57 protein-coding genes (2 of these 57 running past the window's edge) are annotated in these 56,044 nt (G+C 65.5%); 33 read left to right on the forward strand and 24 right to left on the reverse strand.

Annotation, left to right across the window (positions count from 1 at the left end; translation table 11 throughout):
* Positions 1-263, reverse strand: partial view of an LLM class flavin-dependent oxidoreductase gene (locus tag ACWW36_RS14690; RefSeq protein WP_456142233.1) — the start only. Its footprint begins 664 nt before the window's first position; only the first 263 of its 927 coding nucleotides appear in the window; its start codon is at positions 261-263; the stop codon falls past the left edge of the window.
* Between the two features lie 31 nt (positions 264-294).
* Here ACWW36_RS14690 and ACWW36_RS14695 point away from each other — a divergent pair, with 31 nt between their 5' ends.
* Genes ACWW36_RS14695 through ACWW36_RS14710 form a run of 4 tightly spaced genes read left to right on the forward strand, consistent with a single transcriptional unit; the run spans position 295 to position 4,482 of the window.
* Positions 295-645 (forward strand): nuclear transport factor 2 family protein, encoded by a 351-nt coding sequence (locus ACWW36_RS14695; RefSeq protein ID WP_456142234.1) that lies wholly within the window; start codon positions 295-297, stop codon positions 643-645.
* 26 nt (positions 646-671) lie between these two features.
* A complete protein-coding gene (gene sppA / locus ACWW36_RS14700; RefSeq protein WP_456142235.1) occupies positions 672-2,468 on the forward strand; it encodes a signal peptide peptidase SppA in 1,797 nt (598 codons plus the stop codon).
* 29 nt (positions 2,469-2,497) lie between these two features.
* A complete protein-coding gene (locus ACWW36_RS14705; protein ID WP_456142236.1) occupies positions 2,498-3,274 on the forward strand; it encodes an SDR family NAD(P)-dependent oxidoreductase in 777 nt (258 codons plus the stop codon).
* Positions 3,271-4,482 carry a zinc-dependent alcohol dehydrogenase gene (locus ACWW36_RS14710; RefSeq protein ID WP_456142237.1) on the forward strand — a complete coding sequence of 404 codons (1,212 nt, stop codon included), beginning with the start codon at positions 3,271-3,273 and terminating at the stop codon, positions 4,480-4,482. The genes ACWW36_RS14705 and ACWW36_RS14710 overlap by 4 nt, the downstream gene beginning before the upstream one ends.
* On the opposite strand, the gene ACWW36_RS14715 is transcribed toward ACWW36_RS14710, so the two are convergent.
* Entirely contained in the window at positions 4,479-5,333 is an 855-nt protein-coding gene (locus ACWW36_RS14715) for a helix-turn-helix transcriptional regulator (protein ID WP_456142238.1), read from the reverse strand. The two genes, ACWW36_RS14710 and ACWW36_RS14715, sit on opposite strands and share 4 nt — an antisense overlap.
* A 74-nt stretch (positions 5,334-5,407) precedes the next feature.
* Between ACWW36_RS14715 and ACWW36_RS14720 the strand changes: the two genes are divergently transcribed.
* Positions 5,408-6,070: a class I SAM-dependent methyltransferase gene (locus ACWW36_RS14720; protein ID WP_456142239.1), complete on the forward strand. Its 663-nt coding sequence runs from the start codon at positions 5,408-5,410 to the stop codon at positions 6,068-6,070.
* Between the two features lie 19 nt (positions 6,071-6,089).
* Here the strand turns inward: ACWW36_RS14720 and ACWW36_RS14725 are convergent, their stop codons facing one another.
* Positions 6,090-6,989, reverse strand: a complete 900-nt coding sequence (locus ACWW36_RS14725; RefSeq protein WP_456142240.1) for an NmrA family NAD(P)-binding protein — start codon at positions 6,987-6,989, stop codon at positions 6,090-6,092.
* A gap of 137 nt (positions 6,990-7,126) precedes the next feature.
* On the opposite strand from ACWW36_RS14725, the gene ACWW36_RS14730 reads away from it, so the two are divergent.
* Entirely contained in the window at positions 7,127-7,684 is a 558-nt protein-coding gene (locus tag ACWW36_RS14730) for a TetR/AcrR family transcriptional regulator (protein ID WP_456142241.1), read from the forward strand.
* Positions 7,685-7,703: 19 nt separating this feature from the next.
* On the opposite strand, the gene ACWW36_RS14735 is transcribed toward ACWW36_RS14730, so the two are convergent.
* Together ACWW36_RS14735 and ACWW36_RS14740 are read right to left on the reverse strand one after the other, a co-directional pair.
* The gene (locus ACWW36_RS14735; RefSeq protein WP_456142242.1) at positions 7,704-8,360 is read right to left on the reverse strand and encodes an L-fuculose-phosphate aldolase; all 657 of its coding nucleotides are present in this window, start codon (positions 8,358-8,360) and stop codon (positions 7,704-7,706) included.
* Positions 8,357-9,334: an NAD(P)-dependent oxidoreductase gene (locus ACWW36_RS14740; protein ID WP_456142243.1), complete on the reverse strand. Its 978-nt coding sequence runs from the start codon at positions 9,332-9,334 to the stop codon at positions 8,357-8,359. Before ACWW36_RS14740 ends, ACWW36_RS14735 begins: the two co-directional genes overlap by 4 nt.
* A 30-nt stretch (positions 9,335-9,364) precedes the next feature.
* Here ACWW36_RS14740 and ACWW36_RS14745 point away from each other — a divergent pair, with 30 nt between their 5' ends.
* Positions 9,365-10,687 (forward strand): xylulokinase, encoded by a 1,323-nt coding sequence (locus ACWW36_RS14745; RefSeq protein ID WP_456142244.1) that lies wholly within the window; start codon positions 9,365-9,367, stop codon positions 10,685-10,687.
* Here ACWW36_RS14745 and ACWW36_RS14750 read toward each other — a convergent pair.
* From ACWW36_RS14750 to ACWW36_RS14765, 4 genes are read right to left on the reverse strand one after another with little or no spacing between them, the layout of a single operon-like run.
* A complete protein-coding gene (locus ACWW36_RS14750) occupies positions 10,684-11,583 on the reverse strand; it encodes a class I SAM-dependent methyltransferase (protein WP_456142245.1) in 900 nt (299 codons plus the stop codon). The two genes, ACWW36_RS14745 and ACWW36_RS14750, sit on opposite strands and share 4 nt — an antisense overlap.
* A gap of 8 nt (positions 11,584-11,591) precedes the next feature.
* Positions 11,592-12,512: a class I SAM-dependent methyltransferase gene (locus ACWW36_RS14755; protein WP_456142246.1), complete on the reverse strand. Its 921-nt coding sequence runs from the start codon at positions 12,510-12,512 to the stop codon at positions 11,592-11,594.
* A 6-nt stretch (positions 12,513-12,518) separates the two neighbouring features.
* Complete coding sequence (locus tag ACWW36_RS14760) at positions 12,519-13,421, reverse strand: class I SAM-dependent methyltransferase (RefSeq protein WP_456142247.1); 903 nt, start codon at positions 13,419-13,421, stop codon at positions 12,519-12,521.
* On the reverse strand, positions 13,418-14,353 hold the full coding sequence (locus tag ACWW36_RS14765) for a class I SAM-dependent methyltransferase (RefSeq protein WP_456142248.1): 936 nt from the start codon (positions 14,351-14,353) through the stop codon (positions 13,418-13,420). The genes ACWW36_RS14760 and ACWW36_RS14765 overlap by 4 nt, the downstream gene beginning before the upstream one ends.
* Positions 14,354-14,629: 276 nt before the next feature.
* Here ACWW36_RS14765 and secY point away from each other — a divergent pair, with 276 nt between their 5' ends.
* From secY to ACWW36_RS14815, 10 genes are all read left to right on the forward strand, one after another.
* The gene (gene secY, locus ACWW36_RS14770) at positions 14,630-15,967 is read left to right on the forward strand and encodes a preprotein translocase subunit SecY (RefSeq protein WP_456142249.1); all 1,338 of its coding nucleotides are present in this window, start codon (positions 14,630-14,632) and stop codon (positions 15,965-15,967) included.
* Positions 15,964-16,512: an adenylate kinase gene (locus tag ACWW36_RS14775; protein ID WP_456142250.1), complete on the forward strand. Its 549-nt coding sequence runs from the start codon at positions 15,964-15,966 to the stop codon at positions 16,510-16,512. Before secY ends, ACWW36_RS14775 begins: the two co-directional genes overlap by 4 nt.
* Positions 16,513-16,515: 3 nt before the next feature.
* A complete protein-coding gene (map, locus tag ACWW36_RS14780) occupies positions 16,516-17,313 on the forward strand; it encodes a type I methionyl aminopeptidase (RefSeq protein ID WP_456142251.1) in 798 nt (265 codons plus the stop codon).
* 97 nt (positions 17,314-17,410) lie between these two features.
* Positions 17,411-17,926: a sigma-70 family RNA polymerase sigma factor gene (locus ACWW36_RS14785; protein WP_456142252.1), complete on the forward strand. Its 516-nt coding sequence runs from the start codon at positions 17,411-17,413 to the stop codon at positions 17,924-17,926.
* The gene (locus tag ACWW36_RS14790) at positions 17,923-18,660 is read left to right on the forward strand and encodes an anti-sigma factor family protein (RefSeq protein WP_456142253.1); all 738 of its coding nucleotides are present in this window, start codon (positions 17,923-17,925) and stop codon (positions 18,658-18,660) included. Before ACWW36_RS14785 ends, ACWW36_RS14790 begins: the two co-directional genes overlap by 4 nt.
* A 71-nt stretch (positions 18,661-18,731) precedes the next feature.
* Complete coding sequence (locus ACWW36_RS14795; protein ID WP_456142254.1) at positions 18,732-20,465, forward strand: thiamine pyrophosphate-binding protein; 1,734 nt, start codon at positions 18,732-18,734, stop codon at positions 20,463-20,465.
* On the forward strand, positions 20,446-21,111 hold the full coding sequence (locus tag ACWW36_RS14800) for an SRPBCC family protein (protein WP_456142255.1): 666 nt from the start codon (positions 20,446-20,448) through the stop codon (positions 21,109-21,111). Before ACWW36_RS14795 ends, ACWW36_RS14800 begins: the two co-directional genes overlap by 20 nt.
* Positions 21,112-21,118: 7 nt before the next feature.
* Positions 21,119-22,144 (forward strand): 3-oxoacyl-ACP synthase III family protein, encoded by a 1,026-nt coding sequence (locus tag ACWW36_RS14805; protein ID WP_456142256.1) that lies wholly within the window; start codon positions 21,119-21,121, stop codon positions 22,142-22,144.
* On the forward strand, positions 22,141-23,175 hold the full coding sequence (locus tag ACWW36_RS14810) for a pyridoxal phosphate-dependent aminotransferase (protein WP_456142257.1): 1,035 nt from the start codon (positions 22,141-22,143) through the stop codon (positions 23,173-23,175). The genes ACWW36_RS14805 and ACWW36_RS14810 overlap by 4 nt, the downstream gene beginning before the upstream one ends.
* Positions 23,176-23,599: 424 nt before the next feature.
* Positions 23,600-24,103 (forward strand): MarR family winged helix-turn-helix transcriptional regulator, encoded by a 504-nt coding sequence (locus ACWW36_RS14815; protein ID WP_456142258.1) that lies wholly within the window; start codon positions 23,600-23,602, stop codon positions 24,101-24,103.
* Here ACWW36_RS14815 and ACWW36_RS14820 read toward each other — a convergent pair whose 3' ends face one another.
* Positions 24,104-24,727 carry a TetR/AcrR family transcriptional regulator gene (locus tag ACWW36_RS14820; protein ID WP_456142259.1) on the reverse strand — a complete coding sequence of 208 codons (624 nt, stop codon included), beginning with the start codon at positions 24,725-24,727 and terminating at the stop codon, positions 24,104-24,106.
* 64 nt (positions 24,728-24,791) lie between these two features.
* On the opposite strand from ACWW36_RS14820, the gene ACWW36_RS14825 reads away from it, so the two are divergent.
* A complete protein-coding gene (locus tag ACWW36_RS14825) occupies positions 24,792-25,640 on the forward strand; it encodes an alpha/beta fold hydrolase (RefSeq protein WP_456142260.1) in 849 nt (282 codons plus the stop codon).
* Positions 25,640-26,074 (forward strand): hypothetical protein, encoded by a 435-nt coding sequence (locus ACWW36_RS14830; protein ID WP_456142261.1) that lies wholly within the window; start codon positions 25,640-25,642, stop codon positions 26,072-26,074. Before ACWW36_RS14825 ends, ACWW36_RS14830 begins: the two co-directional genes overlap by 1 nt.
* A gap of 28 nt (positions 26,075-26,102) precedes the next feature.
* Here ACWW36_RS14830 and ACWW36_RS14835 read toward each other — a convergent pair whose 3' ends face one another.
* A complete protein-coding gene (locus tag ACWW36_RS14835; protein WP_456142262.1) occupies positions 26,103-27,335 on the reverse strand; it encodes a GAF domain-containing sensor histidine kinase in 1,233 nt (410 codons plus the stop codon).
* A complete protein-coding gene (locus ACWW36_RS14840) occupies positions 27,332-27,991 on the reverse strand; it encodes a response regulator (protein ID WP_456142489.1) in 660 nt (219 codons plus the stop codon). Before ACWW36_RS14840 ends, ACWW36_RS14835 begins: the two co-directional genes overlap by 4 nt.
* Before the next feature lie 107 nt (positions 27,992-28,098).
* Between ACWW36_RS14840 and ACWW36_RS14845 the strand changes: the two genes are divergently transcribed.
* Positions 28,099-28,905: an HAD family hydrolase gene (locus ACWW36_RS14845; protein WP_456142263.1), complete on the forward strand. Its 807-nt coding sequence runs from the start codon at positions 28,099-28,101 to the stop codon at positions 28,903-28,905.
* A gap of 4 nt (positions 28,906-28,909) precedes the next feature.
* Here ACWW36_RS14845 and ACWW36_RS14850 read toward each other — a convergent pair whose 3' ends face one another.
* Positions 28,910-29,725 carry an LLM class F420-dependent oxidoreductase gene (locus ACWW36_RS14850; protein WP_456142264.1) on the reverse strand — a complete coding sequence of 272 codons (816 nt, stop codon included), beginning with the start codon at positions 29,723-29,725 and terminating at the stop codon, positions 28,910-28,912.
* Positions 29,726-29,869: 144 nt separating this feature from the next.
* Here ACWW36_RS14850 and ACWW36_RS14855 point away from each other — a divergent pair, with 144 nt between their 5' ends.
* Positions 29,870-31,279, forward strand: coding sequence for a DUF222 domain-containing protein (locus tag ACWW36_RS14855; RefSeq protein WP_456142265.1), 1,410 nt, complete (start codon positions 29,870-29,872; stop codon positions 31,277-31,279).
* On the opposite strand, the gene mmsB is transcribed toward ACWW36_RS14855, so the two are convergent.
* The 9 genes from mmsB to ACWW36_RS14900 all read right to left on the reverse strand — a co-directional run bounded on the left by mmsB (position 31,276) and on the right by ACWW36_RS14900 (position 41,295).
* Positions 31,276-32,151 (reverse strand): 3-hydroxyisobutyrate dehydrogenase, encoded by an 876-nt coding sequence (gene mmsB, locus ACWW36_RS14860; RefSeq protein WP_456142266.1) that lies wholly within the window; start codon positions 32,149-32,151, stop codon positions 31,276-31,278. The two genes, ACWW36_RS14855 and mmsB, sit on opposite strands and share 4 nt — an antisense overlap.
* Positions 32,152-32,163: 12 nt before the next feature.
* On the reverse strand, positions 32,164-33,330 hold the full coding sequence (locus ACWW36_RS14865; RefSeq protein WP_456142267.1) for an isobutyryl-CoA dehydrogenase: 1,167 nt from the start codon (positions 33,328-33,330) through the stop codon (positions 32,164-32,166).
* Entirely contained in the window at positions 33,331-34,848 is a 1,518-nt protein-coding gene (locus ACWW36_RS14870) for a CoA-acylating methylmalonate-semialdehyde dehydrogenase (RefSeq protein ID WP_456142268.1), read from the reverse strand.
* A 100-nt stretch (positions 34,849-34,948) separates the two neighbouring features.
* Positions 34,949-35,350, reverse strand: a complete 402-nt coding sequence (locus tag ACWW36_RS14875; protein ID WP_456142269.1) for a hypothetical protein — start codon at positions 35,348-35,350, stop codon at positions 34,949-34,951.
* 42 nt (positions 35,351-35,392) lie between these two features.
* Positions 35,393-36,298 (reverse strand): RNA polymerase sigma-70 factor, encoded by a 906-nt coding sequence (locus ACWW36_RS14880; RefSeq protein WP_456142270.1) that lies wholly within the window; start codon positions 36,296-36,298, stop codon positions 35,393-35,395.
* 27 nt (positions 36,299-36,325) lie between these two features.
* Positions 36,326-37,939: an AMP-binding protein gene (locus ACWW36_RS14885; RefSeq protein ID WP_456142490.1), complete on the reverse strand. Its 1,614-nt coding sequence runs from the start codon at positions 37,937-37,939 to the stop codon at positions 36,326-36,328.
* 20 nt (positions 37,940-37,959) lie between these two features.
* Positions 37,960-39,051 carry an acyl-CoA dehydrogenase family protein gene (locus ACWW36_RS14890; protein ID WP_456142271.1) on the reverse strand — a complete coding sequence of 364 codons (1,092 nt, stop codon included), beginning with the start codon at positions 39,049-39,051 and terminating at the stop codon, positions 37,960-37,962.
* A 1-nt stretch (position 39,052) separates the two neighbouring features.
* Positions 39,053-40,288, reverse strand: a complete 1,236-nt coding sequence (locus ACWW36_RS14895; RefSeq protein WP_456142272.1) for an acyl-CoA dehydrogenase — start codon at positions 40,286-40,288, stop codon at positions 39,053-39,055.
* A 20-nt stretch (positions 40,289-40,308) separates the two neighbouring features.
* Positions 40,309-41,295, reverse strand: coding sequence for an enoyl-CoA hydratase (locus ACWW36_RS14900; protein ID WP_456142273.1), 987 nt, complete (start codon positions 41,293-41,295; stop codon positions 40,309-40,311).
* A 237-nt stretch (positions 41,296-41,532) separates the two neighbouring features.
* Here ACWW36_RS14900 and ACWW36_RS14905 point away from each other — a divergent pair, with 237 nt between their 5' ends.
* From ACWW36_RS14905 to ACWW36_RS14930, 6 genes are read left to right on the forward strand one after another with little or no spacing between them, the layout of a single operon-like run.
* On the forward strand, positions 41,533-42,642 hold the full coding sequence (locus ACWW36_RS14905) for an LLM class flavin-dependent oxidoreductase (RefSeq protein ID WP_456142274.1): 1,110 nt from the start codon (positions 41,533-41,535) through the stop codon (positions 42,640-42,642).
* Positions 42,643-42,672: 30 nt separating this feature from the next.
* Entirely contained in the window at positions 42,673-45,216 is a 2,544-nt protein-coding gene (locus ACWW36_RS14910) for an FAD-binding oxidoreductase (RefSeq protein ID WP_456142275.1), read from the forward strand.
* 19 nt (positions 45,217-45,235) lie between these two features.
* Positions 45,236-46,291 carry an alpha/beta fold hydrolase gene (locus ACWW36_RS14915; protein ID WP_456142276.1) on the forward strand — a complete coding sequence of 352 codons (1,056 nt, stop codon included), beginning with the start codon at positions 45,236-45,238 and terminating at the stop codon, positions 46,289-46,291.
* Positions 46,291-46,824: a flavin reductase family protein gene (locus tag ACWW36_RS14920; RefSeq protein WP_456142277.1), complete on the forward strand. Its 534-nt coding sequence runs from the start codon at positions 46,291-46,293 to the stop codon at positions 46,822-46,824. The genes ACWW36_RS14915 and ACWW36_RS14920 overlap by 1 nt, the downstream gene beginning before the upstream one ends.
* Positions 46,821-47,924 (forward strand): 3,4-dihydroxy-2-butanone-4-phosphate synthase, encoded by a 1,104-nt coding sequence (locus ACWW36_RS14925; protein WP_456142278.1) that lies wholly within the window; start codon positions 46,821-46,823, stop codon positions 47,922-47,924. The genes ACWW36_RS14920 and ACWW36_RS14925 overlap by 4 nt, the downstream gene beginning before the upstream one ends.
* A 37-nt stretch (positions 47,925-47,961) precedes the next feature.
* A complete protein-coding gene (locus ACWW36_RS14930; RefSeq protein WP_456142279.1) occupies positions 47,962-48,732 on the forward strand; it encodes a glucose 1-dehydrogenase in 771 nt (256 codons plus the stop codon).
* Here ACWW36_RS14930 and ACWW36_RS14935 read toward each other — a convergent pair.
* Together ACWW36_RS14935 and ACWW36_RS14940 are read right to left on the reverse strand one after the other, a co-directional pair.
* Positions 48,661-49,920 carry a TetR/AcrR family transcriptional regulator gene (locus tag ACWW36_RS14935; RefSeq protein ID WP_456142491.1) on the reverse strand — a complete coding sequence of 420 codons (1,260 nt, stop codon included), beginning with the start codon at positions 49,918-49,920 and terminating at the stop codon, positions 48,661-48,663. The genes ACWW36_RS14930 and ACWW36_RS14935 overlap by 72 nt on opposite strands.
* A 109-nt stretch (positions 49,921-50,029) precedes the next feature.
* Entirely contained in the window at positions 50,030-50,422 is a 393-nt protein-coding gene (locus tag ACWW36_RS14940; RefSeq protein WP_456142280.1) for a limonene-1,2-epoxide hydrolase family protein, read from the reverse strand.
* A gap of 209 nt (positions 50,423-50,631) precedes the next feature.
* Here ACWW36_RS14940 and ACWW36_RS14945 point away from each other — a divergent pair, with 209 nt between their 5' ends.
* The 6 genes in view from ACWW36_RS14945 to ACWW36_RS14970 are tightly spaced (at most 54 nt apart) and all read left to right on the forward strand, a layout consistent with a single transcriptional unit that may run on beyond the window.
* Positions 50,632-51,405, forward strand: coding sequence for an MlaE family ABC transporter permease (locus tag ACWW36_RS14945; protein WP_456142492.1), 774 nt, complete (start codon positions 50,632-50,634; stop codon positions 51,403-51,405).
* 54 nt (positions 51,406-51,459) lie between these two features.
* Positions 51,460-52,269 (forward strand): ABC transporter permease, encoded by an 810-nt coding sequence (locus ACWW36_RS14950; RefSeq protein ID WP_456142493.1) that lies wholly within the window; start codon positions 51,460-51,462, stop codon positions 52,267-52,269.
* Positions 52,270-52,273: 4 nt separating this feature from the next.
* The gene (locus ACWW36_RS14955) at positions 52,274-53,575 is read left to right on the forward strand and encodes an MCE family protein (RefSeq protein WP_456142281.1); all 1,302 of its coding nucleotides are present in this window, start codon (positions 52,274-52,276) and stop codon (positions 53,573-53,575) included.
* 51 nt (positions 53,576-53,626) lie between these two features.
* Positions 53,627-54,652, forward strand: coding sequence for a virulence factor Mce family protein (locus ACWW36_RS14960; RefSeq protein ID WP_456142282.1), 1,026 nt, complete (start codon positions 53,627-53,629; stop codon positions 54,650-54,652).
* Positions 54,649-55,965 carry an MCE family protein gene (locus tag ACWW36_RS14965; RefSeq protein WP_456142283.1) on the forward strand — a complete coding sequence of 439 codons (1,317 nt, stop codon included), beginning with the start codon at positions 54,649-54,651 and terminating at the stop codon, positions 55,963-55,965. The genes ACWW36_RS14960 and ACWW36_RS14965 overlap by 4 nt, the downstream gene beginning before the upstream one ends.
* A protein-coding gene (locus ACWW36_RS14970) for a virulence factor Mce family protein (RefSeq protein ID WP_456142284.1) crosses the window boundary here: on the forward strand, positions 55,962-56,044 show its start. The gene runs 1,159 nt beyond the window's last position; 83 of the gene's 1,242 nt are visible here — the first part of the coding sequence; its start codon is at positions 55,962-55,964; the stop codon falls past the right edge of the window. Before ACWW36_RS14965 ends, ACWW36_RS14970 begins: the two co-directional genes overlap by 4 nt.

Raw genomic sequence — 56,044 nt, forward strand, 5'->3', positions numbered from 1 at the left:
ACGGCGGTGACCGTCGACGCCAGCTGCAGCGGATCATGCAACGACGTAATGAGCACCGCGACACCGAGCCGCAGCGTGGTCGTGCACGCGGCGGCATAGGCCAGCAACTCCATCGGAGCGATCAGCGGTGACGGTCCGATGACCTGTTCGAGGGTCCAGCCGCCTTCGAATCCGAGTTCCTCGGCGCGGGCAAGATAACTCTTGAAGCCCGATTCATCGAAGCCATCGGAGTCGCGTTGGGGGATCGAGATCGAGAACCTCACCAGACCACCGTAAGCGTGATGTGATGGGCCGATGGTCGGCATCGTCGAGCGCTACCTCGACGCGATCGCGTCGCAGGACTGGGACGCGATCGATGAATGCATTGCCGACGACATCGTCCGTGTCGGGCCCTACGGGGATCGCTACGCGGGTCGCGCCGAATATCTCGCCTTCATCGCAGACCTGATGCCGAAACTCAAGGGCTATTCGATGAAGATGCACCGAGTCACGTACGCCACCGATGCGCTGGTGTTCGTCGAGCTCAGCGAGACCGTGGAGGTCGACGGAAAGTCTCTGCGGACCCCTGAAGTGCTGGTCTTCGAGCTCGACGGGGACGGCCGCATTGCGCGCGTCGAGGTCTTCATCCAGACCCCGGCGAGGTAGCACCGTCGCGTCGGTAGGCTCGCATCATGTTCGCCTTCCTGCCCGGTATCCCCGGCCCCGACGACGTCCGCGCGCTGGTCCGACGAGTGGATACCGCCCGGCACCACGGCGTTCCGAACGGGTGTGTGCTCGAACTTGATCTCCAGGTGGTGCCACATGAGACCGGCGGCTTCGACCCGTTCGCGTTCATTTCGAGCGGTGGGCGGCCGCTGGTGCTGCGGGAAGCCGTCGCGGCGATCCATCGCGCCGCGGAGGACCCACGGGTGGCCGGCCTGATCGCGCGCGTCCAAATCCCCGCCGCGGCGGCCGCGCCGGTGCAGGAGCTGCGCGAAGCCCTGGTTGCGTTCAGCGATGCCAAGCCGTCTTTGGCGTGGGCCGAGACCTACCCTGGCACGTTGTCCTATTACCTGGCTTCGGCGTTTCGTGAAGTGTGGATGCAGCCGTCCGGCACGGTCGGACTGGTTGGCTTCGCCACCAACGCGCTGTTTCTGCGCGACGCGCTGGACAAGGCAGGAATCGAAGCGCAGTTCATCGCGCGCGGCGAATACAAATCCGCCGCAAACCTTTTCACGCAGGACCGCTACACCGACCCCCATCGCGAGGCCGACAGCCGGCTGATTGAGAGCCTGCACTCGCAGGTGTGGCAGGCGATCGCCGAGTCACGCCATCTGGAGGCCGCCGACGTCGACGCGCTCGCGGACAAGGCACCTCTGCTGCGCGACGATGCTGTGGCCGGCCGCCTGGTCGACCGCATCGGGTTCCGCGACGAGGCGTATGCCCGCATCGGTGAACTCGTTGGTGCGCCGGGCATTTCACCCGAGACCGGCGACGCGGATTCCGACGATGCGCCGCCGCGGCTGTTCCTGTCGCGCTACGCCCGCGCGAGTGCATCCCGGCCGACCCCGCCGGTTCCCTCTATACCGGGGCGCAAGGCAAAGCCGACGATTGCCGTCGTCACCCTGCACGGCCCGATCGTCAGCGGCCGCGGTGGCCCGCAATTGTCGCCGTTCGGCAATTCGAGCGCGGGTGGCGACACCATTGCCGCGGCGCTGCGTGAAGCCGCGGCGCACGACGACGTGTCGGCGATCGTGTTGCGCGTGGACAGCCCCGGCGGTTCGGTGACCGGTTCGGAAACCATTTGGCGCCAAGTGAATCGCGTGCGCGAAGCGGGTAAGCCGGTCGTCGCCTCGATGGGCGCCGTCGCGGCATCGGGCGGCTACTACGTGTCGATGGGCGCCGACGTCATCGTCGCCAACGCCGGAACCATCACAGGCTCGATCGGCGTGGTGACGGGCAAGCTGGTGGCGCGCGAACTCAAGGACCGCCTGGGCGTCGGATCCGACTCGGTGCGCACCAACGCCAACGCCGACGCGTGGTCCATCAACCAGCCCTTCACCGACGAGCAGCGTCAGCATGTCGAGGCCGAGGCCGACCTGTTCTACACCGACTTCGTCGCACGCGTGGCCGCCGGCCGCAACCTGTCCGTCGAGGCCGTCGACGCGATTGCGCGCGGCCGCGTGTGGACAGGCGCCGATGCGAAGGAGCGCGGCCTGGTCGACGAGCTCGGCGGACTGCGCACGGCGATCAACCGCGCCAAGGTGCTGGCCGGACTCGAGCCCGACGCCGATGTTCGTCTGGTCAGTTACCCGGGCTCGTCGCTGATGGACCTGCTGCGGCCCAAGCCGTCGTCGCAACCTGCTGCGGCGTCCCTACCTGACGCTTTCGGCGCGTTGGTTGGCCGCTCGGTTGCCGGCGTGATCAGCCAGGCCGAGCGGTCGATGACCGGCGTCAACGCCCTCTGGCTCGGCGAATACCGCTTCTAAAGCGTGCCGAATACGCCAGCCTGTTAGGCATGGCCTTTTCGGCGGCGGGCAAACGGGTGCTCATCACGGGCGCCTCGTCCGGGGTGGGCGCCGCGGTGGCGCGTGCGTTGGCCGAGCAGGGCGCGGTCGTCGGGCTGATCGCGCGCAGGCGCGACCGGCTCGCCGCGGTGTTGGCCGAGTGCCAGACGTCTTCGCCGGACTCGCGGATGTGGGTGGCAGACCTCGCTGACAGCGCTGCGGTCGACGCGCTGGGCTTGCAGGCCTGGGACGCGCTCGGCGGCATCGACGTGCTTGTCAACAACGCGGCGATCCCGAAGCGGCGGGCGGCGCCGGCGTTGGAGCCGTCCGAAGTGGAGGCGGTCATGCGGGTGAACTTCTTCGCCCCGATGCGGTTGACGCTAGCCGTCCTACCTCGGATGCTGCAGCGCGGTGCCGGCGTGATCGTCAACGTGTCCAGCGTCGGCGGCAGGCTGGGCATTATTCATGAATCCGCCTACTGTGCAAGTAAATTCGCTCTGTGCGGGTGGAGCGAATCGCTGGCCGTCGACCTGCACGGCACCGGGGTATCGGTGAAGCTGATCGAACCGGGGCCCGTCGACACGGAGATCTGGGACCAGTCCGATAACGACGATCCGATCTACGACGGCCCCAAGTTCAGTCCGGAAGAGGTCGCTGTCGGCATCATCGCGGCACTGGGCGCCGACGGCTTCGAGCACTACGTGCCGGATATGAAGGCGGTGGTCGACCTCAAGAATGCCGACATCGACACCTACATCGCCGGAGCGGCGGGAATGGCCCAGTCATGAGGGCGCTGGTATTCGGCGTGCCGCCGGAGCCGCGGGAAGTGCCGGACGCCCTTTCGCACTCGCCGGTTGGTCTGAGGGATGTGCCGGATCCTGTTCCATTGCACGACGATTGGGTGATCACGCGGCCCCGTCTGACGGGCATCTGCGGCTCGGACTCCAAGCAGATCCTGCTCGACTTCGGCGAAGGCGACACGGACAACGCGATGGCGGCGTTCTGCTCGTTTCCTCAAGTGATGGGCCATGAAGTCGTCGCCGACGTGGTAGCGCTGGGTCCCGCGGCCCGCGGCCTGGAGGTCGGGCAGCGCGTCGTGCTCAACCCGTGGCTGTCGTGTGGTCCGCGCGGGATCGAACCGCCTTGTCCCGCATGCGAAGTCGGGGACTACAGCCTGTGCTGGAGCTTCACCGACGGCGATATCAAACCCGGCATTCACACGGGGGTGTCGGCCGATGTCACGGGCGGCTACGCCGAGCTGATGCCGGCGCATGACAGCATGCTGTTCCCGGTGCCGGATTCGGTGTCCGACGAGGCCGCGGTGTTCGCCGATCCGTTCTCGGTGTCGCTGCACGCGATCACTCGGCATCCGCCGCCTTCATCGGGCCGCGTGCTTGTCTACGGGGCGGGCTCCCTTGGGTTGTGTGCAGTCGCGGTGCTGCGGGCGTTGTATCCGGAGGTAACGGTCGCGGTGGTGGCGCGCTTCGGCGCGCAGGCGGAGTTGGCACGTCGCTTCGGCGCCGATCTGGTGCTGGCGCACGAGCCTCGGCTTGCCGTCATCGAGGAACTCGTCGCGTGGGGCGGTGGCCGGCTGCGCCAGCCGTTGCAGGGGCTGCCGATGGCCTACCCGGGTTCGATCGACGTGGTTTACGACACCGTCGGCAAGCCGGAGACGTTCGAGGTCGGCGTCCGCGTTCTCAAGGCGCGCGGAACGTTGGTGAAGGCGGGTGTGCATGCGCCTGGGCGATGGGAGTGGAGCCCGCTGTACTTCAAGGAGATCAACTGGGTCGGCTCCAATGCGTTTGGTGTCGAAGAGGTTTCGGGAGAGCGCAAGCACGCAATCGCGCACTACCTCGATCTCGTCGTCGATGGTCGAGTGGACCTACGCCCGATGCTTACCCACACGTTCCGGCTCGAGCAGTGGCGCCAGGCGTTCCTGGCGATCGCCAATCAGGGGGAGAGCGGCGCGGTCAAGGTGGCCATCGACTTTCGCTAAGCCGGGCGGCCGCGCCATTGCCGCGGTGACGCGCCGTGGGTGCGGCGGAACAACCTGCTGAAGTATCCGGGATCGGGCATACCGATCCGCCTGGCGACCTCTGCTATTGGCAGCTCGGTGCCTGACAACAATGTGCGCGCTTCGGCCATGCGGCGTTCGATGATCCACTCCTGCACCGTGCGCCCGGTGCGGCGGCGCACGACGGTCGTCAGATGTCCTGGCGTCATGCCAAGTTCGCGCGCCACATCGCGCAGGGACAGCGGTTCGCCGAGGTGACGGTCTATCACGGTGAACACCTCGGCGAGAAGGGGTTCGCCGCTGCGCCGCAGATCGCCCACCACGTCGGTGGCCAGCCGGGCGACGTCGATCAGCAGAAGCGTGAGCTGTGCGAGCGCCGCCTGCCGATAGCCCTCCCGCCGGCCGTCCAACTCGGCCTCGATCGATTCGATCGCCTTGTCCCACACCGGCTGTCGCTCCGCGGGCACCTTCAATTGCAGCAAGCCGCCCGACTGCCCGTGTACGGACGGAAACAGCAGCGGGTGAGCCTGCCATGATGGCCACGGTGACCTCCCGTCGCCATCGAGCGCGGCGGGATCGAAGAACACTCCGACTCCATTGTCTCGGTGGGGCACCTGTGCCGGGTCGACGGCGGCACCGGGCGCAACTACGTAGACCAGCCCAGCTGTGTGCGTGTACCACAGCACAGGGAAGTCGTGGATGTGCACGCCACGTTCGAGGACATCGCCGTCCGCCGCGCGGACCACCGATACCGGGGGTGTGTCGAAATCGGCACGGTACTGGTAAACAGGCACGCCGTCGCGGCGGCGGACGAGGCGAGACGACAAAGCCATATGACCGAAGATAGTCTAACTCTTGCCGACAATCACCCAACACCGTTATGCCGTAGTGGGCGACTATTGAACGTATGACCGAACATCGTCCACATACGGCGACCAACCACGACTACATCCCGGCCTTCGGAAAGGACGCGCTGCTCCCGTTCTACGACCTGCTGACCCGCGTGCTGGGCATGGGCAAGGTGTACAACACCCTGGTCGCACAGGCCGGACTTGCCGACGGGCTGCGTGTCCTGGAAATCGGCTGCGGTACGGGCAACGTCACCATCCGCGCCAAGCGCGCGGCGCCGGGCGCGGATGTGGTCGGCACCGATCCTGACCCGCTGGCACTGGCGCGGGCGCAACGAAAAGCACGTGGAATGCCTGGGATTCGCTTCGAGCGCGCCTATGCGCAAGAGCTGCCCTTCGCGGATGGCGAGTTCGATCGGGCGCTGTCGTCGATGATGCTGCACCATTTGGACGAAGACGTGAAGACGGGCGCGCTGGCGGAGCTCCATCGCGTGCTGCGTCCCGGAGGCAGCCTGCACATCGTCGACATCGGTGGGCACACGACCGCGCACCACGGCTTGGCCGGGCGCTGGATGAAGGACAATCCCCACGCCGCAGGCAACCTCGGCGATGCGATTCCGCGGTTGCTCCGGAAGGCGGGTTTCGACGTCGAGGAGCTCGACACTCAGCGGCATCGCCTGATCGGCCATCTCACCTTCTATCGCGCCACCCGCCCGGTCTGACGACGGAGCCGCCTCGCGCTCATCGACGAGGGCGCCCGCTGGTGTGGAACCGGGAGCGGGTGCCCGCGACGTAGTCCTCCACGGTGATGGGCTTGACTCCCCCGATCACCTCGACGAGGTTGTTTTCCCCGGCGAAGACTCCGTCGCGGTAGTCCTGTGCCACGTTGCTGATGTGCTGCACGAAGTGCGCCGATGCGCCGGCACTGGTCAGGCCGGCAGCGAATGTGGGGATGTCGATCGGCTCATAGCGCACCGGAATGCCCAGGGTCGCTTGGACTTTCGCCGCGATCTCATGCCAGTTGAGTTCTTCGGCGCCGAACAGCTCGTAGACCTGGCGGTCATGCGGATCGGGGTTCTGCAGGATGGCCGCAATGACATGGGCTTGATCGGCGGCGTCGATGGGGGCGTGGCGACCATCGGCGAAGGGCAGCCGGTAGATCCCTTCATCGTTGTCGCGGATCCAGAACATGTTCAGGAAGAACGTGAAGAAGGTGGGTCGCAGATGCGTGGTGACCAGCGCGCTGCGGTCCAACAGCCGCTCGGCGAGCCAATGGTGGCGCGCGGCATTGCTTTTGGCTTCCCGGCGCGCCGAGATCTGCGACATGTTGACGACTGCGTGCACGCCAGCCTCGCTGGCTGCCTGCACGAAGTTCGCGGTGGCCTCCACCAAACCGGGAGCGACGGGGTAGTTGAAATAGGCCGCGGTCACCCCGGCCGTCGCCGCGCTGACCGAGGGAAAGTCCAGCAGGTCGCCCTGCACGACTTCGGCGTCCAGTTCACGTAGCCCGTCCGCGCGGTCGTCGAGGGTGTGCACCAACGCGCGCACGCGGAGACCGCGTTCGCGCAGCAATCTGACGGTGTGTGCGCCGGTGTTGCCGGTGGCGCCTGTGATCAGGAACAACTCCTTGCTGTCGGTCATGGTCGTCGCCTCTCCTGCTTCTGGGGTCTTAAGCTGATGCACCAGACAACCGCGGTAAACCGATCGGTATTCCTAGCAATGTGCGATTTCTAGGGAAATTAGGAATACGCGCACCGATCGGTGTACTTATAGGAGCTATGAACGGTACAGACACCGCGTCGCCTCGCGAGCGAATCCTGGCCGCCACAGAGAACCTGTTTTATCGCGAAGGCATCAACGCCACCGGCGTGGAACGCATCGCCGAGGAAGCACGGGTTTCCAAGCGCACGCTCTACCGCCACTTTCCAAGCAAGAACGACCTCGTGGAGCAGTATCTGCGTCGGATCCACGACACCAATGGCGTCCGCAATGAGCAGGCCCTCGACACCCCGGGTGCGACCGCACGCAAACGGCTATTGGCGATCTTCGATGGCCTGCCCGTCGACCGCTTCCGCGGTTGCCCCTTTCACAACGCGGCCGTCGAGGCTGCAGACGAGATGCCCGGCGTTCACGGCATCGTTCACGAACACAAGCTGCAGTTCATTGCGCGCCTGACCGACGCGGCGGCCGAAGCCGGCGCCGCAGATCCCTACCAGTTGGGTCATCAACTGGCTGTGCTCTTCGAGGGTGCGCTGGCGTTGGCCACCTCGCTCAACGACACCGCGGCCATGATCCACGCACGATCAGCGGCCGAAATCCTCATCGACGCGGCCTGACGACGGGCGCTTGCAACCGCTACATGGGGTTTTGGCGCAGGTAGCCGTACACCGCGGCGAAGTTCTGGTTGACCTCGTCGGGAATGGGCACCGGGCCCCCGAGAGCCCTTGCACCCCAGACGATCTGCGCGGTGCGTTCCACAAGCGCGGTGACATGCAGCGCCTTGTCAGGACGCGGACCCACTGCCACCAACCCGTGGTTGGCGATCAACGCGGCCGCTCGGCCATCAAGAGCCTTCACCGCGTTGGTGCCGACATCAGGAGTGCCGGAGGCCGCGTACTCGGCGCAGCGAATCTCCCCGCCGCAATAGACCGAGAACTCGTCGATGCACGCCGGGATGGGCTGGCGGGCGACGGCGAACATGGTGGCCCACACGGGATGGCTGTGGATGACGCTGCCGATGTCGTCGAACGCCGCATAGCACGACAGGTGCAGCTTCATCTCAGACGACGGCGAGCGGCCGTCCATGGCCTCCAGCACCGCACCATCCGGATCGACCAGCACGAGGTCCTTGAGCGTCATGTCGGCGTAGTCGACCGACGACGGCGTGATGACGAGGTTGCCGTCCTCCCGGCGTGCCGAGATGTTGCCGGCCGTGCCCTCGACCAGGCCACGCCGCAACATGTCCTTGGCCGCCGCCAGCACCGCCGCCTCCGGGTTGTCGACGAACCTCATGTGGCCAGCACCTCCGGGTTGACGATATGTATGGGTGTGCGTCCGGACAGGAGCGCCTCGAGGCCGTCGGCGACGATCTGCGACTGTCGTGCCTCAGTGTTCCACGTCGCCCCGCCGATATGCGGCGTCAGGACGACGTTTGGCATGCTCACCAACGGGTGATCGGTCGGCAGCCATTCGCCGACGAAGTGGTCCAGACCAACGGCGGCCAGCTTGCCCGTCTGTAGCGCTGCGACCAGGGCGTCGGTGTCGTGCAGTTGCGCCCTGGCGGTGTTGAGGAAGACGGCGCCATCGCGCATCGCCGCGAATTGCGGGCTGCCGATCATCCCGACCGTGTCGTCGGTGACAGGCGCGTGCAGCGAGACGATGTCGGCCTCGGCGAGCAGTTCATCGAGGCTGTGGCGCGCTTCGTCGTTGTACGGGTCGTGTGCAATGACGTTGACACCCAGCCCTTCGAGGCGCCACTTCAGCGCGCGGGCAACGGCACCGAGGCCGACGAGCCCGGCAGTTTGCCCGGCGACCTCCCACGCCCTGAAGCGTTGATAGGGGATCGTGCCGTCGCGAAACACCTGTCCCGCGCGCACATCGGCATCGGCGGTCAGCACGTGCCTGGTGGCCGCAAAGAGCAGCGCGATCGCCATCTCGGCGACGGCGTCGGCGTTGCGGCCGGGGGTGTAGAGCACCGGGATGCCCGCATCTGTCGCGCCACGGATGTCGACGTTGTTCGGGTCTCCGCGGGTGGAGGCGATCGCCCGCAGCGCAAGCTCGAACACCGGGCCGCCGACCGAATCACTTTCCACCACAAGCACATCGGCTTTCTCTGCCGATGCCCGCTCGGCCAGCTGCTCGGCGCTGTAGATCCGAAGCGGCGTCTGTTCGATCCACGGGTCGTAGACGACGTCGGCAAGCTCGCGCAACTTGTCGAAACCGGGACCACGCAAGGGAGCCGTCACCAAGGCCCGAAGTCGCGTCACGAGTGACCATGCTGGCGTACGGTGGCGCGCGTGTCAGCCAAAGAGGTCACAATCGGCATCGACATCGGCACGACCGCCGTCAAAGCCGTGGCCGCCGACGAGGACGGCCACGTCTTGGCCAGGACACGAATTCCGCATCAGCTCCGCGTGCCGGCACCAGACCAACTCGAGCACGACGCCGACGAGGCGTGGCGGCGTGGCCCCTTGGCGGCGCTGCGCGAACTCGACCGGCCTGATGCCAAGGCCGTCGCGGTCACGGCGATGGTGCCGTCGCTGACCGCCGTCGACGACGAGGGCGCGCCGCTGACACCCGGCCTGCTCTACGGCGACGGCCGGGGAAGGGGAGCGGCGGGCGCCGACACCACGTTCCTCAGCGGCGAGACCGTCGAGTTTCTGCGCTGGACGGCCCGCGAGGCGCCCGATGCCAAGGGATACTGGCCCGCCGCGGCGGTGGCCAATCACGCGTTGGCGGGTGAAGCGGTCCTCGACACCGCGACCGCGAGCACGACCTATCCCTTGTACGACGGCAACGATTGGAGCGGGGACGTCTGCGCCGACTGCGGCGTCGTGTCCGACGGAATGCCCAGGGTCGAGGAGACCGGCACCGCGGTCGGCAGGCTGCACGGAAGCGATGCCGTGCTGGGCGCCGGTTCCGTCGATGCATTGTGCGAGCAGTTGGTCACCGACGCCAATCGCGACGGCGACGTGGTCGTGCTGTGCGGCACGACGTTGATCGTGTGGGTGACGATTCCCGAGTACCGCGACGTGCCGGGCCTGTGGACGCTGCCGCACACGACCGGGGGGAAGTTCCAGATCGGCGGCCCAAGCAACGCCGGCGGGCTCTTTCTCAATTGGGTCAACACCGTTGCGGCCGAAGGCAACTCGACAGTTGAGCCGGGGAGGGTGCCGGTGTGGTCGCCGTACATCCGCGGCGAGCGCACACCGCACTACGACCCGGATCGCCGGGCGGTGCTCGACGGGTTGAACCTCACCCACGACGGCGCATCCGTTCGGCGGGCCGCGTACGAAGCGTCGGGCTTCGTCATCCGCCAGCTCATCGAGCTGAGCGGGGCGCCCGCGTCGCGCGTCATCGCGACCGGGGGAGGTACCCGTGTCATGCCGTGGATGCAGGCGATCGCCGACGCGACCGTTCTGCCGGTGACGGTTTCGGGTGTGCCGGAGGGTGCGGCGCTGGGGGCCGCGTTCCTCGCCCGCACGGCGCTGGGTCTGGAAACGTCGATCCACGACGCCTCGCGATGGGCGTCAACCGAACGCGTCGTCGACCCCGATCCGGCGTGGGCGGGCCCGATGCAGGAGCGCTACGCGCGGTTCCTCGAGCTGGGCAAGCCTTAGCGTTTCACCGCGCTGACATAGCTCAGGTCGGCGAACATCCCGATGGTTTCCTGCTCAGGGAATTCAAAGCCGTTGGCCGCGTACGACTCCCGCATCGTCCGCGAGGTCACGTCCCAGCCGTGTGCGGTCAGATATTCGATGACGTGGCTACGTTCGCCGTGATAGATGAGGTCTTTCATCTCGATGTCGTGGCCGTATTTCTTGAGCCGGTCGGTGATGCGTTGCGACCGCTCATCGGAGAACATCTTGATGTCCGGGATGTGCTCGGTTGCGACGCGGCTCCCTGGCGCGCTGAGCTCGTTGATCCGGTCGAACAACAAGTCCTGCGCCTCGGGCGGCAGATAGATCAGCAAGCCCTCGGCGATCCACGCGGAGGGTGCAGAGGGGTCGAAACCGTTGTCCAGCAGTGCTTTCGGCCAGTCGTTGCGAAGATCGATCGCAAGAGTGCGCCGGTCGGCGTTGGGCTGCGCGCCGAGGCCGGACAGCGTCTTCGTCTTGAACTCGATGACCTCAGGCTGGTCGATCTCGTACACGGTCGTTCCTGCGGGCCAGTCCAATCGGTAGGCCCGCGCATCAAGACCGGAGGCAAGGATCACGGCCTGACGGATGCCCGCGGCCGCGGCGTCGGTGAACAACTTGTCGAACCAGCGGGTGCGCACGGTCATGCCCTCCGCTGCCCGCCGCAGGTTGAATTCCGGATCCACGTCGTCCAACTCGATCTCGCCGTCGAGCGCCCGGGTGAAGAAGTCCATGCCGACCGCGCGCACCAGCGGCTCGGCGAACGGATCGTCGATCAGACCCTCACGGTTGGCCAGCGCCCTCTGCGCGGCCACCATCGTGGCGGTCGCCCCCACGCTCGAAGCCAGGTCCCAGGTGTCGTTGTCGGTTCGGGCCATCGTGCTCCTTAGTGCAGTGTCGCAGCGATGTATCTGACGTCGGCCATCGCTGCTCCTTGTTCGTCGTCGGGCATCGTTAAACCGTTGGCGGCATACAGGTCTGGCACGCTGTCGGCGGTGACGTGCCAGCCGCCCGCCTCCAGATAGCGGATGAGGTGGCTGCGCTCGCCGTGATACACGAGTTCGTTCATATCGACGTTTACGCCGAGCCGGCGCCATCTTCTGCTTCGTTCCTTCGCCTGCTCGCCGGAGAAGATATCGGTGCTGGGCACGAACTCGGTGGCCAGTCTGCTACCCGGCGCGCTCAGCGACGTGATGTTGTCGAACAGGCGATCCTGCGCATCGGGCGGCAGATACACCAGCAGGCCCTCGGCGATCCACGCGGTCGGTGCTCCGGCGTCGAAACCGTTGGCACGCAGAGCGGCCGGCCAATCCTCGCGCAGGTCGATGCCGACGCTGCGAAGGTCGGCGGTCGGTTTGGCGCCGAGGTTGGTCAGCGTGCTGGTCTTGAACTCGATGACCTGCGGCTGATCCACTTCGAATACGACGGTGCCGGCCGGCCACGGCAAGCGATAAGCACGTGCGTCCAGCCCGGAGGCTAGGATCACCGCCTGGCGTATCCCGGAGTCCGTGGCTGCGGTGAAGAAGTCGTCGAAGTATCGGGTGCGTACTGCCATGCCGTCGGCCATCCGCTTGCGGTCGAACGCGGGATCGGCGTCTGCGAGTTCGGTCTCGCCGCTGAGCATCTTCGTGAAGATATCGGCGCCAACGGCTTTGACGAGCGGCTCGGCGAACGGATCGTTGATCAACGGGTTCGGACCTTGCGACGCCAGCGCCCGAGCCGCGGCTACTCCCGTCGCGGTGATGCCGACGCTGGAGGCCAGGTCCCAGGTGTCTCCCTCAAATCGGGCTGAGCCGGTGCGGTCCATATGATTTCACTTTCGAGTTGCGATGACAGCCAGTGAATTACGCAGCGCCGCAACATCTTCGGTATCGGGAAACTCCCGGCCGTAGCCTGCGAACACCTCGGGGCGGGTGCGGGCGGAGACCTCCCAGCCGTGCGCGGTCAGGTAGTCGACGACGGAATTGCGTTCGCCGGAATAGAAGAGCTTCGACAAGTCGACGTCGAACCCGTGTTCCCGCCATTGGCCGCCCAGCTTCTTCGTCCGTTCCGCGACGGCAGCACCGGAGTCCGGATGGTATTCCGTGGCCAGTTGGCTGCCCGGCGCGCTGAGGGCTGTGATGTTGTCGAACAGCCGGTCTTGCGCGTCGGGCGGCAGATACGGCAGTAACCCTTCGGCGCTCCACGCCGTCGGCTGGGTGTCGTCAAACCCGCTTTCGCGCAACGCGGCAGGCCAGTCTTCGCGCAGGTCGATGCTCACCGCGCGACGTTCTGCGGTCGGTGTTGCACCGATGGACGTCATGGTCGTGGTCTTGAACTCGATGACCTGTGGTTGGTCGATTTCATAGACGGTGGTGCCCGTGGCCCACGGCAAGCGGTACGGCCGCGCATCCAGTCCACTGGCCAAAATCACGGCCTGTCGGATGCCCGCCTTCCCGGCGTCGACGAAGAAGTCGTCGAAGAAGCGTGTGCGGACCGCGATCACGTTGCCCATGAGGCGAGGCCCGTCGCCTTCGAGGGTCGTCAGCGGTATGTCCCCGTCGACCAGCTGGGTGAAGAAGTCGACGCCGACGGCCCGCACCAGATCCGCCGCGAAAGGATCGTCGATCAACGGCTCGGGATCGCGGCTGGCAAGAGCCCGCGCCGCGGCGACCATCGTGGCCGTCGCGCCGACGCTCGACGCCAAGTCCCAGCTGTCGGCGTCGGTCCGGCTCATCGCGGAGTTCCCTTCAGCACCCCGCTGACATAAACGAGCTCGCCGAAATTGCCCTCGTCGTCGACTGCCAGAGGGGGCAGGCCGTTGGCGGCGAACAGTTCGGTGACGGTTTTGCGGCTGAGTTGCCAGCCGTGGTCGGCCAGATAGGAGGCGGCCTCATTGCGATCGCCGAGGTACACCAGGTTGGCGAAGTCCAGATCGAAGCCGTGGTCGCGCCATCGCTCGGAAGCGGACTGCATGCGCTCGATCGCCCTCTCGTGATCGGCCGGGTCGATGTTGGGCACGCTTTCGACGGCCACCCGGCTACCCGGCGCGCTGAGGTCGGTGATGGTGTCCAGCAGCCGGTCCTGCGCATCCGGCGGCAGGTAGCCAAGCAGGCCTTCGGCACTCCACGCCGTGGGCTGATTCGGGTCGAAGCCCTCTTCGATCAGGGCCGACGGCCAGTCGTAGCGCAGATCCATCGCGACGGTGCGGCGCCTCGCGGTCGGTTCGGCGCCCAGTTCGGCCAGCGTCCTGCTCTTGAACTCGATCACGTCGGGCTGATCGATCTCGTAGACGGTGGTCTCGGCGGGCCAGGCCAGCCGGTATGCCCGCGAATCCAGCCCCGACGCCAGGATGACCGCCTGGCGGATGCCGTCGTTCGTCGCGTCGAGGAAGAACTCGTCGAAGAACTTCGTCCGCACGGCCATGTTGTCGGTCATCCGCTGCATGCCGACCGACTCGCTGTCGCTGTCGAGGTCCTCGGGGCGCAGCTCGCCGGTCACAAGGCGGGTGAAGAAGTCGACGCCGACCGCACGCACCAGCGGCTCGGCGAATGGATCGTCGATCAGCGGGTGCTCGGCCTTGGCGGCCATTGCCCTGGCCGCCGCGACCATGGTGGCCGTCGCTCCCACACTCGATGCCAAGTCCCATGTGTCGTTCTCGGTGCGCATTCCCTGACCCCTAATACCAGTAGTACAAGTCATTACTTAGGTGATGTAACGAGCTGCCGCCGACTGTACGCTCCGAATCTGAATGCTGACTCGGCCCTAATCGCTGGAACGGATTCGGGCCTGATCACACTCAACTGTTACTCTCGTAGACTGTTTGACGCATGACTCCGCAGGCTGCGCGCCTGACGGCGGTCCGCGCAGGACTTAACCAAGACGCTGGCGAAACCAGCCCCATTCGCACGCCGCGACCGACAGGTCGGCTGCGCAGGAGGAAGAGTGCTTTCGGCTTTCATCTCATCGCTGCGGACGGTCGACCTGAGGCGAAAGATCCTGTTCACCCTGGGCATCGTCATCCTCTACCGGGTCGGCGCCTCGATCCCGTCGCCGGGTGTCAACTACCCGAACGTGCAGAAGTGCATCGAACAGGTCAGCGGCGGCGCCTCGGCGCAGATCTACTCGCTGATCAACTTGTTCTCCGGCGGTGCGCTGCTGCACTTGTCGGTGTTCGCTCTCGGCGTGATGCCCTACATCACCGCGAGCATCATCGTGCAGCTGCTCGGTGTGGTGATCCCTCGGTTCGAGGAGCTCCGCAAGGAAGGGCAAGCGGGTCAAGCCAAACTCACGCAGTACACCCGCTACCTGGCGGTCGCGCTGAGCATTCTGCAGGCCACCAGCTTCGTCGCGCTGGCGGCCAACGGCGGCCTGCTGCAGGGCTGCGACCTCGACATCATCCAGGGCCAGAGTCAGGGCCTGGACATCTTCAGGCTGGTCGTCATCGTGCTGGTCATGACGGCCGGCGGTGCGCTGGTGATGTGGATGGGCGAGCTGGTCACCGAGCGTGGCGTCGGCAACGGCATGTCGCTGCTGATCTTCGCCAGCATCGCCTCCCGCATCCCGAGCGAGGGCAAGACCATCCTGGACTCCCGCGGTGGCGTCACATTCACCCTGGTGTGTCTGGCCGCGCTGCTGATCATCATCGGCGTGGTGTTCGTCGAGCAGGGCCAGCGCCGCATCCCGGTGCAGTACGCCAAGCGGATGGTCGGCCGGCGCATGTACGGTGGCACGTCGACGTATCTACCGCTCAAGGTCAACCAGGCCGGCGTCATCCCGGTGATCTTCGCGTCGTCGCTGATCTACATCCCGCAGCTGATCACCCAGCTCATCCGAAGCGGTAAGCAGGGCACCGGCACCAACTGGTGGGACCGGTTCGTCGCCAACTATCTGTCGAACCCTGCGGCCCCGGCCTACATCGCCATCTACTTCGCGCTGATCATCTTCTTCACGTACTTCTACGTGTCGATCACCTTCAACCCGGACGAACGAGCCGACGAGATGAAGAAGTTCGGCGGCTTCATCCCCGGCATCCGCCCGGGCAAACCCACCGCGGACTATCTGCGATACGTGCTCAGCCGAATCACCTTGCCGGGCTCCATCTACCTGGGTGTGATCGCCGTGCTGCCGAACCTGTTCCTGCAGATCGGCAACACCGGCGCCGTCCAGAACTTGCCGTTCGGCGGAACTGCGGTTCTGATCATGATTGGTGTCGGGTTGGATACCGTCAAACAGATCGAGAGCCAGCTGATGCAACGCAACTACGAAGGGTTCCTGAAGTGAGAGTCGTTCTACTCGGACCGCCTGGCGCGGGCAAAGGCACGCAGGCGCAAAAGCTGTCCGAGAAGCTCGGCATCCCGCAGATCTCCACCGGCGACCTCTTCCGCAAGAACATCAGCGAAAACACCCCGCTTGGAGCGGAGGCCAAGCGCTACCTCGACGCCGGCGACCTGGTGCCTTCGGAGTTGACCAACAAGCTGGTCGAGGACCGGATCGAGCAGCCCGACGCCGCCGACGGCTTCATCCTGGACGGCTACCCGCGCTCGGTGGAGCAGGCTAGGGCGTTCGACGAGATGCTCAAGAACCACAACACCAAGCTCGACGCCGTGCTGGAGTTTCAGGTCTCCGAGGAGGAGCTGTTCGAGCGGCTGAAGGGGCGTGGCCGCGCCGACGACACCGAAGAGGTCATCCACAACCGGATGCAGGTGTATCGCGACGAGACCGAACCGCTGCTCGAGTACTACAGCCACAACAACCTGCAGGCCGTGGACGCGGTCGGAACCCTCGACGAAGTGTTCGGGCGGGCCCTGCGGGCGCTCGGCAAGTAATCGATGATCGGCCTTCCGGGGCTGCGTAACCGCAAAGTCGTTGCGCAGCGCACCGCCGGTGAACTCGACGCGATGGCGGCCGCTGGGTCGTTGGTCGCTTCGGCACTGCTGGCCGTTCGTCAGGCCGCGGCTCCGGGGGTTTCCACACTGGCCCTCGATGAGATCGCCGAATCGGTGATCCGCGACGGCGGTGGTGTTCCGTCGTTTCTGGGATATCACGGCTATCCGGCCAGCATCTGCTCGTCGGTGAATGATCGTGTGGTGCATGGAATTCCGTCGGCGTCCGAAACATTGGCACCAGGGGATCTGGTGTCGATCGACTGTGGGGCGATCCTCGACGGCTGGCACGGCGATTCGGCGGTCACGTTCGGGGTCGGTGCGCTTATCCCCGTCGACGAAATGTTGTCCCATGCGACCCGGGAATCCATGGAGGCCGGCATCGCCGCCATGATCCCCGGCAACCGGCTCACCGACGTCTCGCACGCGATCGAGACGGGAACGCGCGCCGCGGAAGCGCGCTACGACCGCAAGTTCGGCATCGTCGCCGGTTACGGCGGCCATGGCATCGGCCGTCAGATGCACCTGGATCCGTTCCTGCCCAACGAAGGAGCGCCTGGGCGGGGGCCATATCTGGCCGTCGGCTCGGTGCTGGCCATCGAACCCATGTTGACCCTTGGCACCACGAAGACCGTCGTCCTCGACGACGAATGGACGGTCGTCACCGCCGACGGGTCGCGTGCCGCGCATTGGGAGCACACCGTCGCGGTCACCGAGGACGGTCCACGCATTCTGACGGTTTAGTCCCAACTTCGGGAAAGCTCCAGCGTGTGACATGCGCGCCGCGCATAGTAATGAACCGGAATACCACCAACGTCGTATTTAAGACGGAGGTTGGTTAATGGGCGATCCAGAGGCCGCCATGATGCGGGTGCTTTACGACGAGCATGCCGCCGCTCTGTGGCGCTATGCGCTGCGGCTTACTGGTGACCAAGCGCGTGCGGAGGACGTGGTGCAAGAGACCCTGCTTCGGGCATGGCGCCACCCCGAGGTGACCGACGAAGTCGAGCGGTCCGCCCGGGCGTGGCTGTTCACCGTTGCGCGCAACCTCATCATCGACGAGCGTCGCAGCGCACGGTGGCGCAACGAGTCCGGCACACCCGACCTTGAACAGGTCGCCGACCGCGCCGCACCCGACGAAGTGGACTCGACCTTGGACCGGCTGCTGCTGAGCACCGCTTTGAGCCAGCTCTCCGAGGAGCACCGGGCGGTTGTCCGCCGGGCGTACTACCAGGGCTGGACGACCGCCCAGATCGCCAACGATCTTCAAATCGCCGAGGGAACGGTCAAATCGAGACTTCACTACGCCGTTCGGGCGTTGCGGCTCAATCTGCAGGAAATGGGGGTGACACGATGACACAATTCGGTTTTCCCCTAGGCGGTGATCTGGTGGACGGCGATCGATATCTGACCTGGGACGCGGCATATGTCCTCGGTTCGCTGTCGAGCAATGAACGCCGCGAGTACGAGGCCCACCTGGAGACGTGCAAGCGGTGCCGATCGGCGGTCGCCGAGCTCAGCGGCATCCCGGCGTTGCTTGCCAAGCTGGACCTCGAGGACGTGCGGGCGCTGGACGAGGAACCGGCGGAAACCCCGCCGCTGCGGCCCGAGGTGCTCGACTCGATCCTCGACAAGGTCCGGTGGCGCCGGCGTCGGTCACGCTGGCTGACGTCGGGCGCGGTCGGGCTGGCCGCCGCGCTGCTGGCGGTGGGTATCGTGATCGCAATCCGCCCGGAGGTCGTGGGCCTGGAGACCTACTCCCCGCAGGCCTCCGGCCAGCAGATCGAAATGACCAAGGTCGCCGAGACGCCGATCAACGCCACGATCACCCTGACGGGTTTCGGCTGGGGCACCCGCATCGACATGGCCTGCACCTACGGTGACTGGGGCCAGCGCGACGCCCCGCCGCAGAATCTCGGGATGGTCGTCGTGGGCCGCGACGGCAGCCACAACGAGGTTGCCACGTGGCTCGGAGTGTCAGGAGCTACTGCGCTGCCGAGCGCCAACACCACGATGCAGAAGGACGAAATCGCTGCGGTGCAACTGGTTTCGTCCGACGACGGCAAGGTGTTGCTCGAAAAGCATCTGTGATCCGCGCCACCAGGTGAACTCAACTCCTTTGCGAGTCGTGTCATCTGTGGGGGCTGGGAGGCAGGTGAGCAATGGGCAGCAGGCATCGGGTTGTCGACCATATCGTCGGACACCTCGCGGCGAGCGGTGTCGACTTCATCTTCGGAGTCGACGGAGCCAATATCGAGGATCTGTACGACGCCGCGTACTTCCGCGACGACATCACCGCGGTGCTGGCCAAGCATGAGTTCTCCGCCGCCACCATGGCCGACGGCTTCAGCCGCAGCGGCTGCGGGCTGGGCGTGGTCGCCGCGACATCGGGCGGCGGGTGCCTGAACACCGTTCCCGGTTTGGGTGAAGCGTTCGCCAGCCGGGTTCCAGTACTGGCGCTGATCGGTCAACCACCCACCGGGCTCGACGGCCGCGGCGCGTTCCAGGACACCAGCGGTCACAACGGCGCTTTGGACGCCGAAGCATTGTTCTCCGCGGTCTCGGTGTACTGCCGTCGGGTGTTGCGTCCGGCAGACATCCTATCGGCCCTTCCCGAGGCGATCGCGGCGGCCCGCACGGGCGGGCCCGCAGTTCTGTTGCTGCCCAAGGATATTCAGCAGGCCAGCCTCATAAACGGAGTCGGCGTCAACGGCGGAGCCGCCGGCGTCGAACACGTAGGGGCGCAATTGGGCGATCCCCACGCGATCGCGTCTGCATTGCGAGATGCCGACGGGCCGATCACCATCATCGCCGGCGAGCAGGTGGCTCGCGACGGTGCCCGCGCCGAACTCGAGCAGCTGCGCGCGATGCTGCGCGCGCGGGTCGCGACGGTCCCCGACGCCAAGGACGTCGCGGGAACACGCGGGATGGGGTCGTCGTCGGCGCTGGGCGTAACCGGTGTGATGGGACACCCGGGCGTTTCGGCGGCCGTGGCCGACAGCGCGCTGTGCCTGCTGGTCGGCACCCGGATGTCGGTGACGTCACGCACGGGGCTGGACGACGCGTTGGCCAAGGTGCCGCTGGTGTCGATTGGTTCCGCACCCCCGTACCTGCCGTGCATCCACGTGCACACTCAAGACCTACGGGGCTCGCTGACGATGCTGACTGCGGCGCTGTCCGGGAACGGGCGACCCACCCGCATGCGCGTTCCGGATGCCGTTGCTAGCACCGAGCTTCGACCGCCGCCGTTCGATGGGCCGGGGGTCCGGTACCGCGACGCGATGGCGGTGCTCGATGCTGCGCTGCCCGATGGTGTCGACATCGTCGTGGATGCGGGGAACATCGGCGCCTCGGCGATTCACTATCTACCGGTCCGGCGTGACGGGCGGTTCATCGTCGCGCTCGGCATGGGCGGCATGGGGTACAGCTTCGGAGCCGGCCTCGGGATGGCGTTCGGCCGTCGTCGCAGGACGGTGGTGATCGCCGGCGACGGGTCGTTCTTCATGCACGGCATGGAGATTCACACCGCGCTGCAGTACCGGCTTCCCGTCACATTCCTGTTGTTCGACAACCACGCCCATGCGATGTGTGTCACCCGCGAGCAGCTGTTCTACGACGACCGCTACAGCTACAACCGCTTCGGGCCAAGCCGATTGGGTGCCGGCCTGGCTGCGATGTTCCCCGAACTGCGGTCGGTCGAGGTCGACGAAATCGGCGACCTACGCGGAGCTTTGAAAGCCGCATTGGACACCGATGGACCGTCGGTCATCAGCGTCGAATGCTCAGCCGACGAAATCCCGCCGTTCGCAAACTTTCTCGGTAGTGCTCTTCCCGCCGCCGCGATTCAGCCTCAGTCCACAAAGGAGAACCATTCAGATGTCGTTGCCCGCGCTTGATGACATAACCGCCCACCGCGGCACGGTGGAACCGATGGAGGACCTCATCCGCATCGAGACGTCCCCTCGGGAGAAGGCCACGCCGGTCATCATGGAGATGATGCGGTCGGTATATCCGCATGACCAGGTGTTCGGTGAATTCTGCACCGTCAACGGCTATATCGACTGTCCGCCCGACGAGCTGTTCGACTACATGTCCGACACCCGGTGTCTGGAGGAGTGGACCTATAGCCTTCGCGGATTCACCCCGACCGAGGAACCTGGCCTGTGGCTCGCCTTCGACCGGTTGGGTTCGGAGACAAAGATATTCACCCGCACGGTCGCCAACCGCGAGGCAATGACGGTCGACTACCACTGCGCGTGGGATCAGGGCAAGCACCTCTGGATGATCTACCTGATACGGATCGTCGACGCGCAGGTCGTGCTCGACAAGCCGGGCTCGGTGGTGCTGTGGACCAATTGCCACCATCCGTTCTACGACCACAATCCATACCCGGAAACGGCTCCACCGCAGCGGCCGGTCTGGGTCGGCGATTTCTGGGACATGTTCGGCGCGGGTCACCTGCTCGAACTGAAGAACCTCAAGGCAATCGCCGAATACCGCCACCACAACGGCCTTGCCGTGACGCCGGCCTGGATGAGATGAGGATCCAATGAACAAGCCGAGACATGTCAGTCTTCTTGATCTCTCGACGTATCTGCCGGGGGAGCCGATCGGCGCCGACTACTACGCCCAGTTCGCCGACTCCGACGACCTTCGCGAGAACGTCATGTTCCGGGCTCCGAAATACCGGCATCATGTGGCGCACGACGAAACCGCCATCGACATGGTGGAGCGCGCGACCGCCGGCCTGATCGAACGGCACGGCCGGGACGTCATCGCGAACGTCGACGTGCTGATCACCCATACGCAAATGCCCGACATGCCGTTCTACGGCGGTGGTGGCGGAATGGCGCATAGGCTTGGGATGAAACCGAATTGGGTGCTCGATCTGCACAACGGCGGATGCGCGGCGTTCGTGCTGGGAATGCAGGTGGCTCAGAGCCTGCTGTCGTCTGGCGAGGGCAGCACGGCGCTGATCGCCATCGCGCAGAACGCCGCGGGCCAGGTCTTCGACCAGCCTCACATCAGGCGTAAGGCGCAGGCCTCGGTGCCTGGCGATGGCGCCGCGGTGGGGCTGGTGACGGTGAGCGACGAATCGCCGATTCTCGACATCGTGTGCCGCACCTACGGCGAATACGCCGGCGACATGACCATCGCCATCGATCCGCCCCGAAAATGGTGGCAGCCCGGACCCGGCGAGGGTTACATCGGCTTCACCGAAAGCAAGATCACCAAGGTGCTGGCCCGAGGCAACCGGCAGGTCCCCGAGGCGGCGTACGCCGTCTGCGATCGAATCGGCGTGAAGCCCAAGGATCTTGACCTTCTGGTCACCAACCAGCCAAACCGCGTGTTCCTGCGCAACTGGCGGGAAGCACTCGAACTGCCCGCAGAAAAGCACGTCGACACCTTTGACGAGTGCGGCAACCTGTTCGCCGCGGGCATCCCCGTCAACCTCGATCGCGCCATCTGTAACGGCAAGGTGAAGAAGGGCGACGTGGTGATGATGGCCGCGTTCGCACATGCCGGCGACTTCGCAGGAGCGGCCGCGGTCAAGTGGGGCGGTCGCACCGTATGACCACCCTGAAGAGTGAACTGACCGACGCCGTTGAAGCCCTGCCTTCCGCGTTGAATCCGTTGGCGTTGTCGCTCAACGAGAATCCGTTCCCGCCGCTGCCCGCCGTGCGTTCAGCGCTGATCTCCGCTATCGATGCCGCCAACCGTTATCCGGAGTTCCTGCCGGAGCGGCTGCGGTCCTTGATCGCGAGCCACGTCGGTGTGCGCGACGAGCAGCTGGTCGTCGGGACGGGCGCCACGGGGGTGATCCTGCAAGTGCTGCAGGCCGTGACGAGCCCAGGCGAGACGATGGTGATGACGTCACCGACGTTCGACGGGTATCCGGTCTTCGCGCACATGGCGCGCCTGAAGTCGCTCACGGTGCCACTGAACGTGCACGGCCATCACGACCTCGACGCCATGGCCGACGCGGCCGCTCACGCGCGTGTGGTCGTGCTCTGCCGACCGCACAACCCCACCGGCACCGTCGAGTCTGTGGCCGATTTCGAGTTGTTCCTGCAGCGTGTACCAACCGACACGGTCGTGCTGCTGGACGAGGCGTACGTCGAATTCTTGGCACCCGCGTACCGCATCGACGCGCCCAGCTTGGTCGACCGGTATCCCAATGTCGTTGTGGTGCGCACCTTCTCGAAGGCCTATGGGCTGGCCGGACTGCGTATCGGCTACGGCTTCTGCGCGGCTGAACTGGCCCGCCGATTGTGGGCCATGCAGCCGCCGTTCGGTATCGGCATCACCGGCATGGTGGCGGTGGCCGCCTCCTATGACGCCGAAAGCCAGCTGCGGCAACGGATTCGGATGCTCACATCAGAGCGGCGGTATATGCGGATGCGGCTGCGGGCGATGGGCGTGTACAGCACCGACGGTCATGCCAACTTCGTCTACCTGCCGCCGAGTGTGCGGCCGTGGCCTGACGTGTTCGACGGCAACGGATTGCGGGTGCGCCACTATGCCGACGGCGGTGTGCGGATCAGCATCGGCAGCCGTCAGTCCACCCGTGCCGTGCTGGCTGCGGTCGCAACGGCGTTGCGCTGAGGGGACTAGTAGTTCACCCGGAACCCCGCCGACAAGCCTGATCGTGTTTCCGTCCGGATCGGTGAGCGTCGACAGCCGCACGCCCTTGTTGGCTTCGGCGATCTCACCGGGGTTGAGGCCGCGCTGTCGCAGCGCTGAGATGCTGTGCTCCAGATCGTCGACGGCGAAGTTCAAAAGCCCGGAGCCTGCGCGCTCGTCGTCGGCGAAGACCTGCACCCAACCGCCCGGCAACACCTGCCATTCGACCAGCGTTGGCATCGGGTTGTTGTCGGCGGGACGGCCGAACAACGCCTCATAGAAGCGGTTGCCGTTCTGCAAATCGGTAACCGGCACAACGGCCAGCAGGTGATCGACTTTCATTCTCGTCCTCATAGGTTTGGACTACTCGGCAGCGCCCGACTCATCGCGTGCGGTATGAAAAGGCGTGCCCTCGCAATACGACGAGCATGATCCGATCGCGTTGGCCCGCGCCAACTGGGAGCGCTCGGGCTGGGGTGACGTCGCCGACGGCATGGTCGCGGTGACATCGGTGATGCGAGCGCACCAGATTCTGCTGGCCCGCGTCGAAACCGCGCTGCGGCCGTATGACCTGAGTTTCTCCCGCTATGAACTGTTGCGGCTGTTGGCGTTCAGCCGCACCGGTGCGCTGCCGATCACCAAGGCGTCCGACCGGCTGCAGGTGCATGTCACCAGCGTCACCCACGCGATCCGGCGACTCGAGGCCGACGGGCTCGTCGAGCGCATCCCGCATCCCACCGACGGCCGCACCACGCTGGTGCAGATCACCGACCTCGGCCGCTCGACCGTCGAGGATGCAACGGTGACGCTGAACAACGAGGTTTTCGGCGACATCGGCATCTCCAGCGACCAGTCGCGCGTGTTGGCCGAGTCGATCGAGACGCTGCGCCGCAACGCCGGAGACTTCTAGTCAGCCGGCGCTGAGAGCGTTGATGAGTCGGTCCATGACGGCACCTGCTTCTCGGCGTGCCTTGTCATGGTCTTCGGCCAGCGCCACATAGAACGTCGCCTCGCGCATTGCCCCCAACAACGTCAGCGCGGTCGCGTCGATTGGCTGCGGCGGGATCCGGCCGGTCTCGACGGCGCTGGCGAGCAGCTCGCGAACCAGCCCGGTGTTGTAGCGGTTACCGATCTCGGTCCATCGCGTCCAGCCCAGCACCGCCGGAGCGTCAACGAGGGTGATCCGCTGGACCTCGGGTTCGGAGCAGGCGTCCAGCCAAAACGCCGCGCCCAGTCGCATGATCTCGATTGGGTCTGTTTCGTTTGCGGCCGCGATGGCCTCGCCCATGCGCGCGGCGACTTCGGCCTCGACGCGCTCGAACACGGCGGCGAACAGTTCGGTCTTGTCGGGGAAGTGGTGATACAGCGCGCCGCGAGTCACGCCAGCTGCGCGCACGATCGCCTCCAGTGCGACGTCGGCGAACCCGCGTTCGGCGAACAGCGGCCGGGCGGCCGCGACCAGGGCCTCACGTGTTTCCGCAGCGCGCTCAGCCTGCGTCCGGCGAGTGTCGTCCATGTCGTCCTTGTCTCGCATACATACGGTATGTATCCTCATGCATACTGTATGTATGCGATGCCTATTTTAGTTGGGAGTAACGATGCCCATCATCGATTTGCCTCAGGGGCGCGTTCAGTATCGACTGGCCGGGCCCTCCACCACTGCGGCGCCACCCGTTGTGTTCGTCCACGGGCTGTTGGTCAACAGCGAGTTGTGGACACCAGTGGCCGACGAACTCGCGACCCGCGGTGTGCGCTCGTACGCAATCGACTTGCCGCTGGGCGCACATTCGGAGGCCATGGACGCGGATGCGGATCTGAGCCCACGGGGAGTCGCGCGGCTGATCATCGCGTTTCTGGACGCTCTCGACATGACCGACGTCACCCTGGTCGGCAGCGACACGGGAACTGCGTTGTGCCAGTTCGTGATCGACACCGACGACACCCGGATCGGGCGGTTGGTACTCACAAACGGCGACGCATTCGAGCACTTCCCGCCGCCGTCGTTCGCACCGGTCGCGAAAATCGGCAGCCGTGCTGCCGGCGTTTACGCGCTGATGACGGTCATGCGGCCGACGTCGATCCGGCAACGCATCCAGAACCAAAACGTTTCGAAGCCGATGGATCCAGCGATGACGCGGCGCTGGATCACACCGGCCCTGACCGATCGGGGGGTGCGGCGCGACACCGCGAAGGTCATGCGCGGTCTCGATCCGATTGAACTGGTTGAGGTTTCGAAACGGCTGCGGCGATTCTCCAAGCCGGTCGTGCTGCTGTGGGGTGACGCGGATCAGTTCTTCCCGCTCGACCTCGCTTACCGGTTACGCGACGCGTTCACCGACGCGCGGCTTGTCGAAATTCCCGGCGGACGACTGTTTTTCCCGCTCGACGAACCGCAACGGGTCGCTGACGAGATCCAGTCAGCACTACGAATGGAAGGAAGATCGTGATGTCGACAGCTACTGCAGGGATCAAAGCGGAGGAGTTCTTGCGTTGGGCGGCCGTGGCCTCGGCGGTCGGATTTGGCACACACGCCATTGATCACGTGCGCCGCGGAATGTCAGCCGCGACAACGGTCGTCATGCTCGGCGGAGGTGCGGAGGCGCTGGCCATCGTCGTCACTGTTTTCATGGTGCTGACGCGACAGAGGTGGGCGGCGCAGGCCGCGATCGTCGCCGGATTCGGCACCGCACTGGCATCCACCTACGGCCATCTGTTACCGACATTCCTACCCGGTCTTCAGGACAGCTTCGTCTCACCGCCGCACATTGGTGTGACGTGGTATTCGTGGGTCAGCCTCGCTCTGGCTTTGGCCACCGGAATCCTTTTCGGCTTCGCCGGAATTCGGGCGGTGCGTACCAAATCGCTTGGGTACCAACGCTGAACCCTCGCGCGAGCTGGGGGACAGGAAGTCAGCCTTCTGCGACTTCTCGCGGGGAAGAGGGCAGCGGAATCGTCGCCGTCACGGCCGTTCCCGAGCCGGGGCGCGACCGGATGTTGAGCCGGCCACCGACGATCTCGGCCCGTTCGGCCATCGACAGCAGGCCGTAGCCACCCATCTCGTCACTGCCCAGCGGATGCTCGAATGTGTCGAAACCGATTCCGTCATCGACGATTTCGAGTCGGGCAGTGTCATTGTCCACAGCGAATGTCAGGCGGGCGGTCTTGGCCTGGGCGTGCTTGACGATATTCTGCAAGCATTCCTGCGCGATGCGGTACAGCGCGAGCTCGATGTGATCGGGCAGCCGCCTTTCGGCGAGGTCGACCTCCATGTCGATCGCCGGAATCGAGCGCGCAAGGCTGGCCAGACCGCCGGCAAGACCGAGGTCGTCCAGCACGGGCGGCCGAAGGCCGCTGATCGCGGCGCGCGCTTCCCCGAGCGTCAGATCGACCAATTCGCGTGCCTTGCTGAGTTGTTCGGCCACCATATTCGGGTCGTCGACGGCGCGGCTCGCCGCGTCGAGCCGGTATGACAGCGTGACCAACCGCTGCGAAATCCCGTCGTGAATGTCGCCGGCGAGTCGTCGCCGCTCGATCTCCTGCGCTTCGATCACCTGCTCGACGAAGTTCTCGTGGGCGCGTTCGCGGGCCACCAGTTGTCGGTGCAACCGCGCCTGGTGTAACGCGCCCGCGATCAACCGGCCGATCACCAGGAGCAGTTGGACGTCGCGCTCGGTGAACTCGCGCCGCTCGACGGTATGCACGTTGAGCACGCCGACCAGCCCGCCGGGATCGGTCTCCATCGGCACCGACACCATCGACGTGAAGTCCTTGCCGCGCAACAACTCAAACGGCATGTAGCGCGGATCGGCTTCCTTGTCGTGGGTGATCACCACCGGTTCTCGGTGGCTGGCCACCCACCCGGAAATGCCCTGACCCAGCGGCAGCCGGATTTCGCCGACCGCGGCGTCGAACGGCGGTGTCGCACCCGCAAGCGTCAACGACCGGTCGGTGTCGTCGAGCACGTGGACGAAACACACATCGCTGGCGGTGGCGGCGGTGATCATTCGCGCGGCCGCGGCGGCCAGCGGTTCGACGCCGGGCCCTTTCGACGCGGCCTGGATCAGCTCGCGGAGCAGTGCTAGTTCGCGATCGGCGTCGACGAGGTCGCGCACCGCGTTGGGTGGTCGTGTTCCCGGCCTCATTTGTAGATCCCTTCCCGCAGCGCAGTCGCGACGGCCCCGGTGCGGTCGGTGACGCCGAGCTTGCGGTAGATGGAGCTGAGGTGGCTCTTGACCGTCTCGTCGCCGATCACCAGCTTGGTCGCGATGGCGCGGTTGGACAGGCCGTTGACCACAAACGAGAGAATCTCGCTTTCGCGTTGGGTCAGGCCCTGCCGGGCGCCGGGCCAGAATTCGTCGCGCTGCAGCCGGGCCGCGGTGTCCACGGCCCTGGCCGCCATGCCGGGATCGATCGCCGTTTCACCCTTGCGCACGAACTCGAGCTGGCGCACCAGCTCGTCGCTGCTGATGCTCTTCAACAGGTATCCCGACGCGCCGACGCGCAAGGCCTGAAAGAGGTACTGCTCGTCGTCGTAGACCGACAGCATCACGACCTTGCGGCCGGGGTCGCTCTCGCGCAGCTGCAGGCAGAGATCCAGGCCGCTGGCACCCTGCATACGCACGTCGCACAGCACGATGTCGGGGTCGAGCTCCTCGACGACGCTGAGCGCGCGCTCAGCACCGACGGCCTGGCCGACGACCTGCACCCGGTCGGAGAATGCGGCCAGCATCGCCTTGAGGCCCTCGATGACCATCTCATGGTCATCTACCAGCACGATTCGTACCGGCGCGGCCGTCATCATGGCACCACCTTAGAACTGGGATTTCGCGAGCTAGATGAACTTGGCCTGGCCAATCCCCCAATTGGGGGAGGACCGAGACCTGTGATGTGGGCCACTCTAGCTGGGTGCCTACAACGCAGCAGACAACGTGGCGGGCAGGACGGTTCTGGTGGGACGCCACCACGCCAACGAGAACCGAGGTTTATCCGCTGCGCGCGGTGATCTTCGACCTCGACGCCCTGACCGATATCGAATGCGACGGCCATCGGGTCGCGTTCAACGCGGCATTCGCCGAGCACGGTCTGGACTTCGAGTGGTCAGTCGCGCGCTATCGGCAACTATTGGCTCTCGGTGACGAGCGGCAGCGCGTCCTGGCCGAATTGCGCAAGCGAGGGGTCGCCACCGAGGTTGATGTGCTGGCGGAGTTGCTTGCCGACGAGATCTGCTCGACCAAGGCGATGATGCTGCAGGAGTTGATCGCGGACGCCGATCTGACGCCGCGCCCCGGGCTGGTCGACATCGTCATGGATGCCTTTGCCGCCGGTGTCTGGGTCGCTGTGGTGACCAATGGCGAACGCAGCTGGGCCGAGCCGCTGGTGCGGCAACTCGTCGGCGACGGGCTGGTTGAGACTGTCGTGACCGCCGATGACGTGAAGAAGTCCATGCCGGACCGTGAGGCCTATCAGAACGCGCTGTGGGAGTTGGGAATACCCGCCGAGAACGCGATCGCTGTCACTGGTTCGGCGGCGGGGCTGCGCGCGGCGACCTGCGCGGGCCTGGCCACCATCGTCATCACCGGCGGTGGCACGCCCGATATTCCGGCGGCCGCGGCGGTACGCGAGGACTACGACGGCGTCAATCCGCTGCGCATCGCCGATTGTCAACAGCTGCACGGCCGTTGGTGGGCCGCTCACAAGCGCTCAGCCGCGTAGGCGTTCAGCGTTTGGTGTCGCGCCAGTCGACAAGCTTCTCCACCGTGCTGAGGTCGTACTTTCCCTCCGACGCGCGGACCTCGGTATGGAACAACGTGGCTCCGACGGCCAGGTAGGCGTCCGCCGATTGCGGATCGGTCCATAGCGTCGAGCGCTCGATATCGCTGTCGGCGCGCCCGAATTCGGCGGCCAGTTCGGCGACGCGGGCACTGGCCTCGCGGTAGGAGTCGATGGGCAGGAAGGTGTGCCAGATATTGGCATGGCGTGCGACGGCGGGCAAGGTGCGCTTGGGACCGGATCCACCGATCAGGATCGGGATCTTGCGCAGCGGTGCCGGTTGCAACAGCTCGAACCGGCGCTCGATGCGCAGCAATCCCTCATCGAAGTGGTCCGCCCGCGATTTGACCGTTCCGTATTCGAAACCGTAAGTGGTGTAGTCCTTCTCGTACCAGCCAGCGCCGACGCCGAGGATCGCCCGGCCGCCGCTGATGTGGTCGACGGTGCGCGCCATGTCTGCGAGCAGATCGGGGTTGCGGTAGCCGATACCCGCCACCAGCAGACCGAGTTCGGCGCGGGTGGTGATCTCGCCCCAAGATGCCAGCGCGGTCCAGCCCTCGAAGTTGTTGACATCCGGCTGCACCTCGGCCAGCACCGGCTTCGCGTCGACGATCGACTCGATGAACGGCGCATGGAAGTGGTCATAGCCGAAGATGACGTCTACCCCGATCTCCTCGGCATGCAGGACAGCCTGTCGCCAGGTGGCGTAGTCAGGGGTGTCGGCGGGCTGAATTTGAACGGCAACGCGTACGGGAAAGGTCACTCAGGCGACAAGCAGGGCTCACCGCGATTTATTCCACGCCGCCCGCTGTCAAGTCCAAATACGTTGAGAGCCGGCATCTGTGGATAAATTCGTGACTGGGGATAACTTTCTCGGACGTCGGCCGCGACGGGCATAATCGCACATATGTTCGGCTCGGAGTTCTCGACGGCGGATGACGCGACGGTCGTCGCCGCCATCGAGGAGGGCGCGAGAGCGGAAGCTGCTGCCGGGGCTCGCCGGCTGGCCGCCATCGCTGAACTCGCCCGGCGCCGAGTCGTTGACGATGACGAGCAGGCGAACTGGGCGTTCGACGGTTGGGCTTCAGCGGCAGCCGAGGTGGCAGCGGCGATGACGGTGGGCCATCGCCGGGCCTCGGCGCAGATGCGGATCGCGGTCGCGCTGCGTGACCGACTTCCCCGCGTTGCGGCGCTGTATATGCAGGGCACGCTCAGCTCGCGGGTGGTCTCCGCGATCACTTGGCGCACCCAACTCGTGGAAGACGGCGACGCGCTCGCCCTCATCGACGCCGCCCTTGCGGATAAAGCGAACAAATGGGGTCCGCTCTCGGAGGACCGACTCGATGACGCGATCGACGCGTGGATCTTCCGATACGACCCCGCGGCCGTGCGCCGGTCTGAATCATCCACGCGTACAAGGGACTTCTCGATCGGAGATCTCGATGATCCTGCCGAAACCACCTCGGTGTGGGGTCGGCTATTGGCCGCGGACGCGGCGGTGCTCAAGCGTCGCGTCGCACAGATGGTGCAGGGAGTCTGCGACAACGATCCTCGCCCCATCGGCGAGCGCCGCTCGGACGCGGTGGGCGCCATCGCTGCAGGCAGTTTCCGCCTGGCGTGCCAATGCGGTTCGAAGACCTGCCCGGCGGGGGATGCACCGATTTCCTCGAACGTGGTGATCCGGGTTTTGGCGGAGCAATCAGCGGTCGACGCGGCAGCTGGTTCTGCCGAGCAGCCCCCGGTGACGCCGCCCGCGGCGCTGATCGTCGGAGAGGGCGTCGTGCCGACACCGTTGCTGTCGAAGTTGATCCGCGGCGGTGCCAAGGTCCGTCCGATCACCATGCCCGGCGATGAGCCGGAACCGCACTATCGACCGTCGGCAGAGTTGGCCGAGTTCGTTCGGATGCGGGATCTGTACTGCCGCGCGCCAGGCTGCGACGTGCCGGCCGATCGTTGCGACCTCGACCACACCATCCCGTATCCGATCGGGCCGACCCACGCGTCGAACATCAAGTGTCTGTGTCGAACTAACCATCTGATGAAGACGTTCGGCGGATGGCACGACGTTCAGCTGCCTGATGGCACCGTCATTTGGATCTCGCCCAGCGGCAGGAAATACATCACCAAACCTGGCAGCCGGCTGTTCTTCGAGACATGGGACACCACCACCGCCGACCTTCCGCCCCCCTCGATCGTGGTGCCGAACACCGGCGACCGCGGCCTGATGATGCCAAGACGACGACGTACCCGTGCTGCCGAATACGCCGCGTGGGTCAGGGCCGAACGCGCGCGCAACGAAGCGCCCGCACCGTTCTAGCCGTTGCGGATCATTTCGATGACAGCGCTGAAATCCTTGTCGGCGTGGTCGGCGGCGAACTTCGCGTAGATCTCTGCGGCGTGGCTGCCCAACGGCGCTGACGAGCCGGTCGAGTTGACCGCGTCCATCGCCAGGCCGATGTCCTTGTTCATCAACGCGGTCGCAAAGCCGGGCTTGAAGTCGTTGTTGGCCGGTGACGTCGGAACAGGTCCTGGCACTGGGCAATTCGTGTGGATGGCCCAGCAGTTGCCGGTAGCGCCGGTGATCACGTCGAACAGCGCCTGCGCCGACAGGCCCAGCTTCTCGGCGAGCACGAAGGCTTCGCCTGCCGCGATCTGCTGCACGGCCAGCACCATGTTGTTGCACAGCTTGGCGGCTTGGCCGGTGCCCGATGCGCCGCAGTGAATGATCTTGCCCGCCAACGGCTCCAGCACAGGTCGGGCCCGCTCCACCGCATCGTTCTCACCGCCGACCATGAATGCCAGCGTGCCCGCCGTCGCGCCCTTCACCCCGCCGGACACCGGGGCGTCCAGTTGCGCGAAGCCCCGTTCGGTGGCCTGCGTGTGGATCGCGCGTGCGTCGTCGACCGAGATGGTGGAAGTGTCGATGAACAGCGCGCCCGGCTTGGCGGCGGGCAGCGCTTCGTCGTAAACGGCCTTCACGATGTTGCCGTTGGGAAGCGACGTGATCACGACGTCTGCTTCTTCCGCCGCCTGTGCGACGCTGTCGAAGATCTGCGCGCCCTTGCTGGCAGCGACCTCTTTCGCGGCGGGCACGGGGTCGAAGCCCCGCACAGTGTGGCCCGCGGCGAGAAGGTTGGCCGCCATCGGGCCGCCCATGTGGCCCAACCCCAGGAACGCGATCGTGGTCATCGAGCGGCCTTTCTATGCGGACGCGCGGGCACGGGCGGCTTCTGCCCGTCCGATGACCACGCGCATGATTTCGTTGGTTCCCTCGAGGATGCGATGCACCCGCAAGTCGCGGACGATCTTCTCCAGCCCATACTCGCGCAGATACCCGTAGCCGCCGTGCAGCTGAAGGGCCTGATCGGCGACCTCGAAGCACGCGTCCGTGACGTAGCGCTTGGCCATCGCGCAGAGCTCGACCTTGTCGGGGTGGTTGTCGTCGAGAGCTGTTGCGGCGCGCCACAACAGGATTCGCGACGTCTGCAGTGCAGTAGCCATGTCGGCGAGGGTGAACCGGATGGTGGGCTCGTCGAGCAGTGACCCGCCGAAGGCCTGACGGTCGGCGAGGTAACTTGCCGCCTTGTCATAGGCCGTCTGCGCACCGCCGAGCGAGCAGGCCGCGATGTTGATGCGCCCGCCGTTGAGCCCGTTCATCGCGATCCCGAAGCCGGTGCCTTCGCCGTCGGCGCCACCGAGCATCGCATCGGCAGGCACCCGAACACCCTCGAAGACGACCTGCGCGGTGGGCTGAGCGTTCCAGCCCATCTTCTGCTCGTCGGCGCCGAACGTCAGTCCCGGCGTGTCCTTTTCGACCACGAACGCGGAGATGCCACGCGGGCCCTCGCCGCCGGTGCGGGCCATCACGACATAGACGTCGGATGCTCCCGCACCGGAGATGAATTGCTTGACGCCGTCGATCACATAATCGTCGCCTTGGCGAACGGCCTTGGTGCGCAACGCACCGGCGTCGGATCCGGCGCCGGGCTCGGTCAGGCAGTAGCTGGCGATCGCCTCCATCGAGGCCAGCCGCGGCACCCAGTCCTTGCGTTGTTCGGGACTGCCGAACGTGTCGACCATCCACGCGCACATGTTGTGGATCGACAGGAATGCCGCAATCGTGGGGTCGGCCGTCGCCAGCTGTTCGAAGATGCGGACCGCGTCGAGCCGGCGAAGTCCGCTGCCGCCGACATCCTCGCGACAGTAGATCGCCGCCATCCCGAGCTCGGCAGACTCACGCAACACATCGGTGGGGAAGTGGTGACTTTCGTCCCACTCCAATGCGTATGGCGCCAGGCGCTTTTCGGCGAACGCGGCCGCCGTCTCGGCGATTACGCGTTCGTCGTCGTCCAGACCGAAGTAGTCCATTTACTTCATTGTCGGGATGACGAACTCGGCGCCGTGACTGCCCGCGGGCCACCGCTGCGTCACCGTCTTGACCTTGGTGTAAAAGATGATCGACGACGGACCGTGCTGGTTGAGGTCGCCGAAGCCGGACCTCTTCCAGCCGCCGAACGTGTGGTACGCCACCGGCACGGGAATCGGCACGTTCACGCCGACCATGCCGACCTGGACCCGGGACACGAAGTCGCGTGCGGTGTCGCCGTCGCGAGTGAAAATCGCGACGCCGTTGCCGTATTCGTGCTCGGAGGGCAACCGAAGAGCCTCTTCGTAGTCCTTCGCGCGCACCATGCACAACACCGGGCCGAAGATCTCGTCGGTGTAGATCGACATGTCCGGGGTGACGCGGTCGAACAGCGTCGGTCCGATGAAGTAGCCGCCCTCGAGATTGGCGTCTCCGAATTGCAGGTCGTCGCTGGTGCGTTCGCGACCGTCGACGAGGATCTCCGCTCCCGCGGCCACGCCCTGGTCGATGTAGTCGCGCACCCTGGCCAGCGCCGCACCTGTGACCAGCGGGCCGTAGTCGGCCTTCGGGTCCAGGCTGTGGCCGACCCGCAGGTTGTTGACCCGTTCAATCAGCCTGGCGCGCAAGCGGTCTGCGGTCTGGTCACCGACAGGCACCGCGACGCTGATCGCCATGCATCGCTCGCCGGCGCTGCCGTACCCGGCGCCGATCAGCGCGTCGACGGCCTGGTCGAGGTCGGCGTCGGGCATCACGATCATGTGGTTCTTGGCGCCACCGAAGCACTGTGCCCGCTTGCCGTGCGCCGCGGCGCCGGCGTAGATGTACTGCGCGATGTCGGAGCTGCCGACGAAACCGACGGCCTTGATCTCCGGGTGCTCGAGGATGGCGTCGACGGCGTCCTTGTCGCCGTGCACGACCTGGAACACGCCGGGTGGAAGCCCTGCTTCGAGGAACAGTTCGGCCAGCCGGACGGGCACAGAGGGATCGCGCTCGGACGGCTTGAGGATGAATGCGTTGCCGCACGCCAGCGCGGGCCCGGCCTTCCACAGCGGAATCATCGCGGGGAAGTTGAACGGGGTGATGCCGGCGACCACGCCCAGCGGCTGCCGAAGGGAGTAGACATCGATGCCGGTGCCCGCGCCCTCGGTGTATTCGCCCTTGAGCAGGTGGGGGATCCCGACCGCGAACTCGATCACCTCGATGCCGCGCTGGATGTCGCCCTTGGAGTCCGCGAGGGTCTTGCCGTGTTCCAGCGAGAGCAGCTCGGCCAGCTCCTCGATGTTCTTGTTGACCAGGTCGATGAACTTCATCATCACGCGGGCGCGGCGCTGCGGGTTGAACGCGGCCCACTCCTTCTGCGCCTCGACGGCGCCGGCGACTGCGGCGTCGACGTCGGCCGACGAGGCCATCGGCACTGTGGACTGCACCTCGCCGGTGTTGGGGTTCAACACGTCGGCGGTGCGCTTGGACTGTCCGGCGGTGCGCTGGCCGTCGATGAAATGCGGAATCTGTGTGGTCATGAGTCTGTCCCTCGCCCGAATGGCTGAATACTTGGATATCCTAGTATTGGCGGTGACGGGCATGCAAGGGGGCAGCTCAGCTACCGCTTTGAGACTGCGGTCAGATCGACCTTGGCGAGCGCCACGACAGTGCCAGCAGCGTGAGCGGAAGCAGAATGGCGATCGCGAGCGCCGTGGTCTCGCCGATCGCTTGCGATGGTGTGTAGTGGTCGTGGTGGGTGACGTGGAATAGCAAGTGGGGGATGGCGAATAGCAGGTAGGCCGCCAGCGCCGTGCGGACCATGATGCGATCCATCGTGATCGCGGCGACTGCCGTCACCAGCCCCAGTGCCAGGTTCATTGCGCCGTAGTCGCGCATCAGATGCTCGGAAAATGGTGGGGCCAGGTCCACCCAGGGGACGTGGTCGTAGAAGGCGCGAGGAGCCAGCGTCGCCACCAATCCCACCGCCAGTTCGACGAAGGTCAGGAACCACATGCCGGCGCGGAGCAGACGGTGGTTCATCGCATCTGCTTCTGTCGGCGAAGTCTGAGGGTCGTCACACCCTTATGAACCGAATGGGGCAGGCGGATGTGACAACTGCCGCCCCAGGTACTGAAGTTTGTCGGGATTCGCCACGATCCGCAGCGCCTCGATCCGGTCGTCGACGGTGTCGAAGAACAGCACACCCGCCAGTGTCGGGCCGACGAAGCCGAGCACCGCCGGTTCGCCGTTGACCTCCGCGTCGAGATCTAGCCGTATGTCGACCAGCGGGCGGCCGAATGCGCCCGCGAGGTAACGGGCCACCTTGTCGCGGCCCGTCACCACACGGCGCGCCGCAGCCACTTTGCCCCCGCCGTCGGCTGTGGAGGTGACGTTGTCGGTGAGCAATGTGACCAGTGCGCTGACGTCGCCGCCGCGAGATGCGGTGAGGAATCGTTCGACGACACGGCGCCAGTGCGCGGGATCCGGCAGGAACCGGGCGGCGGGTTCACCCAAGCGCTCCCGGGCCCGGCGGTGCAGTTGCCGGGCGTTGGCTTCCGAGACTTCGAGGATCTCCGCGATGTCGCGGTGGCTGTAGGCGAATGCTTCACGCAATACGAACGCGGCGCGTTCGGTGGGGTTGAGCCGCTCCATCAACGTCAACAGCGCAATCGACACCGACTCGCGCTGCTCGGCAGTTTCCAGCGGGCCGAGTGTGCCGTCGCGGGTGCTCACGGGTTCCGGCAGCCATGGCCCGATGTAGTTCTCGCGGCGGGCACGGGCGGATGTCAGTTCGTTGAGGCACAGGTTGGTGACGATCTTGGTCAGCCACGCGGGCAGCGACCTGATCGCCGATCGGTCCGCCGCGTGCAGACGCAGGTACGCGTCTTGGACTGCGTCTTCAGCCTCGCTCGCCGAGCCCAGCAGTCGGTAGGCGAGCCCGAACAAGTGCGGACGCTGCGCCTCGAACTCCTCGGCGAGGTCGGTCACAGACCCAGACTGCCACGCTCGACGCGTTCACAGCCCGAGTAGTCGGACGGTTTCGGCCCGCATGTCGACCTTGCGAACTTTCCCCGTCACAGTCACAGGGAACTCGTCAACGATGCGGACGTACCGCGGGATCTTGTAGTGCGCGAGCTTGCCGGTGGAGAACGCCCGCACTGTTTCGGCGTCCAGTGGACGACAACCCGGTCGCATCTTGATCCACGCGCAGATCTCCTCGCCGTACTTGTCGTCGGGGACGCCGATCACGTGTACGTCGTCGATGTCGGGGTGGGTGTAGAGGAATTCTTCGATCTCACGCGGGTACACATTCTCGCCACCGCGGATCACCATGTCCTTGATGCGCCCGACGATCATGCAGTACCCGTCGTTTCGCATCACGGCAAGATCTCCGGTGTGCATCCAGCCGTCGTCGTCGATGGCCTCGCGTGACCTCTCGATGTCGTTCCAGTAGCCCAGCATCACCGAGTATCCGCGGGTGCAAAACTCGCCGGGTTCACCACGTTTCACGATCAGGCCGCTGTCCGGGTCGACGATCTTGATCTCGACATGAGGGTGCACGCGTCCGACCGTCGCGGTACGGCTCTGCAAGTCGTCGTCGATCAATGTCTGACACGACACCGGTGAAGTTTCGGTCATGCCGTACGCGATCGCGACCTGCGACATCTGTAGCTCATTGATGCAGCGCTTCATCACCTCCATCGGACAGGTCGCGCCCGCCATGATTCCAGTACGCAGCGACGACAGATCACGGTCGGCGAGGTTGGGTTGCCCCAACATCGCGATGAACATCGTCGGCACGCCGTATACGGCTGTGCAGCGCTCCTTTTCGATGGCCTCCAGTGTCGCGGCGGGATCGAATCCCGGCCCCGGAATGACCATGGTGGCACCGTGGCTGGTGCAGCCGAGGTTGCCCATCACCATGCCGAAGCAATGGTAGAAAGGCACCGGGATGCACAGTCGATCGCCGGCGGCCAGGTTGATGAGTTCGGTGACGAAGAAGCCGTTGTTGAGGATATTGCGGTGTGACAACGTCGCCCCCTTGGGCGAACCTGTTGTGCCCGAGGTGTATTGGATGTTGATGGGGTCGGAGGATCGCAGGGTGTCCATCCGCGAGCGCAGTGCATCGGCGGGGACACAATCGGCGCGATCCCGAAGCCGCTCCCAGTCATCGGTGTCCAAGAAGACAACCTCGGCGAGGTCGGGAACCTCCGACCGCACTTCGTCGACGATGCTGCGATAGTCGGAGCTTTTGAAGCGGTTCGCGCAGACCAGCAGTCGAGTTCCCGAATGGCGCAGCGCATACGCCAGTTCATGGGTCCGGTACGCGGGATTGATCGCCACCAGGATGGCGCCCACTTTGGCCGTCGCGTACTGGAGAATCGTCCACTGTGGGCAGTTCGGTGCCCAGATCCCTACCCGATCCCCTCGCGCAATGCCGCTTGCCATCAATGCGCGTGCCACGCAGTCGATTTCGGCATTGAGATCGGCGTAGGTCCAACGTCGGTTGCCGGCAACGTCGACGAGTGCTTCGACATCGGGGTACGTCGAGGCGGTGCGCTCGAAGTTCGACCCGATCGTCTCTTCGAGGAGCGCAGTGTCGGCGGGTCCCGCGGCGTAGGACTGCAAGGTCATCGTCGTCCCCGGATCTACAGGCTTGCACGGTCGGCGACCAGGGCCCTGTGTCGCGTGCTGTCGCCGAACAGTGCTGCGGTCGTCTGGGCCCGACGGAAGTAGAGGTGCAGATCGTGCTCCCAGGTGAAGGCGATACCACCGTGGACCTGAATGGCCGAACCCGCGCAGAGGACGAAGGTATCGGCGGCCTGCGCCTTCGCCAACGGTCCGCAGATCCTTAGCTCGTCGCGATCTGTGGCACTCATCGCGGCGAACATCACCAGCGCGCGGGTTGCATCGATCTCGATCATCATCTCCGCGCAGCTGTGCTTGACCGCCTGGAACGAGCCGATCGGTCGGTCGAACTGCCGTCGGCTCCTTGCATATTCGACTGCCAGCGCGAGACACGCCTCGGCGCCACCGAGCATCTCCGCGGCTAGCAGTACCCGCGCCACGTCGAGTATCCGCTCGATCTCATCGTGCGAGCCTGCAGTCAGCGCTTCGGCTGGGGCGTGCGTCAGTTGCAGCCTGGCGACGGGACGGGTGCTGTCGAACGAGGGGAGGCGTGTCACCGTGACTCCCGGAGCATCTGCGGCCACGACGTGGAGAGTGACCGCGCCGTCGGCCTCCGCCGGCACGACGAACAGGTCCGCGACATGACCGTGCAGCACAGGTGAGCACTCACCGTCCAGGACGGTGCGACCGTCGTGCTCGGCGGTTCGCACGGTCGCCGGCGAACCGATGTCCGGACCGGCAGCGGCGAATGTTCCGATCCGCTCTCCTGAGAGCAGCCCGGGCAGCAGCCGCGATCGTTGCTCCTCGTCGCCCATGCCCAACACCGCTTCGATCGCGAGCGTTGTGCTCGCCAGCGGAATGGGGACGAGCGCACGGCCGACTTCCTCGAAGACGATGGCCGTCTCGATCAGCGAGGCCCCCGCCCCGCCGTACCGCGCCGGAGCATGCAGCCCTGGCAGATCCAGCTCGCCGCACAATCGTCGCCATAGGCGTTCGTCATGGCCGTCCGCCGAGGCCACCTCGCGCACCCGCGCGGGAGGTTCCTGGTCAGAGAGAAAGCGCCGCAGCGACTTTCGGAAGTCGGACTGTTCGGGGCTGTACTGGAAGTCCATCTCACGTCCGCCCGCTGCAGAGGGCGTTGGGCTCTTTGGGCAGCCCGAGCAGCCGTTCTCCGATCACGTTGCGCTGGATTTGCGAACTGCCCGCGTAGATCGTTGCGGCACGCGCGTACAGCAGCTCGTCCATCCAGCAAGCGGCCGAATTCGGCGTGCCTGCTTCTGGGACCTTGAGCGCCGCACCGTTTCCCCGACCCTGTGGGCCAAGCACCTCGAGTCCAAGGATCTTGACCGCGAGTTCGGTGTAGCGCCGGAAGTACTCGCTCCAGATGACTTTGGTGATCGCGGCGTCGGCGCCGGGCCGCTCGCCGTTCAGCATCGACGTCAGTGCGCGGTAGCCCCGGCACCGCATGATCTGGACCCGGGAAAAGCACCACGCCAGCGCGTCCCGGATGTGCGGGTCGGTGTGCAGTCCACGGTTCCGGGCGAGTTCGCGCAGCCGATCGAGGTCACGGCCGAAGTCGATGGCCGCCGTGGTGACTTGGGAACCGCGCTCGAAACCGAGCAGGGTCATCGCCGTCGACCACCCGTGGCCGATTCCGCCGACCACGTTGACGGCAGGCGTACGGGCATCGGTGAGGAAGACTTCGCTGAACGAGGCATGGCCGGCCGCGTTGACGATCGGCCGTACTTCGACGCCTGGCTGGTCCATTGGCAGCAACAGAAACGACAAGCCCTTGTGTTTCGATGCGGCCGGATCAGTGCGGGCCAGCAGGAAGATCCAGTTCGCGGTCGGCCCCGCCGACGTCCAGATCTTCTGCCCGTTGACCACCCACTCGTCGCCGTCGAGCACGGCTCTTGTTCGCACGGCCGCCAGGTCCGAGCCGGCCTCGGGCTCGGAAAATCCCTGACACCAACGATTTTCGCCGGTGAGGATTCGGGGGAGGAAATGTTTCTTCTGTTCTTCGGAGCCCAGGGTGATCAACGTGTTGCCAAGCAGCTCGATCCCGAGCAGATCGTTCTCCGCCGGATCAGGTGCGCCTGCGCGCGCGAATTCCTCTGCGAGGACGACCTGTTCGATCGCGGTGAGACCTGCGCCGCCGTACTCCCGTGGCCAGGACACGGCCACCAGCCCGTGGCGGGCCAGCGTATGACGCCATCGGCGGGCGAACTCCCTTCGCTCATCCGGTGGCAGCGCTCCGGCCCCGGTCCAGTCGGCCGGGAGGTGCTCGGCCAGAAACGAGCGGATCCGCGTCCGGAACGCCTCGGCTTCGGGCGGGTAATCGACATCCACTGTTGTGTCGGCCCTTCGCCTCAGGGGCGGTCTTTGGCGGCGGGCAGGATCTCGGGCGCCAGGCGCCAGTCGTCGAGGCCGTGCTCGACGGTGCCGTAGGACAACTCCCCGCCGGTGACCTCCGCCCAGTGCGCGTGGTTGAGCTGATGGATCTTGAAGCACGCGTCGAGCGCCGTCGAGAAGCCCATCGCGTCGACCGTCTGGTTCACCGACTCCTTTATCAGCAGCGCGGTGATCGTGGGCAGCTTCGCGATCCGGCGGGCGAACTCGAGGGTGCGATCCGACAATTCGTCATTGGGAAAGACCTTGCTCACCATTCCGAGGGAGTGAGCTTCGTCGGCGTCAAGGGCATCGCCGGTGAACAGCAGCTCCTTTGCCTTACGCGGCCCGAACTCCCACGGATGACCGAAATACTCGACACCGCACATGCCGAGTCGAGTGCCGACGACGTCAGCGAAAACGGTGTCTTTACCCGCGACGATGAGATCGCAGCACCACGCCAGCATCAGCCCTGCCGACAACACCGTCCCGTGTACCTCGGCGATCGTGACCTTGCGAAGGTTGCGCCAACGCCTCGTGTTCTCGAAGAAGTAGTGCCATTCCTGGCGGTTGCGAGACTCCACCCCACCGAACGTTCCTCCATTGCATCGATAGGTGGGGTGCTGATCCGGGCCGGGTGAGCGCTCGCGGACGTCGTCGGAGGAGCCGAGATCGTGTCCTGCGGAGAATGACGGCCCCTCTCCCCGCAGGATCGCCACGCGAACCGCGTCGTCGATTTCGGCGAGTTCGAAGGCCGCCCCCAGCTCGACGAGCATTCCGCGGTTCTGCGCGTTGCGCTGCTTCGGGCGATCGAGCGTGATCACCGCGATACGCCCGTCGTCGATGACGTCGTAACCGACGTACTCGAAATCCTGCACGGGAGGGCTCCCTTCTAGCAGTGGATGTGGCCGCTGCGACCGTCGATGGCGTTGTCCTCGCCCGGATCGCCGGTCATGGCCGCTCCTCACTGCGCCTGGTACGGGCTGACCTCAGGAGGCTACGTGGCCCAGGGGCAAAATGTCCATAGCCGATACGCGGAGCTAGAAACTTCATCCGCGTAAATCGCCAAGAAAACCGCTACTTGCGTTTGATGATGTATCTTGCTAGTACTGTGTTGTACGTCGCAGTCGGCGACACGGGATGTGTCAGGCGCGGATTTGTTCCACAGCTGCGATCGAGTTCGGCCACTACTGAGAGGGTTGACGATGGAGATCGGGATATTTCTGATGCCGGCGCATCCGCCGGAGCGGAGTCTGTACGACGCGACGCAGTGGGATCTCGACATCATCGAACTGGCCGATCAGCTCGGCTACGTGGAGGCGTGGGTCGGAGAACACTTCACCGTGCCGTGGGAGCCGATCTGCGCGCCCGACCTCCTGTTGGCGCAGGCGCTCACCCGCACGAAGTCGATCAAGCTCGCGCCCGGCGCGCACCTGTTGCCCTACCACCACCCGGTCGAGCTGGCCCACCGCGTGGCCTACTTCGATCACCTCGCACAGGGACGCTTCATGCTCGGGGTCGGGGCCAGTGGCATCCCGGGCGACTGGGCGCTGTTCGACGTAGACGGGCGAAACGGCGAGCACCGCGAGATGACCCGCGAAGCACTGGAGATCATGCTGCGCGTCTGGACCGAGGACGAACCCTGGGAACATCGCGGAAAGTACTGGAACGCCAACGGCATTGCGCCGATGTACGACGGCCTGATGCGGCGTCACATCAAGCCCTACCAGGATCCCCACCCCCCGATCGGCGTCACCGGTTTCAGTGCGGGGTCAGAAACGCTGAAGCTCGCCGGGGAGCGGGGTTACCTACCCATGAGCCTCGACCTCAACACCGATTACGTTGCGACGCATTGGGACGCCGTGCTGGAAGGGGCCGAACGCAGCGGACGCACACCCGATCGCCGTGATTGGCGGCTGGTGCGCGAGGTCGTCGTTGCCGAGACGGACGAGCAGGCATTCCGGTATGCGGTCGACGGCATGCTGGGGCGCAACATGCGTGAGTACGTCCTGCCCACCTTCCGCACGATGGGCATGACCAAGTTCTACAAGCACGACCCGGCGGTGCCCGATGCCGACGTCACGCCGGAATACCTCGCCGAGAACACTTTTGTGGTCGGCTCGGTCGACACAGTCGTCGACAAATTGGAGGCCACCTACGACCAAGTCGGTGGATTCGGGCACCTGCTGATTCTGGGCTTCGACTACAGCGACGATCCCGGCCCGTGGAAAGAATCGATGCGGCTACTGGCCACGGAGGTCATGCCCAGGCTCAACGCCCGGATCGCGAAAAAGCCTGCGGCCGCGATCGTCTAGCGGTCGGCTCTGGTGGAAGAGGCAGCTGAAGTGGAGGCTCGTCAGGTCACCGTCCGTTATTCGGATGGGACGCACAAGGAAATGCCGGTGGGCCCGGATCAATCGATCCTCGAGGCCGCAGAAGAACACGGTGTCGCCATCGTCAACGAGTGCCAGAGCGGGATCTGCGGGACTTGTGTGGCCGCCTGTCCAGCCGGCGACTACGAGATGGGCCGCACAGAAGGTCTTTCCGATGTTGAACGCGACGCGCGAAAGATCCTGACGTGCCAGACCTTCCCCACGTCGGATTGCCTGATCGAACTCCAATATCCGGCTGACGACAATGCGGCGCTGCTCATCACCGGACACGGAGTGGTGACCGGGGTGCAGCGGCTGTCGCCGACCACAGCGATTCTGAGCGTGGACGCATCGGGTATGCCCGGCGCCCTGGCGTACAAGGCGGGCCAGTTCGCCCAGCTTCAGGTGCCCGGCACGGCGTCGTGGCGGAACTACTCCTACGCACACCCGGCCGACGGACGCAACGAACTGGAGTTCATCATCCGGCTGCTGCCAGATGGCGTGATGTCGGACTATCTGCGCGAGCGCGCGAAACCAGGCGACCGTATCGCGTTGCGCTGCAGCATGGGCGGCTTCTACCTACGCCCGGTCGTGCGTCCCGTAGTCCTGGTCGCCGGGGGCACCGGGTTGTCGGCAATCCTGGCGATGGCCGAGAGTCTGGACGCCGACAGTGTGCACCCGGTGCGCCTGCTGTACGGGGTGACCGCCGTCGAGGACCTGTGCAAACATGACGACCTCGAGGCACTCAAGCAACGCCTGCCGGGGCTGGAGTTGCAGGTCATCGTCTCGCGTCCGGACGCGAACTGGGACGGGCCGGTCGGGCTCGTCACCGACCTGCTCGACGAGCGGATGCTTGCCGGCGGCGACGCCGACGTCTACCTTTGCGGACCCGGCGCCATGGTCGAGGCCACCCGAACCTGGTTGGACGACAACGGATTCCACCGCGTCGGCCTCTACTACGAGAAGTTCGTCCCAAGTGGCGCGGCAGGTCGGCGTACACCGGCGCGCGTCGACTACTCGGCGCTCGATCTGGCGGACGTACGCCGAAGGGGCCGCGGCACGGCATTGGTCATCGGTGGCAGCATCGCGGGCATCGCCGCGGCCAAGGTGCTCAGCGAGTCGTTCGAGCGCGTCATCGTCCTCGAGAAAGACGGGCCCCATCGTCGCCGTGAAGGCAGGCCGGGCGCGGCGCAGGGCTGGCACCTGCACCACCTGCTCACCGCGGGTCAGATCGAGTTGGAGCGCATCTTTCCCGGGATCGTCGACGACATGGTGCGTGAGGGTGCGTTCAAGGTCGACATGGCGGCGCAGTACCGGATCCGGATAGGTGGTACCTGGAAGAAGCCCGGTACCAGCGACATTCAAATCGTGTGCGCCGGACGCCCACTGCTCGAATGGTGCGTGCGGCGCCGCCTCGACGGCGAACCCCGGATCAGCTTCCGCTACGAGTCCGAGGTGGCCGACCTCGTGTTCGAGGACGGGGCCGACGCCGTCATCGGCGTGGGCGTTCAGCGCGACGGCGATGGAATCGACGTGATACCAGCGGAATTCGTCGTGGACGCCTCCGGCAAGAACACTCGACTGCCGGAGATCCTTGACCGGATCGGCGTCGGCGCGCCCGAAGTCGAGCAGGACATCATCAATTGCTTCTATTCCACAATGCAGCACCGGGTACCACCGGAGCGGCAGTGGCAGGACAAGGTGATGGTGATCTGCTACGCATACCGACCGTACGAGGACACCTACGCCGCGCAGTACTACACCGACAGCTCGCGGACCATACTGTCGACGTCGCTGGTCGCGTACAACTGCTACTCGCCGCCGCGCACCGCCCGCGAATTCCGCGAGTTCGCCGATCTGATGCCGTCGCCGGTGATCGGGGAGAACATCGACGGTCTGGAGCCGGCTTCGCCGATCTACAACTTCCGCTATCCCAACATGCTCAGGCTGCGATACGAGAAGATGCGGAACCTTCCACGGGCGCTGTTGGTGGTCGGCGACGCGTACACCAGTGCCGACCCCGTTTCCGGATTGGGCATGACGCTGGCGCTCAAGGAAGTCCGGCAGATGCAGGAGCTGCTGGCGAAATACGGTGCGGGACACCGAGATCTGCCTCGTCGCTACTACCGGTCGATCTCCCGGATGGCGGATACGGCCTGGTTCGTGATCCGCGAGCAGAACCTGCGCTTTGGTTGGATCAAAGACGTGGACAAGAAGCGGCCGTTCTATTTCCGCGTGCTCACCTGGTACATGGACCGCCTGATCGAACTCGTGCACGACGACCTGGATGCCTATCGCGAATTCCTGGCCGTCGTTCATCTGGTCAAACCACCGTCCGCGCTGATGAGACCGAACGTCGCCGGACGTGTGCTCGGCAAGTGGGCACGGACCAGGTTGTCCGGGCAGAAGACGCTGATCGCGAGGAACTACGAGAACCGCACTGTGCCGTCGGCCGAACCCCCGGGGCGGCCAGAAGCGATCACCGTCGCCGAGGTGGCGGCGAGCCGCACGTCCTAGGACTGGAAGGAACACTGTGATGGCGCTGACTCATCGGAACTTGGACTGCCGGGGCACCCGGATCCATGCGGTGGAGGACGGCGAGGGCCCGTTGGTCGTTCTGCTGCATGGGTTTCCGGAGTCCTGGTACTCCTGGCGACATCAGATTCCGGCGATCGCCGCGGCGGGGTACCGCGTGGTGGCCATCGACCAGCGCGGGTACGGGCGCTCATCGAAGTACCGCGTCCAATCGGCATACCGCATCAAGGAATTGGTCGGCGACGTTCTTGGTGTGATCGACGCCTACGGGCAGGACAAGGCCGTCGTGATCGGTCACGACTGGGGCGCCCCCGTCGCGTGGACCTTCGCATGGCTGCATCCGCAACGGTGTGCGGGTGTGGCAGGAATCAGCGTCCCGTTCTCCGGGCGTGGCGTTATCGCCTTGCCGGGCAGCCCCTTCGGTGAGCGCCGCCCCGACGACTATCACCGGGAGATCGCCGGAGAAGGCAAGGTCTGGTACCAGGACTACTTCTCCGCCCAGGACGGCATCATCGCCGAAATCGAAGAAGACGTGCGCTCCTGGCTGTTGGGCCTGACCTACACCGTCTCGGGTGAGGGGATGATCGCGGCCACCCAGGCGGCCGTGGCGGCGGGCGTCGACCTGGAATCGATGGACCCGATCGACGTGATCCGTGCCGGCCCGCTGTGCATGCCGGAGGGGGCCAGGCTCAAGGACGCGTTCATCTATCCCGACAGGGCGCCCGACTGGTTCACCGACGCCGACGTCGATTTCTACACAGGCGAATTCGAGCGTTCCGGATTCGGCGGGCCCTTGAGCTTCTACCACAACATCGACAACGACTGGCACGATCTTGCCGATCAAGAAGGCAAGCCGCTCACGCCGCCGGCGGTGTTCATCGGTGGCCAGTACGACGTCGGCACCGCCTGGGGAGCCGAGGCAATCGATCGGGCACGCGAGGTCATGCCGAATTACTGCGGCACCCACATGGTGGCCGATGTCGGACATTGGATTCAGCAGGAAGAACCGAAGGAGACGAACCGGCTGTTGCTCGATTTCCTGCACGGGCTTACTTAGTGGATGGGATCGATGTGGTGCCAACGGCATCCGCGTGTGTGGACGAGGCCGAGCTGCGGCGGGTATTCGGCTGCTTCCCGTCCGGAGTGATCGCCGTCTGCGCGATCGTCGACGGTGTGCCGGTCGGGATGGCCGCGAGCTCATTCACCGCGGTCTCGATATCCCCGGCCCTGGTGTCGATCTGCGTCCAGAACACCTCGACGACGTGGCCCAGGCTGCGGGGGCGTCGGCGGCTGGGTGTGAGCGTGTTGGCCGAATGCCACGGCGATGCCTGCGTGAGCTTGTCGCGCAAGGTCGGTGACCGGTTCGCCGGGGTGTCGTGGAGTGAACTGCCAGGCGGGGGAGTGTTGGTTCACGGTGCGAGTGCATGGCTGGACTGCCGAGTGGCCGGGGAGGTCGCCGCGGGCGATCACACCATCGCTCTGCTTGAGATCTGCGCCATGGGCGCCGACCCAGAGACACCGCCACTTGTGTTCCACGGCAGTAGGTTTCGGCAACTGGCCGTGGCGGATGTATCAGAGGAGCTTTCATGAAAACCACCGATGTGCGGGTCCGCCGCGCAATCGCCGCGGTCGCTAAGGGGCGACCTGTCGTCGTCACCGACGATGCGGCGCCGGGCGACGAGGGGTATCTCATTTTCGCCGCCGAGGCCGCGACGCCCAAGCTGCTCGCCTTCACCGTGCGGCACGCCTCCGGTTATGTCCGCGTCGCGTTGCCGGGCACAGAGTGTGAGCGGCTCAACCTGCCGCCCATGTGGCATGGCGATGCCGACCGGTCAGCTACCGCCCACCGCGTGGCGGTCGACTGGTCCGGCACCGGAACCGGTATCTCGGCCACCGACCGTGCCAGGACCATCGCGGCGCTCGCCGCGGCCGGATCGCGAGCAGAAGACTTCCGGCGACCGGGCCATGTGGTCCCGGTGCAGGCGAGTGCGGAAGGGGTGTTGGGTCGGCCTGGGGCCGCGGAGGCGGCGGTCGATCTGGCCCGGTTGGCCGGACGGCGGGTGGCGGGAGTGTTCTGCGAGATCGTCTCGCGCGAGCGACCGGGAGCGATCGCCGATGGCGCCGAATTGGCCGAATTCGCAGACGAATACGGGCTGGCCGCGCTGTCGATCGACGACCTCGTCGCGTATCGGCGGCGCACAGAGCCCCAAGTCGTCCGGCTGGCGGAGACGATCCTGCCCACCACGGCAGGCGCCTCACGAGTCATCGGTTTCCACGACGCGCACGACGGCGGCGAGCATCTGGTCGTGATCGTCGGTGCAGCCGGCCCCGGCGTGCCCATGCCGCTTCACGTCCACGTCGAGTGCCTCACAGGGGATGTGTTCGGCTCGACGGCGTGCCGGTGCGGCCGTGAACTCGACAGCGCGTTGACGACGATGACCGTCCGGGGTAGCGGCATGATTGTCTACTTGCGCCCATCCGGACCGATGCACGCCTGCGGCCTCTTCGGCCGTGGCGACGCGGCGCCGGCATTGTCCGAGACCGTGGGATGGATCCTGCGTGATCTGGGCGTGCACGCCGTCAGCCTTTCCGACGACACGCCGGGCTTCGGCCTTGTGATGTTCGGGGCGATACGCGAACACGGTCTGCACGTCGCGCAACGGGACTCGGCGTTCGCGGTCGCGGGATGAGAAAACCTATGGCACATACACATTCGCGAGGCGACTCATGACGCATGCAGACCTGGCAGGCAAGGCCGCCATCGTGACGGGGGCCGGAGCGGGAATCGGCCTCGCGATAGCACAGCGGCTGGCCGACGAGGGTGCCAACGTGCTCTGCGCCGACATTGACAGCGATGCCGCCAATGCCGCAGCGGCCAAGATCGGCGGCAACGCCATCGGCCACCCGGTCGACGTGAGCGACGAACAACAAGTGATCGGCATGGTCGACGCCTGCGTCGGCGCGTTCGGTGGGGTCGACAAGCTCGTCGCCAATGCGGGCGTCGTTCATTTCGCGTCCATCATCGACACCACCGTCGAGGACTTCGACCGCATCATCAGGATCAACCTGCGTGGCGCGTGGCTGTGCACCAAACATGTGGTGCCGAAGATGATCGAGCGCGGGGGCGGAGCCATCGTCAACATGTCATCGTTGGCGGGCCATGTCGCGGCGGCGGGCACCGTTGCCTACGGGATGTCGAAGGCCGGGATCATCCACCTCAGCCGCGTCACCGCCGCCGAGTTCCGGTCATCCAACGTGCGTTCCAACGCACTGCTACCCGCGTTCGTCGACACACCGATGCAGCAGACCGCGATCACGATGTTCGACGAGGCGCTCGGCGAGGGAGGCGGGCTCACGATGATCGACCGCCTTCAGGGCCGCATGGCGAAACCCGAGGAAATGGCCGCCGTTGCGGCGTTCCTGCTGTCAGACGACGCCTCGATGGTCACCGGAACCACTCAACTCGCCGACGGCGGGACTGTCTGCGCCCTGTGGTGACCGGCTCGTCAGTATCGACAACGCGATGGCCGTCATCTCGTCCGCCACACCCGCGTAACGCGTGAGATGCCATGTCCGCGCGACGTCTTCGATGAAGCTGATCGCCGCGGCGACGAGCAGCCTCGCCTCGGCGACGCTGGTCGCAGGCACCAGCTTGCGGATGAGGTCGATCCACTCGGAGTCCCTGTCCGCTTGGTTTCTCGTGTACGTGTCACAGACCTCGGTGGACGCATGCGACAGCTCGGTGATCGATACGGCGACGAGGTCGGGGTCGTCCAGGCTGATGCGGACGTGGCCGTCGACGAGCCTGCGCAGGCGCTGCTTGTCTGGCGCGTTTTCGCGCAGCGCGCGTATGCATTCGAGGCTGCGCCATTCGTCGAGCCGGCGGACGAGCGCGTCGAGAATCGCCTGTTTGGACGAGAACGAGCGATACAGGCCCGGGCCCGCGATACCCGCTCCCTTCCCGATCTCGCTGGTGCTGACGGCCGGATACCCCTGCGCGCGGAACAACCTCGCCCCAGTGGCGAGCAGTGTCTCGTGTCGGGAGAACAGCGCACCTTCCCGGTTCGGCGCGGCATCGTCGGGCTCCAATTCGCGGACCGCAGGAGTGCGGGCGCCAGCCATGCACGCTTGGTACAGAAGCTCAGCCAGTTCGTCGCCGGGCAACGTCAAGTTGTGCCGACCCAAGCTGGTGAGGGTGCTGGACACCGCCCAGGCCCGTAGCTCCGAGTGGCGGGGGCTCAGGCCCGATATCTCCAGCCGGACACCGTCGTGCATACCCGCGACGATCGCGTTGATGCGCCGGCGCACCTCTGCTCGCTCGACATCGTCGAGGTAGCGGGCCTCGCGCTGCCACAGCACCGTCAGCGACCGAGACGCGACGGCCGCGGCGATCAGGTCCGGTAACTCAACACTCAGCGGCCGAGGTGTGGACGGTGTCTCGGCTTGGGAGAGCAGTCGCGCGCTCTGGTACTGCTCCTGGCCCATTCGGATGGCGGCGGCGAGCAGCGCCTGCTTGTTGTCGTAGTGGCGATACAACGCACGCGCGGTCACGCCGGCCGCCTCGGCGATGTCCTCCAGCTTGACCGAATGAAAGCCGCGATCGATGAACAGGCGGACGGCCTGCTCCAGGATCTGCTGCTTTCTGTCCTTCGGCCGTCGCTTGACGGTTGAGACCGCGGGCTCCACCGCGCGACGCCCCCCTTTCTGCTTGGGCGAACCACCAAATCCTGCCAGACCCGCCCGCGTGGCGGCGGAGTTGCGGGCCACGTCGGTCACGTGAGTGTTCTCGAATGGCTCACAGCTTGAACCCGCTCTGCTGCTCGAAGTCGGCGAGATCGAAATAGTCGGAAAACCGCGTGATTTCGCCATTCTTGACGACGAACACCCCGGTCACCGGGAGCACGACCCTGGTGCCGTCGTTCATGGTGAAGTAGTCGACGCGTTCGGCGAGTACCAGACCCGGCTCGGCCGCCAGCGTGACGATATCGAGCTTGGCTTCCGAGAACGCGTCAAGGAACGCCCGAAAGATGGCGCGAATGCCGGCGATGCCCTCGATCGGCTTGACCGGCACGTTGTGGTAGACGGCGTCATCGGCGAAGGCGCTGCAAATGGTCTCGAGATCGCGGCCTTCCCACGAGCCCAGAAAATCGCGGACGAGCCTCTCGCTGGCCTGCTTGGTGTCGGTCATCAGGTGCCTCCTCGGGCATCAGTGCGTGAGGCGGCCCAGCGCCCACAACCTCCAGTGTGACGTACAGAACAGTACTATCAAGATACATCATCGAGTACAAGACGCAGTTTTCATCGCGGTTTGTATATCTGATGTCAGCTAATAAGCGTATTGACTATGGACATAAGCGACATCGTCCGCGTACCCTCTCGGATGTGGTTGGCCGCAGCATGGTGATCTCCGCGCAAACGGCGACCAAGCCCGTTCGGGCGGTCGGTGGCTTCTTCGCCGTCGCGCTGGACACCTTCGTGCTGATGTTCAAGCCGCCGTTCGCCTGGCGTGAATACCTATCTCAATGCTGGTTCGTCGCGCGGGTGTCGACGTTGCCCGCGGTGTTGATGACGATCCCGTGGGCTGTGATTTCGGGGTTCCTTTTCAATGTCTTGTTGGCCGACATCGGTGCCGCGGATTTTTCCGGCACCGGCGCTGCGATTTTCACGGTGTCTCAGAGCGGCCCGATCGTGACGGTGTTGGTGGTGGCGGGCGCGGGTGCCACGGCGATGTGCGCGGATCTGGGTGCGCGAACCATCCGTGAGGAACTCGATGCGCTGCGGGTGATGGGCATCAACCCGATCCAGGCGCTGGTGGTTCCGCGCGTGCTGGCGGCCACGACGGTGTCGCTGGCGCTGAGCTCGGTGGTGATCATGACGGGCCTTGTCGGCGCGTTCGTCTGCTCGGTGTTTCTCATGGACGTTTCGGCGGGTGCGTGGGTCGCGGGACTGACGACGCTGACTCACCTGGCCGATGTCATCATCTCGCTGATCAAGGCGACGCTGTTCGGGTTGACCGCTGGCTTGATCGCCTGCTATCAGGGCATTTCGGTGGGTGGGGGGCCGGCCGGTGTGGGCAGGGCGGTGAACGAAACCGTGGTGTTCGCCTTCATTGTGTTGTTCTTGACGAACATCATCGTCACCGCCGTCGGCGTCCCGTTCATGGTGTCGTGAGGTGAACTCGTGACGTCAAGTGTTCCGAGCGGGCTTCATCCGCGGTTGCAGCGGATGAGGAATGCCGCGGTGGGCGGGTGGAACCAGATCGGTTCGCAGACACGGTTTTACGCGACGACGTTGGCCGGCATACCCGATGCCGTTCTCAACTACCGCAGCGAGTTGTTGCGCGTGATCGCGCAGATGGGTTTGGGCAGCGGGGCTCTTGCGGTGATCGGCGGAACGGTCGTGATCGTGGGGTTCTTGACGATCACCACCGGTGCGATAGTGGCGGTGCAGGGATACAACCAGTTGGCGTCGGTGGGTGTGGAGGCGCTGACGGGGTTCGCGTCGGCATTCTTCAACACCCGCGAAATCCAGCCGGGGACGGTGATGGTGGCGCTGGCGGCCACCGTTGGTGCCGGTAGCACTGCTCAGCTGGGGGCGATGCGGATCAGTGAGGAGATCGATGCGCTCGAGGCGATCGGCATCCGCAGTGTGAGCTACCTGGCGTCCACGCGGGTGCTGGCCGGGGTGATTGTGGCGGTCCCGTTGTTTTGTGTGGGGCTGATGACGGCGTATTGGGCCGCGCGTATCGGCACCACCGCCATTTATGGCCAGGGGTCGGGTGTCTATGACCACTACTTCTATACGTATCTGAGTCCAACAGACGTGTTGTGGTCGGTAGCCGAAGTGGCCGCGGTTGCCCTGATGATCATGTTGCTGTGCACCTACTACGGTTTCACCGCGCGTGGCGGGCCGGCGGGGGTCGGTGAGGCCGTCGGCCGGGCCGTGCGTGCCTCGATGGTCGTCGCGTCGATTTTGATCGTGATCATGACGCTGGCCATTTATGGCCAGTCCGGCGACTTCCACTTGGCGGGCTAGTGGCATGAAGCGCAGGTCAGGAACACACCGGATCGCCAGCGCCTGGTGGACGCTCATCTTGTTAGCGGCGATCGGCGTGTTCTTGTTCGTGACCGCAGTGTCGTTTGCGGGCACGTTCAGGTCGTATGTGCCCGTGACGCTGGCATCGGATCGCGCGGGGCTGGTGATGGAGACCAACGCCGACGTCATGCTGCGTGGCGTTCGGGTCGGCCGGGTCAGCCAGATCGGCGGCGGAGCGGACAACGCCAGACTGAGGCTTGAGATCGACGCGGACCAGATCCGCTACATCCCGGCCAACGTGGCGGCCCAGATCAGTGCCACCACCGCCTTCGGCACCAAGTTCGTCGAGCTGGTGTATCCGCCGAACCCGAGCCCGCAGCGGCTGGCCGCCGGCGCGGTGCTGTATTCCAAGAACGTCAGCACGGAGATCAACACGGTCTTCGAGAACGTTGTCGAGCTCCTCAAGGTCGTCGATCCGCTCAAGCTGAACGCGGTGCTGACCGCAGTTGCCGACGGCGTCCGCGGACAGGGCGAGCGGATGGGCCAAGCCGCTACAGATCTCAACGAGGTCTTGCGCGCACTTAACGCGCGCGCCGAAACCATTGGCGGGAACTGGCGCTCGCTCAAGAATTTCACCGACACCTATGACGCCGCCGCCAACGACATCGTGGGCATTCTGGACGCCATCAGCACCACCAGCGCTACCGTCACCGGCCACGCGACCGCGCTGGATGGGTTGCTGCTCAACGTCATCGGTGTGTCGAAGGCAGGTACGAACCTGCTTGTCACGAGCAAGGACGATCTCGTCGGGGCGGTCAACACCCTCGAGCCGACGACGAATCTGCTTCTGCAGCACAACCCCGTGTACACGTGCTTTCTGAAGGGCGCCACCTGGTATCTCAACAACGGCGGCTATGCGGCGTGGGGCGGCGATCACCGCACACTTGCGCTCGATGTCGCCTTGTTGCTGGGTAATGATCCCTACGCGTATCCGGACAACCTGCCGATCGTCGCCGCCAAGGGCGGACCCGGAGGAGCGCCGGGGTGCGGGTCGCTGCCGGACGCCACCAAGAACTTCCCGGTGCGCCAGCTGGTCACCAACACCGGTTGGGGGACTGGCCTGGACATCCGGCCCAACCCGGGCATCGGACATCCCTGCTGGGCGGACTACTTCCCGGCGACCCGCGCCGTGCCGAAGCCACCCAGCATTCGCCAGTGCCTGCCGGGTCCGGCGATCGGACCCGTGCCCTACCCCGGGGCGCCGCCGTATGGCGCGCCGCTGAACGGGCCGGAGCCCCCACCGTGATCGTCATCGCCACCGTGACCGTCGACGATCCACACAAGCAGGAGGCAAGCCGTGGCTGACCTCAGGGGCACCATCTGGCGCCTGAGCATCTTCATGGCTGTCTGCCTGTTCGTCGCGTTCCTGACGCTGACGATCTTCGGGCAGTTTCGCTTCGGCGCAGGCAACACCTATTACGCCGAGTTCACCAACGCCTCCAATCTGAGGAAGGGCACGATAGTGCGGATCGCCGGGGTGGAGGTCGGCAAGGTCGCCAACATCTCCATCAACCCCGACGCGACCGTGCGGGTGGAGTTTTTCGCCGACAAGTCAGTCGTTCTTACGCAGGGCAGCCGGGCGGTGATCCGGTACGACAACCTGTTCGGTGACCGCTACCTGGCGCTCGAGGAAGGCGTCGGCAGGCTCGAGACACTCAATCCCGGACAGACCATTCCGCTGACTCAGACCGAACCCGCACTGGATCTGGATGCGGTGATCGGAGGCTTCAAGCCGCTGTTTCGCGCGCTGAACCCGCAGCAGGTCAACGACCTGACCCAGCAGTTGATCGATGCGTTCCAGGGGCAGGGCCCCGCGATCGGGTCCTTTCTGCAGCAGGCCGCGGTGGTGACCAACACCTTGGCCGACCGTGACCTGCTGATCGGGCAGGTCATCGACAACCTCAACGTGATGCTGGGGTCGCTGGGCGGTCAGAGCGACAGGCTGGACAAAGCGGTGACATCGCTTTCTGAGCTGATCGGCAGGCTCGCCGAACGCAGGACCGACATCTCCAACGCGGTGGCCTATACCAACGCGGCCACCGGTTCAGTCGCGGACTTGTTGACACAGGCGCGGGCGCCGTTCCACAAGGTGGTCGAGGAGACCGACCGGGTGGCGGGGATCGCCGTGGCTGACCACGAGTACCTCGACAATCTGCTCAACACGCTGCCGGACAGGTACCGGGCGCTGGTCCGCCAGGGGATGTATGGCGACTACTTCAGTTTTTACCTGTGCGATGTGGTCCTCAAGCTCAACGGAAAGGGAGGCCAGCCGGTGTACGTCAAGGTGGCCGGTCAGAGCTCGGGGCGGTGCGCGCCCAAGTGAAGTCATTCTCCGAGCGCAGCCCGTTGGTTATCGGCGCCGTCGGCGTCGTAACGGTCTCCGTGATGGTGCTGGCCGCGCTGCAGTACCAGAACCTGCCCTTCCTCAACCCGGGCAAGCAATACTCCGCCTATTTCGCCGACGCCGGCGGGTTGAACACCGGCGCCGGCGTCGAGGTCTCCGGCCTTGTGGTGGGCAACGTCTCGGCCATTGAACTCAACGAGACCGGCGTGCTCGTCAAGTTCAAGATCGGCACCGATGTGCGTCTGGGCGACCGCACCGAAGCCGCGATCAAAACCAAGAGCCTGCTGGGCGCCAAGTTCGTCGATGTGACACCGCGTGGCGATGGGCAGCTCGATCGCGCCATTCCGCTCGATCGCACGGTGTCGCCCTACCAGCTGCCCGACGCCCTCGGTGACCTGGCCACCACGATCAGCGGTCTGAACACCGACCAGTTGTCGGACTCGTTGGCCACGTTGGCCCAGACCTTTTCGGCGACCCCGCCGGATCTGAAGGATGCGGTGGCGGGGGTGGCGCGGTTTGCGCAAACACTCGACACTCGCGATGCCCAACTGCGCAGGTTGCTCGACAACGCGGCCCAGGCGACGGGAGTGCTGGCCAAACGCACCGACCAGATCGTCGGCCTGGTCAAAGACACCAATGCGCTACTCGCGCAGCTGCGGACACAAAGCGCGGCCCTTGACCAGATCTGGGCGAACATCTCGGCGGTGTCGCGGCAGCTGCAGGGCTTCATCGCCGAGAACCGTCGGCAGCTGCGGCCGGCGCTGGACAAGCTCAACGGAGTACTGGCGATCGTCGACGGTCGCAAGGAACGCGTGCAGCAGGCCATCAAACTGATCAACACCTATGTCATGTCGCTCGGTGAATCGCTTTCCTCGGGCTCGTTCTTCAAAGCCTATGTGGTCAACCTTTTTCCGGGTCAGTTCGTGCAACCGTTCGTCGACGCGGCGTTTTCGGATCTGGGATTGGATCCGGCCACGCTGCTGCCTTCGGAGCTGACGGACCCGCAGACCGGTCAGCCCGGCACCCCGGCGTTGCCGGTGCCCTACCCGCGGACTGGCCAGGGCGGGGAACCGAGGTTGAATCTGCCCGACGCGATCACCGGTAAACCCGGCGATCCGCGCTATCCCTACCGCGAACCGCTGCCGGCGCCACCGCCCGGCGGGCCGCCGCCGGGGCCGCCCGCGCCGCCGCCGCCCGAGTTGGCTTCCACACCCGAGCCGACTCCATCTCCCGTATACGTGCCGGCACCGGGCGAAGCGCCGCCCGCCCAGCAACCGGGGGCCCGACCATGATGGGGTCGCGGCGGACCGCCCGCTTGGTCGTGGCGACGGCGCTGGTGCTGGTGTTGGGTGCGGGCCTGTTCGTCGCGAT

The sequence above is a fragment of the Mycobacterium sp. MMS18-G62 genome (assembly GCF_053877835.1).

What these genes read in the sequence shown, in the direction of transcription:
- ACWW36_RS14710 (WP_456142237.1), top strand. Translation starts at nt 3,271, where the DNA reads ATGAGGGCGCTGGTATTCGGCGTGCCGCCGGAGCCGCGGGAAGTGCCG.
- ACWW36_RS14800 (WP_456142255.1), top strand. Translation starts at nt 20,446, where the DNA reads ATGTCGTTGCCCGCGCTTGATGACATAACCGCCCACCGCGGCACGGTG.
- ACWW36_RS14805 (WP_456142256.1), top strand. Translation starts at nt 21,119, where the DNA reads ATGAACAAGCCGAGACATGTCAGTCTTCTTGATCTCTCGACGTATCTG.
- ACWW36_RS14930 (WP_456142279.1), top strand. Translation starts at nt 47,962, where the DNA reads ATGACGCATGCAGACCTGGCAGGCAAGGCCGCCATCGTGACGGGGGCC.
- ACWW36_RS14825 (WP_456142260.1), top strand. Translation starts at nt 24,792, where the DNA reads ATGCCCATCATCGATTTGCCTCAGGGGCGCGTTCAGTATCGACTGGCC.
- ACWW36_RS14705 (WP_456142236.1), top strand. Translation starts at nt 2,498, where the DNA reads ATGGCCTTTTCGGCGGCGGGCAAACGGGTGCTCATCACGGGCGCCTCG.
- ACWW36_RS14735 (WP_456142242.1), bottom strand. Translation starts at nt 8,360, where the DNA reads ATGAGGTTCGTCGACAACCCGGAGGCGGCGGTGCTGGCGGCGGCCAAG.
- ACWW36_RS14725 (WP_456142240.1), bottom strand. Translation starts at nt 6,989, where the DNA reads ATGACCGACAGCAAGGAGTTGTTCCTGATCACAGGCGCCACCGGCAAC.
- ACWW36_RS14865 (WP_456142267.1), bottom strand. Translation starts at nt 33,330, where the DNA reads ATGGACTACTTCGGTCTGGACGACGACGAACGCGTAATCGCCGAGACG.
- ACWW36_RS14810 (WP_456142257.1), top strand. Translation starts at nt 22,141, where the DNA reads ATGACCACCCTGAAGAGTGAACTGACCGACGCCGTTGAAGCCCTGCCT.
- ACWW36_RS14695 (WP_456142234.1), top strand. Translation starts at nt 295, where the DNA reads ATGGTCGGCATCGTCGAGCGCTACCTCGACGCGATCGCGTCGCAGGAC.
- ACWW36_RS14715 (WP_456142238.1), bottom strand. Translation starts at nt 5,333, where the DNA reads ATGGCTTTGTCGTCTCGCCTCGTCCGCCGCCGCGACGGCGTGCCTGTT.
- ACWW36_RS14760 (WP_456142247.1), bottom strand. Translation starts at nt 13,421, where the DNA reads ATGAGCCGGACCGACGCCGACAGCTGGGACTTGGCGTCGAGCGTCGGC.
- ACWW36_RS14720 (WP_456142239.1), top strand. Translation starts at nt 5,408, where the DNA reads ATGACCGAACATCGTCCACATACGGCGACCAACCACGACTACATCCCG.
- ACWW36_RS14820 (WP_456142259.1), bottom strand. Translation starts at nt 24,727, where the DNA reads ATGCGAGACAAGGACGACATGGACGACACTCGCCGGACGCAGGCTGAG.
- ACWW36_RS14925 (WP_456142278.1), top strand. Translation starts at nt 46,821, where the DNA reads ATGAAAACCACCGATGTGCGGGTCCGCCGCGCAATCGCCGCGGTCGCT.
- ACWW36_RS14765 (WP_456142248.1), bottom strand. Translation starts at nt 14,353, where the DNA reads ATGCGCACCGAGAACGACACATGGGACTTGGCATCGAGTGTGGGAGCG.
- ACWW36_RS14915 (WP_456142276.1), top strand. Translation starts at nt 45,236, where the DNA reads ATGGCGCTGACTCATCGGAACTTGGACTGCCGGGGCACCCGGATCCAT.
- ACWW36_RS14835 (WP_456142262.1), bottom strand. Translation starts at nt 27,335, where the DNA reads ATGAGGCCGGGAACACGACCACCCAACGCGGTGCGCGACCTCGTCGAC.
- ACWW36_RS14870 (WP_456142268.1), bottom strand. Translation starts at nt 34,848, where the DNA reads ATGACCACACAGATTCCGCATTTCATCGACGGCCAGCGCACCGCCGGA.
- ACWW36_RS14855 (WP_456142265.1), top strand. Translation starts at nt 29,870, where the DNA reads ATGTTCGGCTCGGAGTTCTCGACGGCGGATGACGCGACGGTCGTCGCC.
- ACWW36_RS14875 (WP_456142269.1), bottom strand. Translation starts at nt 35,350, where the DNA reads ATGAACCACCGTCTGCTCCGCGCCGGCATGTGGTTCCTGACCTTCGTC.
- ACWW36_RS14830 (WP_456142261.1), top strand. Translation starts at nt 25,640, where the DNA reads ATGTCGACAGCTACTGCAGGGATCAAAGCGGAGGAGTTCTTGCGTTGG.
- ACWW36_RS14940 (WP_456142280.1), bottom strand. Translation starts at nt 50,422, where the DNA reads ATGACCGACACCAAGCAGGCCAGCGAGAGGCTCGTCCGCGATTTTCTG.
- ACWW36_RS14890 (WP_456142271.1), bottom strand. Translation starts at nt 39,051, where the DNA reads ATGGACTTCCAGTACAGCCCCGAACAGTCCGACTTCCGAAAGTCGCTG.
- ACWW36_RS14945 (WP_456142492.1), top strand. Translation starts at nt 50,632, where the DNA reads ATGGTGATCTCCGCGCAAACGGCGACCAAGCCCGTTCGGGCGGTCGGT.
- ACWW36_RS14755 (WP_456142246.1), bottom strand. Translation starts at nt 12,512, where the DNA reads ATGGACCGCACCGGCTCAGCCCGATTTGAGGGAGACACCTGGGACCTG.
- ACWW36_RS14840 (WP_456142489.1), bottom strand. Translation starts at nt 27,991, where the DNA reads ATGACGGCCGCGCCGGTACGAATCGTGCTGGTAGATGACCATGAGATG.
- ACWW36_RS14905 (WP_456142274.1), top strand. Translation starts at nt 41,533, where the DNA reads ATGGAGATCGGGATATTTCTGATGCCGGCGCATCCGCCGGAGCGGAGT.
- ACWW36_RS14955 (WP_456142281.1), top strand. Translation starts at nt 52,274, where the DNA reads ATGAAGCGCAGGTCAGGAACACACCGGATCGCCAGCGCCTGGTGGACG.
- sppA (WP_456142235.1), top strand. Translation starts at nt 672, where the DNA reads ATGTTCGCCTTCCTGCCCGGTATCCCCGGCCCCGACGACGTCCGCGCG.
- ACWW36_RS14795 (WP_456142254.1), top strand. Translation starts at nt 18,732, where the DNA reads ATGGGCAGCAGGCATCGGGTTGTCGACCATATCGTCGGACACCTCGCG.
- ACWW36_RS14730 (WP_456142241.1), top strand. Translation starts at nt 7,127, where the DNA reads ATGAACGGTACAGACACCGCGTCGCCTCGCGAGCGAATCCTGGCCGCC.
- map (WP_456142251.1), top strand. Translation starts at nt 16,516, where the DNA reads ATGATCGGCCTTCCGGGGCTGCGTAACCGCAAAGTCGTTGCGCAGCGC.
- ACWW36_RS14950 (WP_456142493.1), top strand. Translation starts at nt 51,460, where the DNA reads ATGAGGAATGCCGCGGTGGGCGGGTGGAACCAGATCGGTTCGCAGACA.
- ACWW36_RS14785 (WP_456142252.1), top strand. Translation starts at nt 17,411, where the DNA reads ATGGGCGATCCAGAGGCCGCCATGATGCGGGTGCTTTACGACGAGCAT.
- ACWW36_RS14790 (WP_456142253.1), top strand. Translation starts at nt 17,923, where the DNA reads ATGACACAATTCGGTTTTCCCCTAGGCGGTGATCTGGTGGACGGCGAT.
- mmsB (WP_456142266.1), bottom strand. Translation starts at nt 32,151, where the DNA reads ATGACCACGATCGCGTTCCTGGGGTTGGGCCACATGGGCGGCCCGATG.
- ACWW36_RS14750 (WP_456142245.1), bottom strand. Translation starts at nt 11,583, where the DNA reads ATGGCCCGAACCGACAACGACACCTGGGACCTGGCTTCGAGCGTGGGG.